The 57,671-nt window shown below is 58.7% G+C and carries 48 protein-coding genes (2 of these 48 cut by a window edge); 20 read left to right on the forward strand and 28 right to left on the reverse strand.

Annotation, left to right across the window (positions count from 1 at the left end; genetic code table 11):
- Together AC1RN6_RS06310 and AC1RN6_RS06315 are read left to right on the forward strand one after the other, a co-directional pair.
- A protein-coding gene (locus tag AC1RN6_RS06310) for a ShlB/FhaC/HecB family hemolysin secretion/activation protein (RefSeq protein ID WP_493003919.1) crosses the window boundary here: on the forward strand, positions 1-1,494 show its 3' portion. Its footprint begins 210 nt before the window's first position; the window shows 1,494 of its 1,704 coding nt (coding positions 211-1,704); its start codon lies beyond the left edge, outside the window; the stop codon is at positions 1,492-1,494.
- 236 nt (positions 1,495-1,730) lie between these two features.
- Positions 1,731-2,369, forward strand: a complete 639-nt coding sequence (locus AC1RN6_RS06315) for a hypothetical protein (protein WP_493003921.1) — start codon at positions 1,731-1,733, stop codon at positions 2,367-2,369.
- Here AC1RN6_RS06315 and AC1RN6_RS06320 read toward each other — a convergent pair.
- A complete protein-coding gene (locus AC1RN6_RS06320) occupies positions 2,352-2,570 on the reverse strand; it encodes a hypothetical protein (RefSeq protein WP_493003923.1) in 219 nt (72 codons plus the stop codon). The genes AC1RN6_RS06315 and AC1RN6_RS06320 overlap by 18 nt on opposite strands.
- Positions 2,571-2,631: 61 nt before the next feature.
- A complete protein-coding gene (locus AC1RN6_RS06325) occupies positions 2,632-3,024 on the reverse strand; it encodes a hypothetical protein (RefSeq protein WP_493003925.1) in 393 nt (130 codons plus the stop codon).
- 346 nt (positions 3,025-3,370) lie between these two features.
- Here AC1RN6_RS06325 and AC1RN6_RS06330 point away from each other — a divergent pair, with 346 nt between their 5' ends.
- Positions 3,371-3,688 carry a hypothetical protein gene (locus tag AC1RN6_RS06330; protein ID WP_493003926.1) on the forward strand — a complete coding sequence of 106 codons (318 nt, stop codon included), beginning with the start codon at positions 3,371-3,373 and terminating at the stop codon, positions 3,686-3,688.
- Positions 3,689-4,081: 393 nt separating this feature from the next.
- On the opposite strand, the gene AC1RN6_RS06335 is transcribed toward AC1RN6_RS06330, so the two are convergent.
- The 3 genes from AC1RN6_RS06335 to AC1RN6_RS06345 all read right to left on the reverse strand — a co-directional run bounded on the left by AC1RN6_RS06335 (position 4,082) and on the right by AC1RN6_RS06345 (position 12,187).
- Positions 4,082-4,342 carry a hypothetical protein gene (locus tag AC1RN6_RS06335; protein ID WP_493003928.1) on the reverse strand — a complete coding sequence of 87 codons (261 nt, stop codon included), beginning with the start codon at positions 4,340-4,342 and terminating at the stop codon, positions 4,082-4,084.
- Positions 4,339-5,160 carry a hypothetical protein gene (locus tag AC1RN6_RS06340; RefSeq protein WP_493003929.1) on the reverse strand — a complete coding sequence of 274 codons (822 nt, stop codon included), beginning with the start codon at positions 5,158-5,160 and terminating at the stop codon, positions 4,339-4,341. The genes AC1RN6_RS06335 and AC1RN6_RS06340 overlap by 4 nt, the downstream gene beginning before the upstream one ends.
- A gap of 238 nt (positions 5,161-5,398) precedes the next feature.
- A complete protein-coding gene (locus tag AC1RN6_RS06345; protein ID WP_493003931.1) occupies positions 5,399-12,187 on the reverse strand; it encodes a two-partner secretion domain-containing protein in 6,789 nt (2,262 codons plus the stop codon).
- 326 nt (positions 12,188-12,513) lie between these two features.
- Here AC1RN6_RS06345 and AC1RN6_RS06350 point away from each other — a divergent pair, with 326 nt between their 5' ends.
- Complete coding sequence (locus tag AC1RN6_RS06350) at positions 12,514-12,681, forward strand: hypothetical protein (protein WP_493003932.1); 168 nt, start codon at positions 12,514-12,516, stop codon at positions 12,679-12,681.
- An 87-nt stretch (positions 12,682-12,768) separates the two neighbouring features.
- Here the strand turns inward: AC1RN6_RS06350 and AC1RN6_RS06355 are convergent, their stop codons facing one another.
- The 4 genes from AC1RN6_RS06355 to AC1RN6_RS06370 all read right to left on the reverse strand — a co-directional run bounded on the left by AC1RN6_RS06355 (position 12,769) and on the right by AC1RN6_RS06370 (position 16,989).
- Positions 12,769-13,005: a hypothetical protein gene (locus AC1RN6_RS06355; protein ID WP_493003934.1), complete on the reverse strand. Its 237-nt coding sequence runs from the start codon at positions 13,003-13,005 to the stop codon at positions 12,769-12,771.
- A gap of 241 nt (positions 13,006-13,246) precedes the next feature.
- Positions 13,247-13,909 carry a response regulator gene (locus AC1RN6_RS06360; RefSeq protein WP_493003936.1) on the reverse strand — a complete coding sequence of 221 codons (663 nt, stop codon included), beginning with the start codon at positions 13,907-13,909 and terminating at the stop codon, positions 13,247-13,249.
- Positions 13,906-15,456: a PAS domain-containing sensor histidine kinase gene (locus tag AC1RN6_RS06365; RefSeq protein WP_493003937.1), complete on the reverse strand. Its 1,551-nt coding sequence runs from the start codon at positions 15,454-15,456 to the stop codon at positions 13,906-13,908. Before AC1RN6_RS06365 ends, AC1RN6_RS06360 begins: the two co-directional genes overlap by 4 nt.
- Before the next feature lie 237 nt (positions 15,457-15,693).
- The gene (locus AC1RN6_RS06370) at positions 15,694-16,989 is read right to left on the reverse strand and encodes an EAL and HDOD domain-containing protein (RefSeq protein ID WP_493003938.1); all 1,296 of its coding nucleotides are present in this window, start codon (positions 16,987-16,989) and stop codon (positions 15,694-15,696) included.
- Positions 16,990-17,538: 549 nt separating this feature from the next.
- On the opposite strand from AC1RN6_RS06370, the gene AC1RN6_RS06375 reads away from it, so the two are divergent.
- On the forward strand, positions 17,539-18,630 hold the full coding sequence (locus tag AC1RN6_RS06375) for an alkene reductase (RefSeq protein WP_493003940.1): 1,092 nt from the start codon (positions 17,539-17,541) through the stop codon (positions 18,628-18,630).
- 7 nt (positions 18,631-18,637) lie between these two features.
- Here the strand turns inward: AC1RN6_RS06375 and AC1RN6_RS06380 are convergent, their stop codons facing one another.
- The 3 genes from AC1RN6_RS06380 to AC1RN6_RS06390 all read right to left on the reverse strand — a co-directional run bounded on the left by AC1RN6_RS06380 (position 18,638) and on the right by AC1RN6_RS06390 (position 20,209).
- Positions 18,638-18,952 (reverse strand): DMT family transporter, encoded by a 315-nt coding sequence (locus AC1RN6_RS06380; RefSeq protein WP_493003941.1) that lies wholly within the window; start codon positions 18,950-18,952, stop codon positions 18,638-18,640.
- A gap of 115 nt (positions 18,953-19,067) precedes the next feature.
- A complete protein-coding gene (locus AC1RN6_RS06385; protein ID WP_493003943.1) occupies positions 19,068-19,673 on the reverse strand; it encodes an FMN-dependent NADH-azoreductase in 606 nt (201 codons plus the stop codon).
- 101 nt (positions 19,674-19,774) lie between these two features.
- A complete protein-coding gene (locus AC1RN6_RS06390) occupies positions 19,775-20,209 on the reverse strand; it encodes a carboxymuconolactone decarboxylase family protein (RefSeq protein ID WP_493003944.1) in 435 nt (144 codons plus the stop codon).
- 125 nt (positions 20,210-20,334) lie between these two features.
- On the opposite strand from AC1RN6_RS06390, the gene pdxR reads away from it, so the two are divergent.
- Entirely contained in the window at positions 20,335-21,780 is a 1,446-nt protein-coding gene (gene pdxR / locus AC1RN6_RS06395) for a MocR-like pyridoxine biosynthesis transcription factor PdxR (protein ID WP_493003945.1), read from the forward strand.
- On the opposite strand, the gene AC1RN6_RS06400 is transcribed toward pdxR, so the two are convergent.
- Together AC1RN6_RS06400 and AC1RN6_RS06405 are read right to left on the reverse strand one after the other, a co-directional pair.
- Positions 21,781-22,740, reverse strand: coding sequence for a GGDEF domain-containing protein (locus AC1RN6_RS06400; protein ID WP_493003947.1), 960 nt, complete (start codon positions 22,738-22,740; stop codon positions 21,781-21,783). It lies immediately after the preceding gene.
- Between the two features lie 128 nt (positions 22,741-22,868).
- Positions 22,869-23,630 (reverse strand): hypothetical protein, encoded by a 762-nt coding sequence (locus AC1RN6_RS06405; RefSeq protein ID WP_493003949.1) that lies wholly within the window; start codon positions 23,628-23,630, stop codon positions 22,869-22,871.
- Between the two features lie 417 nt (positions 23,631-24,047).
- Here AC1RN6_RS06405 and AC1RN6_RS06410 point away from each other — a divergent pair, with 417 nt between their 5' ends.
- Positions 24,048-25,043: an SLAC1 anion channel family protein gene (locus AC1RN6_RS06410; RefSeq protein ID WP_493003951.1), complete on the forward strand. Its 996-nt coding sequence runs from the start codon at positions 24,048-24,050 to the stop codon at positions 25,041-25,043.
- Between the two features lie 39 nt (positions 25,044-25,082).
- On the opposite strand, the gene AC1RN6_RS06415 is transcribed toward AC1RN6_RS06410, so the two are convergent.
- On the reverse strand, positions 25,083-26,135 hold the full coding sequence (locus AC1RN6_RS06415) for a GlxA family transcriptional regulator (RefSeq protein WP_493003953.1): 1,053 nt from the start codon (positions 26,133-26,135) through the stop codon (positions 25,083-25,085).
- Positions 26,136-26,198: 63 nt separating this feature from the next.
- Complete coding sequence (locus AC1RN6_RS06420; protein WP_493003955.1) at positions 26,199-27,134, reverse strand: LysR family transcriptional regulator; 936 nt, start codon at positions 27,132-27,134, stop codon at positions 26,199-26,201.
- 100 nt (positions 27,135-27,234) lie between these two features.
- On the opposite strand from AC1RN6_RS06420, the gene AC1RN6_RS06425 reads away from it, so the two are divergent.
- A complete protein-coding gene (locus AC1RN6_RS06425; RefSeq protein WP_493003956.1) occupies positions 27,235-28,251 on the forward strand; it encodes an aldo/keto reductase in 1,017 nt (338 codons plus the stop codon).
- 70 nt (positions 28,252-28,321) lie between these two features.
- Here AC1RN6_RS06425 and AC1RN6_RS06430 read toward each other — a convergent pair whose 3' ends face one another.
- The gene (locus AC1RN6_RS06430; protein WP_493003958.1) at positions 28,322-29,686 is read right to left on the reverse strand and encodes a hypothetical protein; all 1,365 of its coding nucleotides are present in this window, start codon (positions 29,684-29,686) and stop codon (positions 28,322-28,324) included.
- 384 nt (positions 29,687-30,070) lie between these two features.
- Positions 30,071-30,988: a sigma-70 family RNA polymerase sigma factor gene (locus AC1RN6_RS06435; protein ID WP_493003959.1), complete on the reverse strand. Its 918-nt coding sequence runs from the start codon at positions 30,986-30,988 to the stop codon at positions 30,071-30,073.
- 186 nt (positions 30,989-31,174) lie between these two features.
- Between AC1RN6_RS06435 and clpP the strand changes: the two genes are divergently transcribed.
- Complete coding sequence (clpP, locus tag AC1RN6_RS06440; RefSeq protein WP_493003960.1) at positions 31,175-31,792, forward strand: ATP-dependent Clp endopeptidase proteolytic subunit ClpP; 618 nt, start codon at positions 31,175-31,177, stop codon at positions 31,790-31,792.
- Positions 31,793-31,963: 171 nt separating this feature from the next.
- Complete coding sequence (gene ilvD / locus AC1RN6_RS06445) at positions 31,964-33,826, forward strand: dihydroxy-acid dehydratase (protein ID WP_493003962.1); 1,863 nt, start codon at positions 31,964-31,966, stop codon at positions 33,824-33,826.
- A 121-nt stretch (positions 33,827-33,947) separates the two neighbouring features.
- Here the strand turns inward: ilvD and AC1RN6_RS06450 are convergent, their stop codons facing one another.
- Complete coding sequence (locus AC1RN6_RS06450; RefSeq protein ID WP_493003964.1) at positions 33,948-34,913, reverse strand: GlxA family transcriptional regulator; 966 nt, start codon at positions 34,911-34,913, stop codon at positions 33,948-33,950.
- A 189-nt stretch (positions 34,914-35,102) separates the two neighbouring features.
- Between AC1RN6_RS06450 and AC1RN6_RS06455 the strand changes: the two genes are divergently transcribed.
- Together AC1RN6_RS06455 and AC1RN6_RS06460 are read left to right on the forward strand one after the other, a co-directional pair.
- Entirely contained in the window at positions 35,103-35,396 is a 294-nt protein-coding gene (locus tag AC1RN6_RS06455) for a hypothetical protein (RefSeq protein WP_493003966.1), read from the forward strand.
- A 137-nt stretch (positions 35,397-35,533) separates the two neighbouring features.
- The gene (locus AC1RN6_RS06460) at positions 35,534-35,938 is read left to right on the forward strand and encodes a hypothetical protein (RefSeq protein WP_493003967.1); all 405 of its coding nucleotides are present in this window, start codon (positions 35,534-35,536) and stop codon (positions 35,936-35,938) included.
- A 48-nt stretch (positions 35,939-35,986) separates the two neighbouring features.
- Here AC1RN6_RS06460 and AC1RN6_RS06465 read toward each other — a convergent pair whose 3' ends face one another.
- Positions 35,987-36,457, reverse strand: a complete 471-nt coding sequence (locus AC1RN6_RS06465) for a cupin domain-containing protein (RefSeq protein ID WP_493003969.1) — start codon at positions 36,455-36,457, stop codon at positions 35,987-35,989.
- A gap of 215 nt (positions 36,458-36,672) precedes the next feature.
- Here AC1RN6_RS06465 and AC1RN6_RS06470 point away from each other — a divergent pair, with 215 nt between their 5' ends.
- On the forward strand, positions 36,673-37,017 hold the full coding sequence (locus tag AC1RN6_RS06470; RefSeq protein ID WP_493003970.1) for a hypothetical protein: 345 nt from the start codon (positions 36,673-36,675) through the stop codon (positions 37,015-37,017).
- 88 nt (positions 37,018-37,105) lie between these two features.
- Here AC1RN6_RS06470 and AC1RN6_RS06475 read toward each other — a convergent pair whose 3' ends face one another.
- A complete protein-coding gene (locus AC1RN6_RS06475; RefSeq protein WP_493003972.1) occupies positions 37,106-38,587 on the reverse strand; it encodes an MDR family MFS transporter in 1,482 nt (493 codons plus the stop codon).
- Between the two features lie 406 nt (positions 38,588-38,993).
- Between AC1RN6_RS06475 and AC1RN6_RS06480 the strand changes: the two genes are divergently transcribed.
- Complete coding sequence (locus AC1RN6_RS06480) at positions 38,994-39,473, forward strand: VOC family protein (protein ID WP_493003974.1); 480 nt, start codon at positions 38,994-38,996, stop codon at positions 39,471-39,473.
- A 37-nt stretch (positions 39,474-39,510) separates the two neighbouring features.
- Here AC1RN6_RS06480 and AC1RN6_RS06485 read toward each other — a convergent pair whose 3' ends face one another.
- Positions 39,511-40,377 (reverse strand): oxidoreductase, encoded by an 867-nt coding sequence (locus AC1RN6_RS06485; protein ID WP_493003976.1) that lies wholly within the window; start codon positions 40,375-40,377, stop codon positions 39,511-39,513.
- A gap of 166 nt (positions 40,378-40,543) precedes the next feature.
- Here AC1RN6_RS06485 and AC1RN6_RS06490 point away from each other — a divergent pair, with 166 nt between their 5' ends.
- On the forward strand, positions 40,544-41,455 hold the full coding sequence (locus AC1RN6_RS06490) for a LysR family transcriptional regulator (RefSeq protein ID WP_493003977.1): 912 nt from the start codon (positions 40,544-40,546) through the stop codon (positions 41,453-41,455).
- Positions 41,456-41,464: 9 nt separating this feature from the next.
- Here AC1RN6_RS06490 and AC1RN6_RS06495 read toward each other — a convergent pair whose 3' ends face one another.
- Positions 41,465-42,448 carry an AraC family transcriptional regulator gene (locus AC1RN6_RS06495; RefSeq protein WP_493003979.1) on the reverse strand — a complete coding sequence of 328 codons (984 nt, stop codon included), beginning with the start codon at positions 42,446-42,448 and terminating at the stop codon, positions 41,465-41,467.
- A 124-nt stretch (positions 42,449-42,572) separates the two neighbouring features.
- On the opposite strand from AC1RN6_RS06495, the gene AC1RN6_RS06500 reads away from it, so the two are divergent.
- Positions 42,573-43,457 carry an SDR family oxidoreductase gene (locus tag AC1RN6_RS06500; RefSeq protein WP_493003981.1) on the forward strand — a complete coding sequence of 295 codons (885 nt, stop codon included), beginning with the start codon at positions 42,573-42,575 and terminating at the stop codon, positions 43,455-43,457.
- Between the two features lie 157 nt (positions 43,458-43,614).
- Here AC1RN6_RS06500 and AC1RN6_RS06505 read toward each other — a convergent pair whose 3' ends face one another.
- A complete protein-coding gene (locus AC1RN6_RS06505; protein WP_493003982.1) occupies positions 43,615-44,673 on the reverse strand; it encodes a hypothetical protein in 1,059 nt (352 codons plus the stop codon).
- Positions 44,674-45,024: 351 nt separating this feature from the next.
- Between AC1RN6_RS06505 and AC1RN6_RS06510 the strand changes: the two genes are divergently transcribed.
- Complete coding sequence (locus AC1RN6_RS06510) at positions 45,025-46,128, forward strand: zinc-binding metallopeptidase family protein (protein WP_493003983.1); 1,104 nt, start codon at positions 45,025-45,027, stop codon at positions 46,126-46,128.
- Positions 46,129-46,152: 24 nt separating this feature from the next.
- Here AC1RN6_RS06510 and AC1RN6_RS06515 read toward each other — a convergent pair whose 3' ends face one another.
- Complete coding sequence (locus AC1RN6_RS06515) at positions 46,153-46,902, reverse strand: GntR family transcriptional regulator (protein ID WP_493003984.1); 750 nt, start codon at positions 46,900-46,902, stop codon at positions 46,153-46,155.
- 238 nt (positions 46,903-47,140) lie between these two features.
- Between AC1RN6_RS06515 and AC1RN6_RS06520 the strand changes: the two genes are divergently transcribed.
- From AC1RN6_RS06520 to AC1RN6_RS06530, 3 genes are all read left to right on the forward strand, one after another.
- Positions 47,141-48,319, forward strand: a complete 1,179-nt coding sequence (locus AC1RN6_RS06520; protein ID WP_493003985.1) for a mandelate racemase/muconate lactonizing enzyme family protein — start codon at positions 47,141-47,143, stop codon at positions 48,317-48,319.
- Between the two features lie 12 nt (positions 48,320-48,331).
- Complete coding sequence (locus AC1RN6_RS06525; protein WP_493003986.1) at positions 48,332-48,694, forward strand: 5-carboxymethyl-2-hydroxymuconate Delta-isomerase; 363 nt, start codon at positions 48,332-48,334, stop codon at positions 48,692-48,694.
- A gap of 114 nt (positions 48,695-48,808) precedes the next feature.
- The gene (locus AC1RN6_RS06530) at positions 48,809-50,104 is read left to right on the forward strand and encodes an MFS transporter (RefSeq protein WP_493003987.1); all 1,296 of its coding nucleotides are present in this window, start codon (positions 48,809-48,811) and stop codon (positions 50,102-50,104) included.
- Positions 50,105-50,176: 72 nt separating this feature from the next.
- Here AC1RN6_RS06530 and AC1RN6_RS06535 read toward each other — a convergent pair whose 3' ends face one another.
- From AC1RN6_RS06535 to AC1RN6_RS06545, 3 genes are all read right to left on the reverse strand, one after another.
- The gene (locus tag AC1RN6_RS06535; protein WP_493003988.1) at positions 50,177-51,118 is read right to left on the reverse strand and encodes a DMT family transporter; all 942 of its coding nucleotides are present in this window, start codon (positions 51,116-51,118) and stop codon (positions 50,177-50,179) included.
- Positions 51,119-51,600: 482 nt separating this feature from the next.
- A complete protein-coding gene (locus AC1RN6_RS06540; protein ID WP_493003989.1) occupies positions 51,601-52,749 on the reverse strand; it encodes a GGDEF domain-containing protein in 1,149 nt (382 codons plus the stop codon).
- Between the two features lie 281 nt (positions 52,750-53,030).
- Positions 53,031-57,671, reverse strand: the 3' portion of a protein-coding gene (locus AC1RN6_RS06545) for a glycoside hydrolase family 94 protein (RefSeq protein ID WP_493003990.1). The gene runs 4,107 nt beyond the window's last position; only the last 4,641 of its 8,748 coding nucleotides appear in the window; the start codon falls outside the window, past its right edge; its stop codon occupies positions 53,031-53,033.

A 57,671-nucleotide genomic window follows, 5' to 3' on the forward strand; every position in this document is an offset into this window, starting at 1 on the left:
GTGGAAGAGTCGCCTTGCTTTCTGATCTCACAGATCAGCCTGATCGGCGAAGCGGCCGAACGTTTTCAGTTTGCGCTGGACAGCGTCGCCGGCAAGGATGGCGCGCTTGGCCGTTGTCTGGGTACGGAAGGTATCAATACTGTCATCGCACGTACGCAGAATGCGCTCATCTTGCGCGGCTACACCACATCCCAGATCCGTGCAGCACAGCAAGACATCAAGGCCGGCAAACTGGTCCTGACGATCTTACCCGGCCATGTACGCCATATACGTTTTGCTGACGACGCCAGCCCGCGTGGCACTGCCTGGAATGCCCTGCCGATCAACGAAGGCGATATCCTCAATCTGCGCGATATCGAACAAGGATTGGAGAATTTCAAACGCGTGCCGACGGCTGAGGCCGATATTCAGATCACCCCGACAGCAGCCGCTGCGCAACCCGGCGATAGCGACCTGGTGATCCACTACCAGCAGCGTTTTCCGTTCCGCTTCAATCTCTCGCTGGATGACGGCGGCTCCAAGGCCACCGGCAAATATCAGGCCGGCGCCACACTCTCCTACGACAACTGGTGGACACTCAACGATCTGTTCTATGCCAGCTGGAACCGCAGCCTCGGTCACTATGGGGATCATGGCGCCAACAGCTACACGGTCCATTACTCCGCGCCTGCCGGCTACTGGATGCTGGGCGGCACCCTATCCGGCAGCCGCTATCACCAGCAAGTCGCCGGCGCAAACAGTCCCATTATTTACAGCGGGCAGAGCGAGAACGCGGAGCTGAAACTGTCCCGCCTCATCTACCGCGACGACGTACGCAAAACGACGCTGTCGCTCAAAGGTCTGCTGCGCAACTCGCGCAATTTCATCGACGACACGGAAGTAGGCCCGCAGCGCCATCAAACCAGCGCCTGGGAAGCAGGCATCAACCATCGCGAATTCATCGGCAACGCCACCGTCGACGCCAACCTCGCCTATCGCCGCGCTCTCGATAAACAAGGCCGGGAGCCGGAATCCCACGCTGACTTGCCGCAACTGGCGACGCGCTACAGCCTGTTCCTGGCCGATGCGACTATCAATGCGCCGTTCCAGATCGCTGACCAGCACCTGCGTTACAACGGCAGCGTACGCGCACAATGGAATCGTGGCGCATTGCCGTCGCAAGACCAGTTTTCCATCGGCGGCCGTTACACCGTACGCGGCTTCGATGGTGAGTTGATTCTGCAAGCCGAGCGTGGCTGGCTGGTACGCAATGAACTGGCGTTGGCCTTGGGACAGAGCAACCATGAGCTATATGCAGGTATTGACTCGGGACAGGTTAGCGGTCCGTCGGCGCAATATCTTCTGGGAGAACGCCTGACGGGCGCGGTCATCGGCTTGCGTGGCGCGTTTTGGAAGATGAGCTATGACGCTTTTATTGCTACGCCGTTGAACAAACCAGATGGGTTCAGGACGGCAGCAGTCACCGGTGGATTCACCGTAAATTTTGGATTCTGAGTTTTAACCGGAATATCCCGAATACCTCGGATATGGCGGAGCTATTTCAACAAAAAATAATAGAGTCCACCATAAAAATCGCTTCATGGTTAGGGATTGTTCTGGGTTTTTTATTTTTCTGTATCGCATATGCTTTCCATCAATAGTTGAAAACTCAATTTTAGTGAGGCGGCATCAACGTTTAAAAAGTTGGAAAGAAAAATATTTTGTTCACAACGCACGAGAGTATTTCGAAAATGAAGTTATTTTATCTATTAGTCACGTCACCGTTTCTACTTGCGGGTTGCGCCTCTGCACCTCCTTACAAAGAGCCGGCGCCAAATGAGGCGAGCGCCTCTTTATCCATCGAGTTCGGAAGCGAGACAGGAGACCTCAAAATATCGTACGGGAAAACCGATGCTAACGATTGTTTCGAATTTTCGACTCTTTATACGGTGCAGAATTCTCGTCCAGGAAGTGAAAAGACACGGCAAGCCAAGCAAGTTGCGATTCCCGCAGATGCGCCTCAGGTACTTCGATACAACAGGATCAACTATAACGAATACTGTGATGTTAACTTACGTTTCGTACCGCAGCAGGGCAGGCATTATGTGCTTCGAACTGATAACCGTTACTTGGCACCAGAGAATGATTTGCCGGCTTTCTTCGGGGGCGGTGCCAAACAGCAGTGCGTCGTCGAGCTATTTCGTAAAGATGCCGGCGACGTCCTAAGTCCGGTGCAGTTCGATAGACTGCCGATCAAGCCGACACGCATGAGTGCCTCAGGCTGTCCCAAGATCCTCAATAAAATGCGCTCTGCCTTCTTGTTCGGTAGCAGGCGGCAATTCGATCTGGATACGTCTGGAACAATGAGACCCTTATCGTCTGCGGATTGAATGTGATGGCTTGCCGCCTGCGACCACCGTCGAACCTGCCGAGGTTGTGCTGTTTTGCACGGTGTTGCTCTGGTTGCTGGAGGCGTCCATTGAGATGGCGAGGTCGACGCCGCCGGCCAGCACTTTGCTGCGACCGTTCTTGCTCTTGGCGTCCTGCATGCTCATTGCTGTCGCCGCCATGTGTTTGATAGTGAGCAGCATAAGTAAAAATTAACGGCATAAAACACACTTGTTGGAAGACGAAAAACCGAGGAAGTCTCATCTACGTTAATTCAGCAACAAATGACCTTATGAGTTCATGGTCTGAGTTTGTCTTTGCAGCCTTCTCCAAAACGGGCGACAAATGGTATAGCAATAAATTAATATCGCTTTTATCGATCGGAAGCTGTTCTTGGATGACCTTAACAAAGAGTTCGAATGACATAAATGAAGCAAAAATTTCATAGATTTTTGAACTGGCAAAAGGCATATTTTTGAGGTAATGCCTCGCCAAACGAATTTGATCTGCTCGCTTCCATGAGATGTGAGGAATCACTTGGAGCGCCTCGGCATATTCCGAATTGCCCGCCGGATAGGTCTTTATTAGCCAATCTGCTGCTTGGCTAAATGTCATCTTCCTAAGCTCTTGACTTATTGCCTTGAACGCCTTGTCCATTTTTTATTTACCTTATCGAGAACGAAACAGAGAATCCGGTAAGCCAGCATTGCCGCTTAGACCGGACGGGGCTGGTAATGACTGGAATTATTCGTCGATAGGTTTAGCTGATTAACAATCAGGCAAAGACTCTTGCTATTTTTTAAGACGCAGAGAGCTTTGTTGTTTGAAAAAAATTGCCATTTACTTACATCTCGGGCTGTGGCGTACACCCTTCAGATCAGTGTTGCCATTGACGTTGACCTTGAAGCCGTCGTCTCCCGCCAGGATGCCGCTTTGCTCGGTCACTACTCTGGTAGTTGCCCTCGACCTTGCTTCTTGATGCGCTGATGCTGCCGCCCAGACTTTGCTGCTGGCCCATATATTGGCTGCTGTCTTGCAGGCTTTCTACATTGAGGTTGCCACCCCTGCCGCGACTGCCGGAGGCGTCGGCGTTGAATATGAGGCCGGAGCTGCCGAAGGAAATGCCAATGTTGAGGTAATTGGCTATTTTTTTAAGCGCCTTAAATCTAGAACACGAGTATCGTGTTTTATTGCAAAACTAAAAATCATACCGATTGCTAAGAAAATAAAACTGGTTACAACAATAACCATTTTCCATTCTTCGACATGCGTAGTAAAAATGAAATATCCGCAAATAAAAAAACAAATAACGGCTACGTAACAAAGTAGTGAGTAAGCTCTTATTTCTAATTTTGTTAAATTATCTTGGGTCTGTTTTTTTAACATTTTTTAGGTGGAGTACATGAAGGAGATGGTTTCAAAGCATTATCTAATATTGGTATCACAATTGGTTGAATTGCTGTAGAGCTCAAGGCAAATCCTGTCTGTACCCATTGTGCGGCTGGCAATGTAGGTGGCAATGCAAGTGGCAATAAAGTTGTTGCGATGTCATACCAAGCAGAAGCTGGAGGCTGCCGTGCTCGCACATTTTGCCGTTGCCATCGGTCCACCTGTATTCGAGTAGATCGGCGCATTGTATGACCCGGTATACGTGATGGCACTCGGCACGGCGTTAAGGGCGTTACGATTGACCTGCTTCTTCTGGTGTCATTAGCTACGAATCCGATGACTGGTCTTTTTCTTTGTCGTAGCTGTCTCTTGCCTGTTTGTAGGTTTTGCCAAAGGGCTTTAATTTAAGAGCATTTGCTTTTTCTGCATATGCTCCAATAGAGGCAATTACAATACCTCCCATCATTCCCCAAAACATAAATTTTTCAGTTAAAAAAAAGTAAGATGCAATCGCAATTGCGAGCCCGAATATCCAGATCGATGTTCTGAACCAAGGAGTGAAGTTGCCCTCTCTGATAATTTTCATTTTTTCGCCCGCATAGCGTTATTCAATTTCTCTGATGCCGTGTTCGCAGGATAACTCCCTTTGATTGCTTCATTAAGTTCATTAAGGGCAGGTCCTGCAAGTGGAAATTTATTACTTAGCCCTGTATTGATGACATCTGCTAAACCGCCAATGGCCAATTGACCTGGATTCGGTCGCAACAACTGCTCAAGCGCACTCGCCCCAAATCCCACCACCGTCGCTGTTCCCGCCATGCCAAATTGCGTAAGTGCACCTGCTTGGCTAACCGCATTAGGCTGCGATGCCAGATAGGTGCCATAGGCAGTCGCAGCCGAGCTAAACCTTCCCGACTGCGTCGAAACCCAACTCGCAGCATCGGCCGCATTATTCTGTCTGTTGGCAAGCATCTCTGGCGTCACCGTCCCCGGCATGATCGAAGGCAATCCAGCCGACGGTGTCCCCGACAATTGTGGCGCCGTATTATTCCAACTATACGTATTGCCGGTGCTGTTCTTTATGTAGGCTTGCAAATCTGAGGAAGGCGGCACGAGCATGGCCGGGTTTTGCATCAGCACCGGCGAGCCATCGGGTGCTTTGCCCAACATCATGCCCGTAGAATCATAAACACGGAAATTCGTCTTGGCGTCATACGGCACAACCGCACCAGTAGAGGCCGTTTCACCCAACTGATTATTGTTAGCTGAACGTAGCGCATCTTCAATCTGTGCTTGCGTATATTGAACATTGCTACCATCAGCAAGCTGTTTGGCGAGTGTTTTCTCTTTCGCCTTGCTGTCCTGATGCAACTGCCGATTGTTAGCGTCTGCACCGTTCAACATGGTTATTTTTTGAACCGCCTTAAATCTAGAACACGGGCGTCGTGTTTTATCGCAAATCCAAAAATAGCAGCTATAGCTAAAAAGAGAAGTTCTACAATTAGTACTATCATTTTTTCAGGCTCCGTCGTTGCGCTGTTCCATAACAAACAAATCAATGAAACACTAAGTGCGCCGTAACAAAAAATGGCGTACACCTTTATTTCGAGCTTCGTCAAGTTATCTCTCTTCTGTTTTTGGGTTAGCATTTTTTAGATGGGCTGCATGAAAAAAGTGGTTTATTAGGCGCTTCTAAAGAAGGAACTATTATTGGCTGAAAAAATGTTAGTCCAAGACTAACGCCTGTTTGTATCCAAGGAGTTTGCGGCAGAACTACAGGCGCAACTATGGAAAACGCATCGTATTTGACCGTTCCATAACTTGGCGGACTTAGCAAATAATTTACAGCTTTAAATGCTCCTGATGCCGCTCCTAACACCAGGTCAGCAGGTGGCGGAGCCCAAATTGCCGCGAGACCTGTCCCAGTAGAAAGTTTATCCGTAGCATCCGCCGCGTAAATTTTTCTGTTGGCAAGCATCTCTGGCGTCACTGTCCCCGGCAAGATCGAAGGCAATCCCGCCGACGGTGTCCCCGACAATTGCGGCGCAACCGTATTCCAACTATACGTATTGCCGGTGCTGTTCTTTATGTAGGCTTGCAAATCTGAGGAAGGTGGCACAAGCATGGCCGGGTTTTGCATCAGCACCGGCGAGCCATCGGGTGCTTTGCCCAACATCATGCCCGTAGAATCATAAACATGGAAATTCGTCTTGGCGTCATACGGCACAACCGCACCAGTAGAGGCCGTTTCACCCAACTGATTATTGTTAGCTGAACGTAGCGCATCTTCAATCTGTGCTTGCGTATATTGACCATTGCTACCATCAGCAAGCTGTTTGGCGAGTGTTTTCTCTTTCGCCTTGCCGTCTTGGTGAAGCTGCCGATTATTGGCTTCCACACTCACCGACGATGCCAACCCAGCCGTGCCGCCCACAGCGACACCGAGCGCAGCCGCCGCCACCTGCGCCAATGCCTGCTTGATCGCATTGGGCGCGTCCAGCTTGTCGATCTGTGCTGCAATGGCAGGCATGGAAACTGACGAGGCCGTCGCCCCCAGCGCACCGCCCACGCCACCACCCAATGCACCGGCTGCTGCATGCAGGGCAGTGCGATAGGCGCCGCCTTCTGCCCAGTTCTTTTCTTCGGCTTGCAGTGCCTCTTTCTTCGCAGGATCGCTTTCCACCTTGATCTGATCTTTGAGGTCCTTGAGTTTCTTGGCGGCGTAGGTGCCGATGCCCTTGGCGGCTTCTTTACCGAAGGCTTCGGAGATCTTGGCCTGCGCTTCCACGTCTTGCTGCAATTCCTTGCCGTTCCAGGTTTTTACAAGGGCGTTGCTGCTGTCCTTGTCGCTTCGGACAGTCTTGTCACCGGCGATGCCGGAGATGCCCGATGTCGTGGTGCTGGAAGCGCTGCCGCTGTCCTTGCCAAATCCGATGCCCGTGCCGTTCATGCTCGTGTTACCGCCACCATATCCGCCACCGGCACTAAAGCTCTGGCTCTCAGCCTTGTAGTCGCTCTTGTTCTGGATGTCGCTCGTGCTAAGGCTGGCAGTGGTAAAGCTATTCTTGTTGTCGGTCACTGCCTTATCGGTGCTGGCGATCTTTGCACCCTTCAGATCAGTGTTGCCGTTGACGTTGACCTTGAAGCCGTCGTCTCCCGCCAGAATGCCGCTTTGCTCGGTCACACTCTGGTAGTTGCCCTCGACCTTGCTTCTTGACGCGCTGATACTACCGCTGCCGCCGGTACCGACACTGACGCTTCCCCCCAGACTTTGCTGCTGGCTCTTGTATTGGCTACTGTCTTGCAGGCTTTCTACATTGAGATTGCCGCCGACATTGGCGGTGACTTGTTTGCCCGATGCGGTGGCACCCCTGATATTGGTGTCGCCGCCGGAGTTCATGACGAGCTGGTTGCTGGCGTTGATATGCGTATTGGTGACATCGCTGTCGCTGCCGTCACCCTTGCCGCGGCTACCCGAAGCGCTGGCATTGACTCTGAAACCGGAGCTGCCGAAAGAAATACCGAGGCTGGCCGAGCTGCCCTTGTTCGTGCTGTGTTCTTCGTTGTTGTTGCGTTGACCGATCAGGTTGATCTGGTTGTCGGCGGTGAGGTTGACATTGGTGCCGCTGACTTCGCTGCCGCCGATAGTGAGGTTGCTGTCTGCACCGGCACCGGTGGCAGTGATGCTGGTGTTGCCGCCTGCGGCCACCGTCGAACCTGCCGAGGTCGTGCTGTTCTGCACGGTGTTGCTCTGGTTGCTGGAGGCGCCCATCGAAATGGCGAGATCGACGCCGCCAGCCGGGGAGGCGGTGCCGCCTGCTGCCCCGGCAGCATTGGCTACGGCCAAGGCGCTGGCGGCATCAGCCAGCACTTTGCTGCGGCCGTTCTTGGTCTTTTGTTTGGCATCCTGCATGCTCATCACGGTTTGCACGGCACTGACCACCGGGTTGGTGATTTGCACGGTGACGCCTTGCTGCTTGGATCTTGTTTCTTGCGTGTTCTGCTCGGTGTTGACACCTGCGGTAATGTCGACCTGCCTGGCGCTGATGCTGATGTCGCCTTGCGGCGCGATGACGGTGCTGGCGGTCTGGGTGTAGTGCCGGCCGGCAGCGAGCGTGACGTTACCGTTGGTGGCGCCGACGGTCGAGCCTGATGCCGTGGCGGTGCTGCGGGTCTGCTCGGTACTTTGCATCTTGCTGCCGACGGTGACACCGAGACCGCCGCCGCTGAACATGCCGGAGGTGGTTTCTTTCTTGTAATGGCTTTCAGTGCCGGTGTCGGTGGCGGCGATGATGTTGACGTCATTGACGGCGGTGACCTGCGTGCCTTGCGTCGAGACCACATCGCTGCCGGTGATGGTGGCGTTGTTGCCTGCGGCCAGCACCGTGGTGTTGCCGCTGAAGGTGCTGCCGTTTTGCCGGCTGGTGCTGCTGGCGTCGTCGGTCTGGGTGGTCTTGCCGCTGAGGATGCCGCTGGAACTGTGCTGGTGCTGGTCGCGCGCACTGGCCGACTCATTGGCGGTGCCGATGTTCAGATTGTTGCCGGCGGTGGCAAGCAACGCCGCGGCAGCCGTGACTTGCGTGCCTTTGGTGGTAAGGTCGTGCCCGGCATTGATACTGATGTTGTTACCGTTGATCTGGGTGGCGACGTCCTGGCTGGCAGTGAGCGTGGCGCGGTTGACGCCGACCTCTTTGGTGCCGTGCGCGCCGTTGGCATCATCGAGGAAGTTGGGGCCGGTGAGGACTTCAAGCATGTTGGAAGCTCCCTTGTCATCGGCCCAGCGGATCTGCTCGGTGTAGCCTTGCGTCACCGTGCCCAGATTGACGTCGCGCACCGCGGAGAGACTGGCGTTGCCGGTGGCGTCGATGAGGGCGGCGTTGGCGTTGATGTCGCGCCCGGCTGCCAGGGTGAGGGTCTTGCCGGTGACGCTGGCGAGGCTGTCGATGTTGGTGCCGGTCGTCGTGGCGTTGGCGGTCGAGACGGTGGTGCTGTTGTTGTTGATGTCGCGATGGGCGAGCAATGTCGCGCTGTTGCTGCCGTCGATCTTGCCGCCCAGGTTGTTGATGTCGGTCTGCGCCTGCAATACCGTGTCGGTGCCGGAAACGCGGCCGCCGAGATTGTTGATGTTGTTGCCGGCCAGCACAGCGGTGTTCCTGGCGGCAATCGTGCCGTTATTGAGAATGTCGCCTGCGGTCTGGTAATTGACGTTGGCGCCGGCGATCAGGGTGCCAACACCTGTGACTTGCAGGCGGTTGGCGCGCAGGTAGACTTGCGGCACCAGCACGTCTTGCCGGCTGCCATCGGCCAGGGTGACGGTTTGCTTAACCAGCCAGACGATGTCGGCCGTGAGCATGGCCATCTGGCTGGCAGTGAGCGCGACACCAAGCTCGTAATGGAAGGTTTGTGCCATCTGTACACCGGCCGTCATGAGCGCCTGATATTGCGCCTCGTTGCTGGTGTAATTACCGGCATAGCGTTGACCGATGGCCTTTTGAATCTGCTGTTGCACCAGGAGTTGTTCGTAGAAGCCGTCGCCGAGTCGTTTCATGACCAGGTTGGGATCCTGGCTCAGTTGCGTAAGCATGAAGTCGGAACTGAGCCAGTTGCGGTAATTCGCAAACTGCGGGTCGGTGGCGATCAGGTAGCGATTGTTGCCAGGTATGAACAGGGCGCTGTTGGGCAGGGTGATGTCGGGGTTGCTGGTGCGCACGACCATGCTGGCGTTGCCGGGAACCGAGCCGGGAGTGGTTTTAAGCGTCTTGTCTTGCTGAGGGGCGCTGCCGTTGGTGGGCGTGATGTCCAGCACAAAGCTGGTCTGGATCGATTGGCCTTCATAAGGGCGGTCATCATAGCGGCGGTCATCGGCGCTGAAGCTGTGGCTCTTGATGTAGGTGTATTTGGCCACGCCGGTGGTGGTGACGACTTGTGTGCCGGCCATACCGTTGTTGACAGGTTTGGTGCCGAGGACGTTGTCGCCGGTGTTGTCGCCACCGGCGATGATCTGGCTGTTGCGGTTGTTGACGGTCTGGCTGTTAAAACGCAGGTCGCCGCCGGTTGTGATCATGCCGGGGTCGCTGCGGGTGACTTTGGTGCGGGCTATCTGTTCGGTGCCGTCGTAAATCGTCCATTCGCTGACCATTTGTCCCGAGGGCAGCATCAGGCGGTAGTTGTCTTCGTCTCCCATCTGCGTCCAGTCGGTCACGATCTGGCCGCTGTCTTTGTTGATCAGTTTGACGCTGTCGGCGTCGAGCTTTTCGGTCGCGCCGTTCAGGCGATATTGCACGATGCGGCGGCCGGTGCTGTTCTCGACGGTTGTTTCGAGGTGGGCGTTGTCGTTATTGACGACCTTGTGGTTGAACGTGGCATTGCCGTCGGCGGCAATGGTGGCGCTGCTGTTGTTGATCGCGTCGCCCATGCCGATGGCGTGGTGGCTGGCGTCGAGCGCATTGCCGGTAACCAGGTCGCCGGCGGAATAGATCAGGGCGTGGTCGCTGTTGTTGATGGCGGTCACGCCCAGATCCATACGCGTGCGCGCTGCGATGACCGGTGCCGAGGTGACGCCGTTGACGGTTTCGGGACTATTGTTGAGCGTATCGCCGGAGAGGGCGATGTGATCACCGTAGATGCGGCCGGTGCCGATGTTGTTGATCGTCGGACTGTCGATGAAGGTGTCGCTGCCGTCGATCAGGCCGCGGTTAGTAAAAGTGTCGCTGCCGGCGGCATGCAGTTGATTGATCTGGGCGATGATCTGGCCGCCGGCATGGTTATCGATGGACGCAGCGGTAGCGTCGAGGGTTTTGCCGGCCAGTAGTTTGCCGCCATTGGTCAGCTTGCCGGAGGTGGTGACGGTGGCGTTGCCGTCGGCCTGAATGATGCCGGAATTGTTGTAATCCGCATCGAGCTTGAGCGACAGATCGCCCAGGCTGAGTACTTTGCCGTCGCCGGTCAGGGCGGCGCTGTCAGCGGACAATTGCTTGCCGGCGATGAGCGTGCCGCCGGTGTTGACGATGGTTTGCGTTTTAAGCGTAGACCCGGGACCACCAACGGCATGCGTGTCGTGCACATCCAGTGTCTGACCGGCAGAGAGCGAGCCGTTGGTGTTGTCGATGACACCGGCGCCGGCAACCGTCAGATCGGTGTTGGCGCGCACCGTGCCTGCGATGTTATTGAGGGTGGTTGCCGCAATCGTCACCGCTTGACCCTGTATGCCGAGATCAGCGCCAGTGGTGTTGCTGTTATTGACGCTCGCAGCCGTGATCGTGGTGACGATGTTGGAGCGGACCAGGCCGCCGTTGCTGTTGTCGAGTTGACCGGAAACAAGGGCTAGTGTCGTGCTGCCCCCTGCCTGCAACTGGCTGCCCTGGTTGTTCAGGCCGGTAGCGGTGGCGGCGATGTTTTGTGTGGCGGTGATGCTGCCTTTGTTGATCAATTGTCCATCGGCGGTGATGATGACGTCGCCAGCACCGGCACCGATGACGCCGGCGTTGTTCATGCCGACGCCATGCTCAGTGCCGACCAGAACAATCTGGCCGCCATACATACCGGCAAGTTTACTCACGTCAATGGAAAACTGACCGGGCGCAGCGCCTGTTGCGCCAATGGCCGGGGTCACGACGCTATGGTCGGGAGAAATCGTATTGACGCCGGTGCTGACCATGAGCTTGTTGGCCCAGATGTTAGCGTTGACTTGCACAGCGCGCGCCATGATGTCGGTGTAGTCGGTGGACCGGGCATCAAGACCGTTGCCGTCAATGGTGACCGTACCGCCGGTGACGCGGTAGGAGTCGAGCGCACCGCCGACGATGTTGGGAACACCTGTCGTCAGGGTGGCGCGGGACGAATTGATGAAACCGGCATTGCCCACATACAGACCGGAAGGATTGGCAATGATGACTTGTGCGCGATCGCCGGCGACTTCGACATAGCCGCGCAAATAGCTGGGATTGCTGGAATTGACTTCGTTGACGATGACCTTGGCGGTGCCGGTCGCCAGCCAGGGATTGCCTTGCACCCATCCGCCGAGTTGCGTCAGCGCATTGTTGCGGGCGTTGTTGAGGATGACGCCCTTGCTGTCGACATCGAACTGGCTGTAGACGTTGCGCGAGATGCCTTGGGCGCTCGGTGTCTGGATGTTCACAAGAGGAACGCCGTTGCCGGTTTGCAGCACGGTCGGCTGCTGGTTGCCTGGCGCGTTGCGGTAGGCCACGACCTGGGCGTCGACGACGGTGACGCTGCCGAAGAGCACAGCAATGCCGAACGCCAGACGCGCGAAACGCAACGAAAATGAACCGGTGAGTGCGGAAAGCGCAGAAATGAACGAGGCGGCGTTACCGGTGGAGCGGCTTTTTCCGTGATTGGTGGCTGTTTCAGCCACGGCTGTGTATTCGCCGGTCTTTTGGTTGAAAACGACTTGATAGATGTTCTTGTTCATGTCTCCGCGCTTGCTCAATCGTTGATCAAGCGCGTGACTATATAAATCTAGCCTTCTGGTACATATAGGAAAAATCTGAAAACTGACACGGTAATTGCCGTTAATGGCGATCTTTCAATCAAGTTTTCGTATTTATTGGAAGTTGGTGAGCGCAATTCATTGCGCGAGTGAAGACCTGCGCGATTGTTTCTCCCCTGTTTTGCGATTTCAAAATCCCGTTGCATGCCGGAAATCAGGAATTCCCTGATTGGAAATTCCAACCTGATGAGTATGCTGTAGTCAGCAACACGGGGATTTACTCAATGTGATCGAAACAGGGGGCTGCGATGACTTACGGAATCAGTTTCACGAACATCGGCATTATTCTTCTCGACGTGTTGTTGGTCTGGGCTTGCCTGAGCGTCGACAAACATCTGAAACTTCTCGACTACGAGGATCAGAAGCTGAAGGACCACGACGAATACCGCTACAAGCAGATTTCTCATCTTCACTGATCGCCGCACCGTGTTGCACGGTCGCCGTCATCGCGGCGCTGCTGCAATCGATGCAATCGATGCAATGACGGCGTGACTGCGGCTGCGTCAGGGTGAACTCGCGCCGTCGTCGTCATCGGGATCGAACTTCCTGCGCAGCGCCAGTTGCTGTCGCTCGCGCGCTTCTTTGTTGCGCTCAAAATTGGCAGCGTTGATTTTTGCCTGCTCCCGGGCATGTTCGAACACCAGCTTTTCCAGCGGGCTTCGTTCGCATCCTGCCAGCAAAAAAAGCAGCAGCGGAAATACGTAGGTCAATCGCATGTTTCTACCCATCGAGGCGGACATCGGTGATGTGTGCAGGGCATTTGTTATGCGTGCAGATTTCCTCGTGGGGAATGTGCAAGGCTTTGCTGTTGGCATGCCGCTGCCGGGGCCGCGCGGGAAGATCGAGGGGGGAGCGCGGGTAGCCTTGATACTAGCCACTCAGCGCGGACATTTCTGTCGGGAAAGTATGACAAGTGCGGGCAAATCTCACTACACTTGCAGCGGCGGCGAAGCACCGTCGATGTCGAGATTGCGAAGCGCTTTATTCCAGCGAAATCAATCCGTGATGGATGGAGAATTTCACCAGGCTGGGCAAGTCGCTGACGCCGATTTTTTGCATCAGCCGGCTGCGATAGGTCTCGATGGATTTGGGCGACAGCGACAGCATCGCGGCCACCTGCGCGCTGGAGTGACCTTCGGCCACCAGCTGCAAGACTTCCCGTTCGCGCGCGCTGAGGGCATCAAGCGGCCCGGAGGACCGGTTGTCTAGCAGGTAATCATCCACCACCGTATCGGAAATCTTCTGGCTCAGATAACGCTGCCCGGCTTGCACGACACGGATGGCGTTGACCAGCTCCGAGCCGGCGGAATTCTTCAGCAGATAGCCGCGCGCACCGGCCTGCAGCGCGCGGAAAATATGTTCCTTGGTCGCATACATCGAGAGCATGATGATCTTCACGCCCGGCGCCTCGTTTCTGAGCAGCAGGCTCGCTTCGATGCCGTTCAGATTGGGCATGGCGATGTCCATGATCACGATGTCGGGACGCAGGCTCACCACCTCTTTCACTGCCTGCCGTCCGTCGCTGCCGGAACCGACTACCTTGATATCGCTATGTACTTGCAGCATCACGGCCAGACCGTCCCTGACGATGGTGTGGTCGTCGGCGATGTAGATGCGGATGGGGGCGGCGGCCGGTATGTTCATAATTCCACCACGACTTCGACGCAGGTGCCTTTGCCGGGTTCGGAAATGATTTTCAGATTGCCGCCCAACGCTTGTGCACGCTCGCGCATGGACACCAGGCCCCAGGTCGGTTTCGATTTCTGATCGCGATGCACGTTCGGCACAAAGCCGGCGCCGTCATCCATGATGGTCAGCGTGACCGAACTTTGCAGGATGTTGAGCATCACTTCGACGTTGGTCGCATGCGCATGCTTGGCGATATTGGTGATCGCGCCCTGCGCGATGCGGAACAGCGAAATCTCCAGCTCCGGCTCCAGCCGATCGGCGATGCCGTAGACATCCACCGTGAACTGAAAACCGCAGCGTCCGGCAAACAGTTCGCACTGCCAGCGCAAGGCCGCTTCGAGTCCATAATCATCCAGCACCGGCGGCCGCAGTTCCGCCATCAGGCGCCGCACGGCGTCGGTGGTGTCGTCGAGCAGGACGATGGAATCCTTCAGGCGTGCTTCCATGCCGGAGGAACCTTCACCCGCAATCTCGCCGCTCATGATGGTCATGTTGATGCTCAGCGCCGCCAGCGCCGAGCCGATGGTGTCGTGCAGCTCCTGCGCAAAGCGGCGCCGTTCGGCCTCTTCCACCCGAGCCAGTTCGCGCGAGACGTCGCGCAGTTCGCGGGTCAGGGCCAGCAGATTTTCCTCGGACTGTTTTCTTTCGGTGATGTCGACATGCGAACCTTGCAGGAAAATCGCCTTGTCGCTTTCATCCAGCATCGCCATCGAGCGCGACAGGATCCAGCGGTAGCCGCCGTCGCGATGACGCATGCGGTATTCAATTTCCAGCGACTCCCTGGGGGCGTCGAGATAGGACTCGGTCGCCGTCACCGCACGTTCGCGGTCGTCTGGATGGATGCGCGCCACCAGTTCGTCCATGGTGTCGCCGATCTCGTGGTCGGCATACCCGATCTGGCGCTTCCACTCCGGCGAGAAATAAAACTGATCGGTGCGCAGATTCCAGTTCCACAAGCCGGTGTTGGAGGCACTGACGGCAAGCTTGAGCTGACCCAGCGTGAATTCCAGTTGGGCGGTGCGTTTGAAAATGCCTTTTTCGAGTTCGTGATGGCGCTTTTCCAGCGCTTCTTCCGCTTCCTTGCGTTCGGTGATCTCGCGCAGGAAGGTGACCACGCCGATGAAGTCCTTGCCGCGGTTGACCATGATCGGACTGGCGCTCACCTCCAGCCAGCAGAAGCGTCCGTCCAGGCGCGTCATGCCCATCATCACATTGCTGACCGGCTGCAGCGAGGCGCCGGCAATGACCATCGGATATTCTGCTTCGTCGAAAGCGGTGCCGTCGCTCTTCATGGCCTGGCGTTGGCGTAGCAATGCAGCCATGTCGGTCATGGCTTCCTTCGGGCATTCCAGAATGCCTTCGGCGACGCTGTTGCAGTCGAACACGGCGCCGTCTTCATGCTGCATGACGATGCCATCCGTAAAGGCGTCTACCAGCGCCCGGTACAGGTCTTCCTTCTTGAGGCAATTGTCATCTGCCGATGTGCAAATCAGACTCTTCATATCTTTCGTATGGATTCTTATTTTTCTATTGCGGTCAGCGGCCTGCAGGCTGCAACCAGTCGGGCCGACACGTGACACTCGTTTGATACTTGCTGAGCGGCACCAGCATAACAGCAGACGAAAGTCTTTTAGCGGTCTTTACGCGTGCTGCACGCAAAAGAATTTGCGCGATCCGCCGGTTGCGGCGGCGAAGAAAGAGTCTCCACGCTTTCTTCCTGTTTTAATCTTGTCATTCGGTCAAGATGCATCGGCGCTCATGTTCTCCGAAATGCTGTCGCCCCATTCAAACGCCTCTTTTTGCACGCTGTAAAACTCTTCCGCAGAGAGTTGAAGATTGTTCAATAGCTCGCTCAGTTGCACAGCGCTGAGCAGTTCCGGTTTTTCCGCCGATTCCACCAGTTGCAGCAGGCCGCCGTAGAACCCGGCGCGCGACAGCAGCGCTTCCCTTATCTCGATGGATACACCGATCTGGCCGATTACGTCGGCGATTTCCAGATTGAACAGCGCATCGGTCAGCGACAGCACGCCGACCATGAAAGCCGTATCGGACTTGTTGGGGCGGCGCGGCTGGACCTTCTGCGACAGCAGCTCGCACATCTTGCCGCGTGTGGCGGCCAGGATCATCAGCGGAGAAGTGGCGGCATTGCGGTTGTTGTTGGGATTGGCGTACAGCAGAATCTGCAGCCAGCGCTTCAGTTGGCGGTCGCCGAGCACCAGCAAGGCCTGTCCCAGAGAAGCGATGTGCCGGCGGAATCCGCACAGCGGCGTATTCACCAGGCGCAGCAACATGAGGCTCAACGCAACATCCTGTTTGATGAAACGCACGATCTCGTAGTTGTTGGCGCCCTTGATGATCAGCGCCAGGATCTGCATGATGATCACGCACGAGGCGCTCAGTTTCTTCCCCTGCAGCACATCCGGCCGGGCGAAGTAATAGCCCTGGTAGTAGTCGAAGCCGTGTTCGCGGCACAGCTTGAATTGCTCGATGGTCTCGACCTTCTCGGCCAGGATCTTCTTGCCCTTCAGCTTGAGGCTGCTGCTCAGTGAGGCGATCTCGGCGGCCGGCATCGTCAGCACGTCGACCTTGACGATCCCGGCAAACGGCATGAGCTGATCGGTGCGGGCGGACTCTTCCACCAGATCGTCGATGGCAAAGACATAACCTGCTTCGGCCAGGGTCTCGATGCGGCGCATCAGCGGCGGCGTCAGCTCCACCGTCTCCAGGATTTCCAGGATGACATAGTCCTTGGGCAGCACAAAGACCACGTCGCTCAGCAGGATCGCGGCATCGACATTGAGGAAGGCAGTGCGGGAACCGATCACATTATGCAGGCCCAGTTCAGCGGCATGTTCGATGACGGCGGCAGTGGCGGCTGCATCATCGGTGACGGTGGCGCGGTTGGCGGCGGTGCTGCGAAACAGCAGCTCATAGCCGATCAGTTCTTGCTCGATGTTCAGAATCGGTTGCCGGGCGAGGAAAAAATCCTTCGCGCCCAGGTCCGGAACATCCATGGTCAAAGCAGCTACAGCCATCTTCTTGTCCTCCCTTATCCGCTGTTCACGCGTTTGCCGCTGCACATGACCGGGCGCTGGTGCGCCTCTTTGTGCATCCATCAATCGCGATGTGAATAAACCGTCAACACAGGTGAAATGCTGCAGATCGGCTTCTGCGGACAAGGTCAGTCGCAAAAGCAATCGACTCCTCCGGCGGCGATACCGCCGGAAGAGAAAAATGCTGAACTGTAGAACGCGTTCTTGAGTAACTGGCGCGATCATAGCAACGCCGTTTGGCTTTGTATGTCGGGAAACCTTGATTGGCGGCGAGGTTGTGAATACGGCGGCTTCTTTTGCGGAAAACGCCGGTCTCAAGTTGTTGGAAAAGCATGTATTGTGCGCCGCTGATTGCAAGGGCATCACACGGGCCGAGATCGCCTCCGACGATGGCAAGCGATACAAAGTCATCACCTCATTGACGACGCATTTGTCCTGAATGTCAGGAACTGCAGCCTCTTTATCCTGACACCATGCGTCCCTACTATGCATACAGCAGCAAATTGTCTGTATCCATTCGGGAGCATTTTCATGTCCAGACTTTTTTCGCCGTTCCAACTCGGCCCTTATCAACTTGAACATCGCGTGGTGCATGCGCCGACCACGCGCTTGCGCGCCAATGCCGACGACAGCCCCAGCGAGCTGATGCTGGAGTACTACCGCCAGCGCGCTTCGGAAGGCGGCCTGATCATCACCGAGTCGACCCATGTGTCTTACGACAGCCGCGGCTATCTGGGTGCGCCCGGAATTTACGAAGACGCGCACATTCCCGGCTGGAAGAAGATTGCCGATGCCGTCCACGCCAAGGGCGGCGTCCTGTTCATGCAATTGGGACATGACGGCCGCCAGTCGCATGTCGACCTGACCGGCGGACCGCTGCCGATTGCACCGTCGGTAGTGCCGTTTGAAACGGATGTCCTGACGCACAACGGCTGGGTGCCGGCCTCACCGCATCGGGCCATCGGCATCGAAGAGATTCAGCTGGTGATGGCTCACTACCGCCAGGCCGCCGAGCGCGCCAAAGCCGCCGGGCTGGATGGCGTCGAGCTGCATTCGGCCAACGGCTATCTGTCCGATACCTTCTTGCAGGACGGCACCAACAAGCGCACCGACGCCTACGGCGGCAGCATCGAAAAACGCGCGCGCTTCATGCTGGAACTGGTGGAGACGCTGGTGTCGGTATGGGGAGCGGATCGCGTCGGCGTGCGGCTTTCTCCAAGCGGACAATGGGGATCGATTTCGGATTCGAATCCCGAAGCGACTTTCACCTACGCCGCGCAGCAACTCAACAGATTCGGCCTGGCCTATCTGCACATCATCGAGCCGCGCGTCAAAGGCGTCGAGACTTTGGACGAGCATCAGCAGCCGGTGGCGTCGGAATTTCTGCGTAAGGTATTTACCGGACCGATCATATCGGCAGGCGGCTTCAACGGTGAAGGTGCAGAAGCGATCTTGCAAAAGGGCGATGCCGATCTGGTAGCCTTCGGCCGCTTCTTCGCATCCAATCCGGATCTGCCGTATCGCTTGCAGTACAAGCTGCCGCTCAATCACTACGACCGCTCGGCCTTCTGGGGCGGGACGTCTGTCGGCTATACGGACTATCCCTTTCATCAGGCGGCCTGAGCGGTGTTTACGACACCAGCTTCAGTCCGATGACGCCTGCGAGGATCAGAACGATACATAGAATCCGCAGCGGCGCGGCGGAGTCGCCGAGCACCGCCATGCCCAGAATGGCGGTGCCCGCCGCGCCGATGCCGGTCCAGACGGCATAGGCCGTTCCCACCGGGAGCGTGCGGATGGAAAAAGAGAGAAGAAAAAGACTCGATAGTCCGGTGACGATCGTAAACAGCGCCGGTACCAGTCTGGTGAAACCTTCGGACCATTTCATGCCGAAGGCGAATGCGATTTCAAAGATGCCGGCGACGCCGAGTAGTGTCCATGCCATGAGTGACAGATCCGTTCAGTGACTCACCGGCGCGGCCGGATGAGGAAGGTAAAAGCGATGTCCGGCAAAAGCGCCGGATGGGGTTTGCCGATTGAAGGCGCCTGCCGGCGGTGGATCAGGCAATAGTCTGGCGCAGCTTTTCCGACAGGGAGCGACGCGTTTCGTTGACGGCTTGCGCTACTGCTTCAGGTCCGAAGACCAGTCCCTGCAGCGCAAAGAAGTGCACGTTGCTGATACCGATCGATGCCAGTGCGTAGCGCAGGTAAGGCGTCAGGAAATCTTCCTGTTTTGCGCGTTCGCCGGCATGGAATCCTCCCGAACTTACCAGTACAAACGTCGGCCGGTCCTTCATCAGGCCGACTTTGCCATGCGGCGCCGACGTGAAGCTGCGATTGATGCGAATCACGTGATCGATCCACAGCTTGAGCGCGGCAGGCACGGTGAAGTTATGCATGGGCGTGACGATGAACAGCATGTCGTGCGATTCCAGTTCGGCTATCAGCCGTTCGGACCAGGCAAACTCCGCCGCCGCGTGCGGCGTGTCGGAAGTGACGGCAATCGCGTAGTCGCGTCCGATGGGTGGAATGGGCAACTTCACCAGATCGCGTTCGGTGATCCGGGCGTTGTCGATCCCCGCGACGGAGAGCGTTTCCCGCGCCAGCCGATAAGCATGGCTTGCTTCGCTGTGCGGACCGCTGTTCAGTAACAAAATGCGTGTCATGTATCTGATTCCTGTGGCGCTGCCTGGTTGCGCGTTTCGGCAACGAAGCAGCGATTGTCGTCGTGAATGACGAAAGGCAAAAAAACGAAATGTGCCGCTAATCAGGTCGGCATGTTGCGGAAGGCGATGGAGAAACGGTTCCAGCTGTTGATCGCCGTGATCAGCAAGGTCAGTTCCACCAGTTCTGCATCGTTGAAATGCGGGCGGACCGCTTCCCACACGGCGTCCGGCACGCGGTCTTGCGCCACCAGAGTCAGCGATTCTGTCCACTCCAGCGCCGCGCGCTCGCGGTCGGTGAAGAACGGTGTTTCGCGCCAGGCGGAGACGGTGTTGATGCGGCGTTCCGATTCGCCGGCCTTGCGGGCGTCGTTGGCGTGCATGTCGAGGCAGAATGCGCAGCCGTTGATCTGCGACGCGCGCAGGCGGACCAATTCCTTGAGCAACTGATCCAGCGATCCCTTGTTGATCTGGTTTTCGATGCCCATCATGGCTTTGATGGTGTCTTTGTCGGCGAGAAAGTCGAGGCGAGGTTGCATGTGAAGCTCCTTGGTAAGGTGAATTGAAACAGAAATCGGGGCAGGAATTGGTGTTTCCTTGAGACGTAGTATGCGGATATCATGTCCATGTTAAAAGTGACAAGAAATGACAAAAGGACTGGGACATGACGGCCATTCGCAATGCCAAGGCGGCCCTGAATCTGCAAGTCGACCGCGCGCTGGAGTTGCCGATGTATCAGCAGATCTGCCTGCGCTTCAAGACGGCAATCGAGAAAGGGCATCTGCATGCGGGCGACCGCGTGCCGGCGATCCGGGCGCTGGCGACCGAGCTTAATCTCTCGTCCGGCACGGTGGAAATGGCTTACGGCATCCTGATCGACGAGGGATATCTGCAAGCCCGGGGCGCCGCCGGGACGGTGGTGTCGCCCTTGCTGCCGCAGCCGGGCAAGCTCAAGCCGCATGTCGTTGCGGCAGCAAAAACACCTACGGCGATCATTGACCATGACGGCAACGCGCCGAAACCGTTGCTGCTGGGTTTGCCTGCGCTCGATGCTTTCCCGCGCAAGGTGTGGAACCGCCTGGTGGGGCAGAGCTTGCGCGCCGCCGAACCTGCGCGGCTGGGGTTTCCCGATCCGCTAGGCTATAGCCGTCTGCGCGAAAGGATTGCGACCTATCTCGGCGTGTCGCGCGGCGTGACTTGTTTGCCGGAACAGGTCTTCATTACCAGCGGCCTGCGCAACACACTGGAACTGATCTTCAGCAGCCTCTCCAACGCCGGCGACGCATTCTGGTTTGAAGATCCCGGCTATATTCTCGCGCACCTGTTCTTGCAAAATGCAGGTGTCAAGGTCGTACCGGTGCCGGTCGATGAAAACGGCCTGATGGTCGAGGAAGGCAAGCGTCTCAATCCGTCGGCAAAATTTGCGATGGTCACGCCGTCGCATCAGAGTCCGCTGGGCGTGACGCTCTCGCTGGAGCGCCGGATGGCGTTATTGGATTGGGCCGGCAAGGCCGGCAGCTGGATTATAGAAGACGACTACGACAGCGAATTCCGCTATCAGGGGCGTCCGCTGCCGGCGCTGAAAAGCCTGGACCGCAATGATCGCGTCATTTACAGCGGCACCTTCAGCAAGGCCATGTTTCCCGGATTACGGCTGGCGTATGTGGTTGCACCGCTGAGCGTGGTCGCGCAATTCCAGACCGCCTCCTACAACCTGAACGCCGGCTGTCCTTACCTGTTCCAGGCGGCCATCGCGGACTTCATTGCCGACGGTCATTTCTCGCGGCATCTGAAAAAGATGCGCTTGCTGTATGCAGAGCGCCGGGCCGTGACGCAAGGTGCTTTCCTGAATGTGCTGGGCGACCGGATCAAGATCGATTTGCAGCCCGGCGGTCTGCATATGCTGGCGCGGCTGGCCGATCACGAAGACGACGTCATGCTCGCCGAGCGGGCGCGCGCCGCCGGTCTGGCCTTGCATCCCTTATCGCGCTGGTACATCAATGCAAAGCCGCAGAAAGGTTTGCTGCTGGGATTTGCCAATGTCGTGGATGAGAAGGATGCGCGACGTCTGGCGTTGAAATTGAAGAAGGCTCTCAGCGCGGAACACTGATCACGGAATACTGATCAGGGAATCATCCTGATACCGCAGCACCCGGTTGCGCCCGCCGTTCTTGGCCTGATAAAGCGCCTTGTCGGCTTTCGCCATGAGCAAGGTGCAGTCCTGCATCAGGTCCGGTTCGGTCGACACCAAGCCGCCGGAAAAACTATAGGTGAAATCCGGCGCGATCTGCACAAGGCGTTCTTTGCGCAAGGTTTCGTTGACCCGGCTCAGGATCAGCAGCGCATCGTCCAGTTTGGTTTCGGGAAACAGGATGGCGAATTCTTCTCCGCCCACCCGGCCGACAATATCCTGCGCGCGAAGATGATCGCGCAAGAACCTGGAAAAATGCCGCAGCACCTCGTCGCCGGCCGGATGGCCGTACTTGTCGTTCACCAGTTTGAAATGGTCGATGTCGAGGATGCCGAAACAGAACTCGTGCTTGTAGCGCGCCGCCCGCAGAAGTTCTTCATGGAACCGGCTCAGGATATGGCGCCGGTTGGGCAGATTGGTGAGCTCGTCGGTCTGTGCGATGTGCTCGATCTTGGCGATGGCTTCCTTCAATTCCATCTCGGTCTTCTTCTGCAGCGTGATGTCGGCGAAATGCAAAACCAGATGTCCGGAAGGATAGGTCTGTTCACTGACAAGCAGCCATCGTCCATCCATCAGATCGGTCTCAAATCGGCGGAACGGTTTGGAGCGCGACACGCGATGCACGTAGGCCAGCCAGGATTCAAGAGAGTCCCATTCGATGTTGACGCCGCCCCGATGCACATACATCCAGGTCAGCCAGTCGTCGTGAGTCCAGCCGTCCATGGCGCTGGCGTCCAGACCGAAGATGCAGTCAAACGCATGGTTATGAAAAATGAAGCGGTCTTCCGCGTCGAAGACGGCAATCCCATTTTCCGTAAACTGGATGTGATGCTCCATGACTTCCAGGAGCGTGGCTGGTTGGGATTTGCGTAATGTCATGCAGACATCTCCGGTTGGCGGCTTTTCATCCAGCGTAATCCGCGTCATACATTGATGTCAATCGACTAACGCCGGGTGTGCTTTTGCGGTAACGCATTTTTATTTTTCATGCCCGATGGCAATGAAAATCAGAAGGCATATTGCACGCGCATGGTGAAGCTTTTGGCTGAACGGCCGGAGTTCTTGCCGAGCAGATAGGCCGTTTCGTACAGGAGCTTGTGTCCGTTGGGCAGGTACCAGGTGCCGAACAGCGCCGGGCCCGCGCGATGCGATTGCGTTGCGGTGCTGTTCCAGTTATCCCAGCGGCCCAGCTCGCCGAATCCCTGCAGGCCGAAGTTGAGCAGCGGTTTCCAGTGCTGCCGCACCTGCCATTGATAGACCAGCTGTGTGGCGTTGTTATTGCTGACAGTGCGATAGTCGCGTTGCAGGAACAAGTTGGCGTTGAGCTGGGTGCGCCAGATCTCGGTCTGGAACACCGGCCCCCATTCCAGGCCATAGCCGTCGCGGCGCGTGTATTGCTCGATGTTGGTGTGGATGGCGAGGTCGAACCAGTACTGTCCCTGCGTGAGCAGGAAGTCATTTTGCCAGTTGAGACTGCTGAACTGCGTGCCTTGCGCGGCGGTTTGGAGGTAGGTGCCGTAGATCTCGGTGTACCAGCGTGAACTGATGCCGTAGCCGATGCCGATTTCGGGCGAGCCCAGCGGGGCGGCACCGTTTCTTTTTGCGTTCCAGTATTTGTAATCGACCGATACTTCGTTTTCGGCGCTGTAGACCGACACGAGGTAGTAGCCGGTGGCGGCGTTGGCGTGATTGCCGATGATCGCACCGATGGCAAAGAGCATTGCGATGGCAATGGCTTTTGCTGCGACGAACGGCTTTGTTCTCTGCATCGGAATCCCCCTGTTCCGGTTGTGGCGCAATGCCCCGGTCGTTTTGCCAAGCATACATGGGAACCCGGCATTTGTTATGGACAACATGCGCTCTCACGGGATTTTCGAATTGCTTTGTCCGGGGAGCAATCCTCGCGCCTCTTCCTTATGCCTCTTCCTTATGCCTCGTCTTTGTGCCCACTTTGTATTTAATCGGCACAGTGCCTGATCGGTTTAGGGACAACCCATATGTGTTTTGGGACAAGCGGGAGAAGACCGCTCACAGGCCGCAGTCGCTCGGGCAGAATCGTAAGCGTCCAGCCACAGGCCGCGTTCAAAAGCCTTAAATGTCTTAATGCCGATCCGAAATGGACGGTGCAAGCAGCTCAGCAGCCCAGCAGCCCAGTGGCCCTCATTTACTCAATCAATGGAGTTGTCATGGAATCGTTTCATCCGAGTCGCGCAATCCCTGCCCGCCGCCGCGCTCAGCCCTCTGTCCGCTATCTGCCCGTCAGCCTCTTCGGCTCGGTCATGAGTGTCGCAGGACTTTCACTGGCCTGGCGTCTTGCCAACAAGGCATATGGCGTCGACCTTGCCGTATCGCAGGCGATCGGCATCGTCGCGCTGGCGATGTTCGCCATCCTGGGCCTGTCCTACCTGAGCAAGCTCGTCAGACATCCCGAGCTGGTGAAACAGGAGTTCGCGCATCCCGTCATCGCCAGCTTCTTCGGCACGGTGAGTATCAGCATCCTGCTGCTGTCGAGCGTCATCGGCAGCTACAGCGCATCGGCTCAACTGGTCGTCTGGATCATCGGCACGGTTTTGACGCTGGTGCTGAGCATCGTCATGATTTCCCGGATGCTGAACGGCAATGCCGCTCCCGCCACCGTCATGCCGGCCTGGCTGATCGCCGGCGTCGGCAGTCTGGATATCGTGGTCAGCGGCGGCGCCTTCATGGAGGGATGGGCGTATCAGGTGAACCTGCTTGCTGCGGCCGTAGGCAGCATCAGCGCCATCGTCTTCTTCATCCTGATCTTTTCCCGGCTGATTCACCATGATCCCCTGGTGGATGGGATGCGGCCGTCGAAGATGATATTGATGGCGCCGTTCAGCGTCGGTTTTATCGCGTATGTAAATCTGGTGCAACGCGTCGACATGTTTGCGTCGCTGCTGTTTTACTTCGGGCTGTTCCTGTTCGTGATCATCTTCTATCGCCTGATGGTGAAACCGCCGGCGTTTTCACCGTCGTGGTGGGCGATCGGCTTTCCGATGGCGGCCCTGACCAATGCCGCATTCATCTACGCGGGTGCAGTCGGTGGAGCGGGTCTGGCGTTGATTGCGGCGGTCCTGCTGTTTCTGCTTACGGCGTCGATTGCGGTGCTGGCGTTTCGCACGCTGCATGGCTTGTTCAGCGGCCGCCTGCTGATCGCCTGATCCGGCTTTGCGCAAGAGAGGGCGGTTGGTCTGCCCGCTCTAGGAGGCAGTTTTGGCGGGCCGTACTGTAGCGGGAGATTTTTTCTTTGACGGAAGCACGGTCTGCGACAGGGCGGCCACCTCGGCGTGAGGGACATCCTCTGCGCGAAAACGCTCCCGATACAGTTTTGGCGTGGTCTTCAGGCGGCGTGAAAAAATCATCCGCATTTGCGTCGCATTGTGAAAGCCGCAGCGGAAGGCGACGGTCTTCAGCGGCACATCCGTTTCTTCAAGCAGCTTGCGCGCAAAATCGATGCGGACCTGCTCCACGAAAACGGATGGCGTGACATGCGCATGCTTGGCGAAGGCGCGTGAAAAGGTGCGGCGGCTGACGCCGACGGCATCGGCGATATCTTCAATCGTCAATGCTTCGCCGATGTTGTCGGTGACGTACTTCAGGACTTTTGCAACCAGCGAATCTTCGTCCGGGCCGACCGCAAGGTAAGGGCTGTACTGCGACTGGCCGCCGTCTCGCCGGATATATACGATGAGGCGTTTGGCGACTTTGACGGCGAGATCGTGTCCCCAGTCTTCGGCGACGAGCGACAGGCACAGATCGATGCCGGCTGTGACGCCGCCGCAGGTGAACAGATTGCCGTCGCGCACAAAAATCTTGTCCGGTCTGACGTTCAGATCCGGAAATTGCGTGGCAAGCCGCTCCGCATGATCCCAGTGCGTCGTCACTTCTCTGCCCGCCAGAAGTCCGGCGTGGCCCAGCAAAAAAACGCCGTTGCAGACGGCGCCGAACTTGGTCGCCTTGCACGCGCGCGCGTTGAGCCAGGCCATGAACGCCGGATCGGGCTGGTAATCCGGCACCCGCGGGCCGCCGGCAACCAGCAGCAGGTCGCTTTCCGTATGAAAATTCGGATAGTCGATGTGTACCTTGAACTCCACGCCGCTGGAACACATGACGCTGTCCGGTCGCTCGCCCACCAGCGTGATTTCATAGTGATCTTTTTTCGGCAGCAGCAGATTCGCTTCAGCGAACACGTCCAGCGGACCGGCGACGTCGAGCGCTTGCACACCGTCAAAGACAACCAGAGTCAGTTTCATTTTTTCATTCCTTGTCTTGTCTCGTCCGCCGTGCCGGCATAGCAGCATGGTGGCACAACGGCATCAGGCTGCATGCGCAACCGGTCTGGTTTTCCTGACCGGGACAATCATCCGCGAACGCTGCAGCAGTTCGCGGAAATGCGTGACCAGCGGACGCAACGCCACCTTATGCCACACGACCCACAACGAGGCGCGATAGTTAAGCCAGGGAACCTCGTGCAAGACCACGCCGTCGGGCACCTGATGCAGCAGGCTTTTCTGCACCATGGTCACGCCCAGTCCCGCCGCCACAAGACCCAGTGCGGCCAGCGGCTCGCTGGATTCCACCGCTACGTTCGGGGCGAATCCTACCTGTGCGCAGGCGGCGATGAAATTGTCGTGAGGGCGTACGCTTTCCTTGTGGATGACGCCGATCCACTTCTGCGCCGCCAGATCCTGCGGCGTGAATTTCTTTGCCCCGGCCAGCGGATGGTTCGCCGGCAGCGCCAGCAGCATCGGGTCGCTCAATACCTGATAAGACACCAGCTCCGGATCATCCGCGGCAACCGGTTCGCAAATGAGACCGACGTCCAGGCTGCGCTGGCGCAAGCCTTCGATCTGGGCGGCATTCGAGTAGTTATAGAGCGCGATGTGAATCGACGGTCTTTCGGTCAGCAGTTCGCGCAGCGCGCCGTGCAGCACGCCCGAGTGCATGGCATTTTCCAGATAGCCGATGCACAGTCCGCCTTCATCGCCGCTGCCCAGCCGGCGCGCCATGGATTCGAGGCGCCGGGCGTGCGCCAGAAAAGCCTGTGCTTCCGCCAGGAAAATCCGTCCGTCTGCCGTCAGCCTGATGCGCTGCTGGGTGCGTTCGAACAGAGTGAGTCCCAGCTTGTCTTCCAGCTGGGCGATCTGCCGGCTCAGCGGCGACTGCGAGATATACAGGCGCTCGGCAGCGCGGCCGACGTGTTCTTCTTCCGCCACCGTAACGAAATAATGTAATTGCCGAATATCCAGCATCTCAGACCTCCAAGGACTTAACTTGTTCATATTATGTCTTGGACAGACTCAATTGGCCAGCCTAAACTCGCTTCACCTTAACAAATTTCAGGAGTTGATCATGAGCATCAAGGACAAACTTGCAGGCAGTGTTCTCGGTTTCGGCACGGCGCCGCTGGGCAACATGTTTCGCGATATCCCCGAGGCGGAAGCTGCCGCGACCGTGCGCGCGGCCTGGGAACACGGTATCCGTTACTACGATACCGCTCCTTTCTACGGCGCCGGTCTGGCGGAAATCCGTCTCGGCCAGGCTCTGGCCGAACACAAACGCGACGACTATGTCATCAGCACCAAAGTCGGACGCATCGTCCTCGATGAAATCGTGACGGGGCCGCAAGAGTTCGGTGAAAAGGGAACAGTCTTCGAACATGGCCGCAAGAACAAGGTCATCAACGACTATTCGGCCGACGCCACACTGCGCTCCATCGAAGACAGCCTCAAGCGCATGGGCACCGACCGCCTGGACATCGTCTGGGTCCACGACATCGCGCAGGATTTCTATGGCGACGAATGGCTGGCGCGTTTCGAAGAAGCACGCACAGGCGCTTTCCGCGTCCTCACACGTTTGCGCGATGAAGGTGTCATCAAGGCCTGGGGCCTGGGCGTGAACCGTGTCGAGCCGATCGAGCTGACCATGGAGCTGCAGGAAGCCAAGCCGGACGGCTTCCTCCTGGCCGGCCGCTACTCGCTGCTGGATCACGAACGCGCCTTGCAACGCGTGATGCCGGCTGCCGTGAAACTGGGCATGGAAATCGTCGTCGGCGGCCCGTATAGCTCAGGCATCCTGGCCGGCGGCGCCAACTTCGAATACCAGCCGGCATCGGCGGAAATCATCGCCAAGGTAGCCCGCATGAAGGCTGTGGCGGAACAGCATGGCGTCAGCATCAAGGCTGCCGCGTTGCAGTTTGCGTTGGCCAATCCTGCCGTGGCTGCCGTCATTCCCGGCGCCAGTAAGCCTGAACGCCTCACGGAAGATCAGCAAGCGCTGTCGGCATCCATCCCGGCGGATTTCTGGCGCGACTTGCGCGAGCAAGGTCTGGTTGCGCCGACTGCGCCGCTGCCGGGCGACAAGCGCTAAGCAATCGTTGCGTTGGTGAACACGCAAGCGGCGAGCTCGCCGCTTGCCGCTTGCCGCTTGCCGCCGCGGTTCAGAACTTGGTTGCGATGCCAAGACCCCATTTGCGTTCAGCATCGCCTGTGTCCGGCAACAGGCCGTTTGAATAATCCAGACTCAGCCCTACGTTCTGATTGAGGTTATAGGTCAGGGCGCTCTTCCAGTAATGGATGCTGCGCGACCCTTCCAGCGCCTTGAGGCCGGTATAGGTGGTGGTGAAGTCAAACGGCAGTCTGGGGTTGGTCGACGACAGCGTGAAGCCGGCTTGCGCGCCGAGACGGATGAAATCCTGATGCTGGTCATAGACGGTGGCGTCGCCGCGATCGACATACATACCGTTGCGGCTCTGGCCGACCAGGATAGGCTTGAAGGCCAGGCCGTTGTTCCAGCGTATGAAATCGTTGAGGATGCCCGGACGCACCATCGTGTACGTGAAGTTGAGCGTCACCAGGCGGCTGCCGTCGGTACTATTGACCAGGTAGTCCGGCCGGGCCGTCAGGTCTTCCGTATTGGCCGATCCCGGATGTGCGAAGTGGAACGCCGACAGCATGCCGATCTGACCGGTACGGGTGGTGTCCACCGTTATCGCGCCGCCGTTGTAATTGGTGACGCGGTTTTGCTTGAAGCCGACATACGGCACCGCCTCATAGGTGCTGCCATTACCGTCCATGGGCCGTTTGTCGAAGGAATAACCGGTGTAGACCACGATGTCGTTGGTGCGCGATTGCGCCACATCATCGTTGGCCAACGTCAGGTGCGCGCGCTCGACGGAAGCATACGCCGCCTGGTTGCTGCGATCGACGGATAACTGATCGGGGTTGCCGCGCACGCGCACCGGATCGAGCCAGCCCGGTTCATGCGCTGCCGTCGTGACTGCTGCCGGTCCGGTCGGTCCGGCTACGCCGGCGGCGCCCGTGGCGGCAACCGTTGCCGTGGTCATGGCGGCTGCCGATGCTGCATGCGGCAAGCTGAGCGTGGCGCCGCTTTGTGCGCAGATCAGGCTGCTCTGGTTGCCGGCGTCGAAGAACGTGCCGGCGATCGCGCCGCTCGTCGGCTTGAATTGTGCATCTTTGCCGTCGAGCAGATTTTGCAAATCCTCAGCGATGTGGTCCGCATTGCAGCTATCGCCCTTGCATGTTCCGCCGGCTGATCTTTCTGCCGCACGTTTCTTGAGCAGCCACGAGGCCAGTTCACGATAAGACGATAACGGCGCCGGATGTTCGCCCACCGATAAATAGGCGGTACTCACCGGGTAGGTCGCAAGCAGGCGCGCTGCCAGTTTTTCCTTGTCCACCTTCAGATCAGTGGCGCATAAGCCGCCGGTATCGGCGGTCTGAGCGTAGACCAGGGGCGCTGCGCCGGAAGCGGACAGCAGCATTGCAGCGGCAAGCGAATGCATTCGACTTCGCATTGTTTTCCTTGTTGTTGTGGCAATAAACGGCATCGACGCACGGCGGTAAGGCTGCCGTGTTCGGAGGATTGACCAATCTGACCGGTCAGAGAATGATATGAACGCGCCGCACCAAAAAATGTTCAATGCCAATTGCAAATTTATGTTGGGGACGTCGATGGTTCGGCCGGCAAGCCCGGCCCGATGCGCGCGGTGCGGCTCAATGGCGCGGGCTATCGGGATGCCGGCAAGGAGTGCAGATTGTTGGGATTTAACAAACAGTCAGACCGGCTCCTGGAAGAGACTGATTTCGACACTGCGTGAAGAAATGCGGCGACCCGCATTCAGGCCAAATCGGTAAGCCAGGATATCAAGTCATACATCACATTGGATTTACAAGCCGGCGATCAGCGCTTCGCAATGCTTTCTGAGCACCGGTGCGGAGAAAGCCTTCAACTTGCGTTGATCGGCGACGGCATAGATCGTGCTGATGCCTTCTTCGTCCATCTCAAAGCTGAGCGCCAGCACAATCCGGCCGCGGCAGGCGATGGTGGCGCCCCACCCACCGTTGATGGAGACCGCGCCGACCTGCAGGTCAGACGGTTCCAGCGACGCCAGAGCACCGGCAAATCGACTGGCGGACTGCGTGGCTGCGAGACTGGCGACGGGCGTGTTGCCGCCGGGACTGTCGCCGACGACCAGGGCGTCCGGCGTCAGCAGCTGCAGCATCGCCTGCTTGTCCTGATGCGCGATCGCCGCCAGGAAGTCCTGCACCAGCCGTTCGCACAGCTGCTGATCTGCGACGCGGCGTGCACGGCCCGATTGCACGCGGCCCTTGGCGCGCCGCACCAGCTGGCGGCAATGCACCGGTGTCTTGTTGAGCGTGGCGGCGATTTCGTCGTACTGACAGTCGAATACTTCGTGGAGCAACAGCGCGGCTCTTTCATCCGCACTCAGGCGCTCCAGCAGCAACAGCACGCCATAAGACAGATCGGACAGCATCGATACCGCATCTTCTGCAGAGGGCGCGTGCCTGTCCAGCCATGGCTCGGGCAGCCAGGGGGCCGACTCTGCCGCGCGCTGGCGTTGCAGATGCCGTAAGCGATCGATGGCAATGCGCGTCGCAACCGTGGTCAGCCAGGCGACCGGCGTTGCCAGTGTGCGGTGATCGGTTTCGCGCCAGCGCAGCCAGGTTTCCTGCACCACGTCTTCCGCCTCCGAAAGACTGCCCAGCATGCGATAGGAAATCGACAGCAGCCGGCGGCGGGAAGCCTCAAAAAGAGAGGTGGACTCAGTCAGCATTTCTTTCATTTATCTCTCCATGTCGGGACAACGAGCTGAAGGCCGATGCATGCGGCGCGTTGTCAGCCGGCTCTCCTGCATGACGATGGGCCGGTGGAAAACGTGACAGCACATGAAAAATATTTTTTCCTTGTCACAGCCCATGCGCCGCCGGCGTCAAGTTCCGGTATCCACATTACCTGAAAGGACAGACGCATGCATTCATACAGCCCACGCGCTCTCGGCATGATTCCCACCGTCATCGAGCAATCCGGGCGATCCGAACGCGCCTATGATATTTATTCCCGCTTGCTGCGCGAGCGCATTGTGTTCTTGGTCGGGCCGGTGACGGACGAGTCCGCCAATCTCATCGTGGCTCAATTGCTGTTTCTCGAATCCGAAGATCCCGACAAGGACATCTCGCTCTACATCAATTCCCCCGGCGGCGGCGTATATGCCGGTCTCGCGATTTACGACACCATGCAATTCATCCGCCCGCAGGTGTCCACCTTATGCACCGGCTTCGCAGCCAGCATGGGCTCCATCCTGCTTGCTGCGGGCGCCAGGGGCAAGCGCCTGGCCTTGCCGAACGCGCGCATCATGATTCATCAGCCGTCCGGCGGTTCTCAGGGCACAGCAGCCGACGTGGCCATCCAGGCGCGCGAGATCCTGTACCTGCGCGAACGCCTGAACAGCATCCTCGCCGAGCGCTGCGACCGGCCCCCGGAGAAGATCGCATTCGACTCGGAGCGCGATCATTTCATGTCCGCAGACGACGCCAGAGAATATGGTTTGATCGATGTGGTTGTTTCTGGCAATGAGCGCAGAACATGACAAGCCTGGGGCGCAATTGATTTCACCGCTGTGTGGCGTACCGGTCTGTAATATGCAATACGAATTACAGGGCATTCAATTATATATTGGACAACTGGTAACGAAAACGGCACCCTTGCGCTTCCATTTTCAGTTTTCATTTTCGCTCGCTGCTCTGAGGAGACACCCATCATGCCAGTTTACCGTTCCCGTACCACCACCCAAGGCCGCAATATGGCCGGCGCCCGCGCACTGTGGCGCGCCACCGGCATGAAGGATGGCGACTTCGACAAGCCGATCGTTGCGGTGGTCAACTCGTTCACGCAATTCGTGCCGGGCCACGTCCATCTGAAGGACCTGGGCCAACTGGTGGCGCGCGAGATCGAAGCGTCGGGCGGCGTAGCGAAAGAATTCAACACCATCGCCGTCGATGACGGCATCGCCATGGGCCACGGCGGCATGCTGTACTCGCTGCCGTCGCGCGACCTGATCGCCGACTCGGTCGAATACATGGTCAACGCGCACTGCGCCGATGCCATGGTGTGCATCTCCAACTGCGACAAGATCACCCCGGGCATGCTGATGGCGGCGATGCGTCTGAACATCCCCGTGGTGTTCGTCTCCGGCGGTCCGATGGAAGCCGGCAAGGTGGTCAAGGTCGTCAACAACGACCGCAAAGTCATCAAGCTCGACCTGATCGATGCCATGATCAAGGCCGGCGACTCCACCGTGTCCGATGCAGACGTGGCTGAAATTGAACGCTCCGCCTGTCCGACCTGCGGTTCCTGTTCCGGCATGTTCACCGCCAATTCAATGAATTGCCTGACCGAAGCGTTGGGCCTCGCGCTGCCGGGCAACGGCACTATCGTGGCGACGCACGCCGACCGCAAGGAACTGTTCCTCGGCGCCGGCCGCCTGATCGTCGAACTGGCCAGGCGCCATTACGAGCAGGACGACTACTCCGTCCTGCCGCGCAGCATCGCCAGCAAGGCCGCATTTGAAAACGCCATGGCGCTGGACGTCTCCATGGGCGGCTCCACCAACACCGTGCTGCACTTGCTGGCCGCCGCGCATGAAGCGCAGGTGGAATTCACCATGGCCGACATCGACCGCATCTCGCGCAAGGTGCCATGCCTGTGCAAGGTCGCGCCGATGACCGACAAGTTCCACATTGAAGACGTGCACCGCGCCGGCGGCATCATTGCGATTCTGGGCGAACTGGCGCGCGCCGGTCTGCTCGACACGTCGCTGCCGACCGTGCACAGCAAGACGCTGGGCGCAGCCATCGAGAAATACGACATCCGCGTCAGCAGCGATGCCGCCGTACACAAGCTGTTCCGCGCAGCGCCAGGCGGCGTGCCGTCGCAGACTGCGTTCTCGCAGGCCGAGCGTTACGAACACGGCGATCTCGACCGCAGCGCCGGTTGCATCCGCGATCGCGAGCATGCCTATTCCAAAGACGGTGGCCTGGCTGTGTTGTACGGCAATATCGCTGAAAAAGGTTGCATCGTGAAGACCGCCGGCGTTGATGAAAGCATCCTGAAATTCTCCGGCAAGGCCCGTGTGTTCGAAAGCCAGGACGCCGCAGTCGAAGGCATCCTCGGCGACACCGTGCACGCCGGCGACGTCGTCATCATTCGCTACGAAGGTCCGAAGGGCGGTCCGGGCATGCAGGAGATGCTGTACCCGACGTCGTACATCAAGTCCAAGGGCCTCGGCAAAGCATGCGCCTTGTTCACCGACGGCCGCTTCTCCGGCGGCTCCTCCGGTCTGGTGATCGGCCACGCTTCGCCGGAAGCGGCCGAAGGCGGCGCCATCGGTCTGGTGGAAGAAGGCGACATGATCGACATCGACATCCCGGCCCGCACCATCAACCTGCGCGTCGCCGCCGAAGATCTGGCGCAACGCCGCGTCAAGATGGAAGCGCGCGGTCATGACGCATGGCAACCGCTGGGTCGCGAGCGCGTGGTGTCGCAAGCATTGCAAGCTTACGCTGCGCTGACCACGTCGGCCGATCGCGGTGCGGTGCGTGATCTGTCGCAACTGAAGCGCTGATCGTTGAGTCAGTACCTGCCCGTGCCGGAGAGCGTCTCCGGCACGGGTACACATCGCCGCATGTCGCTACGGTTCGCCCCGAAGCATCGTCCTTCTCCCTCATCTCTCAAAACTTAAATTGTCAGCGCAGATCGGTGCGCAGATCCCGCACGCCGCGTCCCAGCCGCTGGCGCAGGAGCGTTCCCAATGTTGCGCCATCGGCGTAGCCGACTTCGGCAGCGATGGCGTCGAGATCGAGGCCGCTACCATGCAGCAGCGATTGCGCGCGCTCCACGCGCAGATCCTGGAAGTAGGCCAGTGGCGATTTGCCGAGCACTTCCTGGCAGCGCCGTTGTAACGAGCGCGGACTGACCGCCAGCGTATCTGCCGCTGCTTCCAGCGAAAATCCCTGCTTGAGACGATCCCGCGCCCAGCGTTCAAAACGCAGGATGAGGGGATCGGCCTGCGCCAGATGATTGGGGATGATGTAAGGCGCTTGCAGCGAGCGGATGTCGGCCAGCAGGTAGCGCGAAACAAGCGCCGCCAGCTCCGGGCTGGCCTTGCGCACCAGCCAGAGCGCCAGATCGAGATGGCCCATGGCCGCACCTGCGGTCACGCCGACCTTCGACGGCACCAGCATGCGCGACTCGTCCAGCAGCACGTTTGGATAGCGCTGACGGAACAGCGGCGCCAGCCACCAGGTCGTCGTCGCCTCCTGATGATCGAGCAGCCCGGCATCCGCCAGCAGGAAGGTGCCGATGCAGGACGCCGCGATCTTTGCGCCGTCGGCATGCCATTGCAACAGTTGCTGCTTGGCCTGTTTCACATCGCGCCGTTCGAGCGCCGGCACCAGGACGTCTGGGGTGCCGGTATTGAGCGCCGGCACGATGACCCAGTCCGGTTTCAGTTGTTGCGTCACCGCCTGCACCGGGATGATCAAGCCTTGTCCCGAGCGCACCTTCTTGCGCATGCCGACGATAGAAAGTTCGAAAGCGGGTTTGCCGCGCCTTTGCATGGCGGCGAACTTGTTGGCGAGAGTGAATGTATCGAGTGCAACCGTGAGTCCGGTGTCGAACACGCCGTCGAGAGCGAGGATAGAAATGCGCATGGCGTAAATGACCTTAAAGTTGTCGCTTACGACTATACGGTTTTTGCCGGTCAAGGTCTAGACTGAGCCTCAATCGCATGTGTCGTAAATGATATGAAAACTGTCGTTTACGACGATGTGAGTTTTTGGCGTGAGAGGCTATTCTCAACGCTCGTCATCTATCCCGCACTTTTGAAACGGAGATCTATCATGAAGGTCATGGCAATTGGCACCATTATTCAAGCACCTACGCCGGAACAGCGGCAGCAGATCATGCCGAAAGAAGTACCGGCCACGCTCAAGCTTTATCTCGAAGGCAAGATCGAGCAATTCTGGTTGCGTGAAAACGCGGTCGGCGTGATCTTCCTCATGAACGTCGAGTCGGTCGCACAGGCCAAGACGGCAGTCGATGCGCTGCCGCTGACGGCCGCAGGCCTGATGACTTTCGATCTGATGCCGGTCGGCCCGCTGGCGCCGCTCGGCATGCTGATTCAGGATAAATAAGTCGTACGCACCAGACTGTGTATACGAGGGCTTGGATTCAGAGGATTCAAGTCTTCGGCATGACGCCTTGTGTGATGCCGGTATCGTCAGCGTGTCGCTGAGGCTTATCGCACAGGTCTTCCGGGTAGAGAGTAAATATGAAAACAGCCATCGCGTTTTTCTTCGCTGCACTGGCGATCCTGGTCAGTCCGGTATCGGCACGTGCGCAGGCAAGCGATACAGCAAATACGCCAGTGCCTACGACAAGAATTCTTGCCATCGGCACAATCAATCCGGGTGATCTTGCTGCGGCACGCGTCCTCCTGCCGGCCGAAGTGCGAGAGACGGTAAAGCTATATCTGGACGGTAAGATCGATCAATGGTTCTCGCTGCAGGACCAAACCGGCGTGGCGTTCATCCTTAATGTGACGGATGTCCGGATCGCCCATGAGCTGCTTGAGAAGCTGCCTTTGGGGGCGGCGCATTTCATGCATTTTGAGTTGATCCGGCTTGGCCCGCTCAATCCGCTTCGTCAATTGCAGGGCATGACAGCAGGGCCGTGAGCTCGCCCGGCCCGCTGTCAGAGGGTTAAAAGCCCCGGATGCAGATGCTCAGTCAACAAACACGATATCGTCCTTGCCCTGAGGAGGGATCTTGATTGCAATTGCTTTGACCGGGCCGCTGGTGACGACAGCGCCTGCGTGCGGCGTGCCTTTGGGGATGATGATCAGCGTGCCCGGTTTGAATTCCTTGAGTTCGCCGCCCAGCCACATCGACCCGCTGCCTTCGATGATGTACTGGATCTCGTCGGTCTTGGCGTGAATGTGTTTGTTGACGTTGCCCGACTGGAGATTAATCGTGGCGTTGTCCGTATTGACCAGGGTCTTGGAGTTCAACTCCGGATACGGTGTCTTGGGAAGCATGGCGTGGGTGATCGTATTAAGATCGATCACCGCCGGCGCCAGCGGCGCCTGTTCCGCGTGTGCCGTGGAAATCGCGTGCTGTGCCAATGGCGATACCGCAATTCCGGCTACGAACGCACCGACGACTGCAATTGAGAGAACCATGATGTTTTGACGCATATGAGATCCTTTTTTAATAATGTCAGATTGTGCGAATGGTTCATGCAGGTGGAGGTGATCGCAACACCGCCACTGGCTCACAATTTACACGGTATCGTCATGAAATGCTTCGTACGCATGGCCTTGATCAATGATAAATTCCTTTCCGGAGCAACTCCGAGCAACTCGGAGCAACTGCGGGGTTCCCTCCCGGGGCTATATAAAAGGAAGCAAGCATGCAAGGAAATTCGTCAGCGTTCAGATTCTGGCTGGTGCTGGGAATCGTGATTCTCATCGCCGGTTTTGCGGGTGCCTACCTGATCAAAACCAGAGCGGTTGAGAGCGCATCGGCGCAGTACCGCCTCATCGGCGGCCAGGCATATGAGAGTGAAGAGTCGAAGCAGGATGCCGACAGCGTGCAGAGGTTCGGCGGTACGCCCGCCATGATTGTCGCTGCCTACAAGCGCAAGCTGCACAACCTGTTTCACGGAGAGAGTCTGGCGTACGTGCTGGCCATTGCGGCCGTCATCCTGGCAGGGCTTTGCTTTCGGGCGGCGCTGGATGCGAAAAGAGGAGACTGAGGCAGCCGTCACGCATCGGATGCGTAGAATGAGACAAGTCTGTCAGCCATGACAGCTGACAGGCTTGTTATTCAAGACATCGGAGATATCAAAGATTTTCGTGCGGGGAGATCTGCACGTTGCGGCGCAGCGAAATATGCGGCACCACCATCGCCGCCAGCAGCACCGCGATGGCAATGACAAACATCATTACAAAGGTAATGTGCAGCGAATGATGCAAGGCGTCCTGCACAGCTGCATTCTGCAAGCCGCTACCGGCCTGTGAGTCGAGCAAATGTTTGATCTGGTCGGCCGTCACCGGCACCGAACCAGGCGCATGCGCGAGTCCGTAATTGAGCACCGCACCGAACAGCGTCGCACCCAGGGTGTTGCCCAGATTGCGCGAAAACAGATTCGATGCCGTCGCACTGCCGCGTTGCCGCGGCTCCACGATTTCCTGAATCAGCACCAGTGAACTGACGCTGGCGATACCCATGCCCAGTCCCATGACCAGCGAACCGATACCGGCTTGCAGCGGTGAGCTGTCGGGTGTGAGCAATACAAAAAACAGCGCGCCCAGCGGGATCACGCCGCTGCCGAACACCATCAGCTGACGCAGTCCGAAGCGATGCAGCGACTTCGCCGTGGTGGTGGCGCCCAACGGCCAGCCGACCATCATCATGGTCAGGGCCAGACCGGCGACGACCGGCGTGCGATGCAAGACGCCCTGCACATACACCGGCAGGAAAGTCGTCAATCCCATCATCGCCATGCCCACGAATACCGTCGCGCAATTCGACGCGGCAATCGGGCGATGAGCCCAGATGCTGAATGAAATCATCGGGTCGGCCGCCCGTCGTTCCTGCCAGACGAACAGCACGGTACAGGCGATGAATATCGCCAGTTCGATTACGGCGTGTTCCGTATTGGAGGCGCCGATATCGGTCAATGCAAACATCAGCGCGCCGATCGCGGCAGTAAACAAAATGGCGCCGGGAATATCGAGCGACGGCTTTTCATGCTTGTCGCCTTCACGCAGGAACATGACAAAGCCGACGGCAGCGGCCAGGCCGATCGGCACGTTGAGCCAGAAAATCCAGGACCATGACATATCGTGAATGATCAGGCTGCCGACCAGCGGACCGAGCACGGCGGAAATCGCCCAGACGCTGGCCAGATAGCCTTGCACCTTGCCGCGTTCGCGCGCCGGATAAAGATCGGCGACGATGGTCATCGACACCGGCTGAATGGCGCCGGCGCCGACACCCTGAATCAGGCGAAACACGATCATCGCCGGCATCGACCAGGCGAAACCCGCCAGCACCGAGCCCAGCAGGAAGATCGCAACGCCGGCCAGCATGACCGGCTTGCGGCCGTACACATCGGAGAGTTTTCCGAACACCACTGTCATTGCCGTCTGCGTGAGCAGGAACGAGGAGAAGACCCAGCTATACAGATGCAGACCGCCGAGTTGCGTGACGATTTGTGGCATGGCGGTGGCGACAATGGTGGCTTCGAGCGCGACCATTGCCATGGAGGCCATCACCGCGGCGATGACGAGGTGGCGTTTGGTTTGAATGGATTCGGACATGATGTCGGTTAGGAGATGGCTGCCTGATTCACCGCAGCATCGGCTGCGTCGGTCGATGGAGCGGCGACCGTCAGATGGGTGGCTGGTGTCGGGCATTATGCCGCGTCTGATGGAAACGTGCTGGCGGCGCCAGAATCGCCGTCTGCCGCACAGGTCTGTCCGAAGCCGATATGGAAGTGAGCGTGCAAACGGTACAGAACAGAGGAACCTGCCGGCGTCTGAAAGGGCTTCCGCTAAAAACGTTCGCCGGTGTCGCCTGAAATCGCGGGCGATCGCCGGATTCTTTGCCGGCACTATTCTTCGGAAGTCGCATCGAAGGAGGTATGCAGCAAGGAACGCAATCCGGATTCCAGGCGATGGCGGGAGAGGATTGTCTTTTTATTCACATCCAAAAGGAGAGCGGAGAATGGTCAGCAAAAACACGATTTGTCTCTGGTACGACGGCACCGCATTGGAAGCAGCGACGTTTTACGCCGCGACCTTTCCGGACAGCGCGGTGGATGCCGTGCATCGCGCACCGGGCGACTATCCCTCGGGCAAGGAAGGTGATGTCCTGACGGTCCAGTTTACGGTGATGGGCATCCCTTGTCTTGGTCTGAACGGCGGTTCGGCATTCAAGCACAGCGAAGCTTTTTCGTTCCAGGTTGCGACCGACGATCAGGCCGAAACGGATCGTCTGTGGAATGCAGTCGTCGGCAACGGCGGCCAGGAAAGCGCGTGCGGCTGGTGCAAGGACAAGTGGGGCCTGTCCTGGCAGATCACGCCGCGCGCGCTGACGGCCGCAATCGTCGACCCGGACCCGGCTGCCGCCAGGCGTGCCTTTGAGGCCATGATGCAGATGAAAAAGATCGACATCGCGGCGATTGACGCCGCCCGGCGCGGCTGAAGTCGCACGCGCCGCCCACCGTCTCTGCGCCTGCCGACTACATGGCGTTCAGCGCCGCCAATGCCGCTGCATCCAGCTGCAATGCGCCGGCGGCGACGTTCTCGCGCAAGTGCGCTACCGACGACGTGCCGGGGATCACCAGAATGTTTGGCGCGCGCTGCAGCAGCCAGGCCAGCACCACTTGCATCGGCGTTGCTTGCATGGAGGCGGCGACGCGCGTCAGGGTCTCCGATTGCAACGGCGAAAATCCGCCAAGCGGGAAAAACGGCACGTAAGCAATGCCTTGTGCCGCCAGCGTATCGATCAAGCCATCGTCGCCACGAGCAGCCAGGTTGTACATGTTCTGCACGCACACGATGCTGGTGATCTGCTGCGCTTCCGCCAATTGCTGCGCGTTGACGTTGCTGAGTCCGATATGCCGGATGAGGCCTTCTTCTTTCATGCGCACAAGCACCTGCAGCGCCTCGCCGATCGACGAGCTATCAGGACCTTCCAGGCCCGGGGCGCGCAGGTTGACCACATCCAGCGCTTCCAGTTGCAGGTTGCGCAAGTTGTCATGCACTGCGTCGCGCAATTGCTGCGCTGATGCCGCCGGTATCCAGGATTGATCTTCGCCTCGCAGAAAGCCTATCTTCGTGACAAGGGTCAGGCCGTCGCGGTATGGATGCAGCGCTTCCCGGATGATCCGGTTGGTGACGTGCGGGCCGTAGAAGTCCGAGGTGTCGATATGGTTGATCCCCAGTTCGACGGCTTCGCGCAGGACGGCGACGGCGGCGGCGCGGTCTTTTGGCGGCCCCCATACATGCGGGCCGGCCAGCTGCATGGCGCCGTAACCGACACGGTTGAAGCGGATGTCGCAATGGGCGGGAGAAAACTGGTCGCGGGAAGGTGAATAGGCGGTCATTGAAGCTCCTGAACGTGGGATTGAATGGGCGGGCAATTTGCCGGGCAGCTGAGTCGGCGCCGGCATCGCGGCATAAGTGCATGGTAATGAAGACCGGGCCGTGTGATAATCCGGGCAATGCCGTACGGGCTGTACGAAATTCCGCACAATAAAGGTGGCCGCCGCGATGACTACAGACATTCACTCCATGGCAGACTTGTCGACCTTTGCCCTTGTGGTCCAACATCAGGGCTTCCGCCAGGCCGGACGCGCCAGCGGGCAGTCCGCATCGGCGCTGAGCGAAGCGGTGCGCCGGCTGGAAAACAAACTCGGCATTCGTCTTCTGCTGCGCACCACGCGCAGTGTGACGCCAACCGAAGCCGGCGCATTGTTGCTGAGCCGCTTGCGGCCGGCGCTCGATGAAGTCGCTAATGCGCTCGATGTGCTCAACGATTTGCGCGACCGGCCGCGCGGGACATTGCGATTGAATGTGCCGGTAAGCGCGGCGCGTTTTTTCCTGCAGCCGATGGTCAATCAATTCCTCGGTCTCTATCCGGAAATCATGCTGGAGCTGGTCGTCGACAACAATTTTGTCGACGTCGTCGCCAGTGGCTGCGACGCCGGCATCCGGTATGGCGAGCGGCTGGAGCAAGACATGATCGCCGTGCCCATCGGTCCGCGCACGCAACGTTTCGCGGTGGCGGCGGCGCCGTCATATCTTGCGCGGCGCGGCGTGCCGCAGCATCCGCGCGACTTGCTCCAGCACGCCTGTCTGCGGGGAAAATTTCTGAGCGGCGCCGTTTATCCGTGGGAGTTCGAGCGCGACGGGCAGACGCTTACGGTCGAGCCGGACGGCCCTCTGATCGTCACGCCGACCGTGGCCGACCTGGCAGTCAGCGCAGCCGTGGCGGGACACGGGCTGATCTATCTGTTTGAAGAATGGCTGGAGCCGTATATGACGTCCGGCCAGCTGCAGCCGGTATTGCAGGACTGGTGGCTGCGGTTTCCCGGACCGTTCTTGTACTACTCAGGCCGACGCCATTTGCCGGCGCCGTTGCGCGCATTCATCGAGTTCATCCAGTCGTCCGCCGCCGGTTAGCATCCGCGTCTATGACAAGGAAACGCTCGCGCCGCCGGCCTGCGGATTGCCGCCGGCGTCGTTCACGGCCGATACGACGGTCTGCGGCGCAGTTCCACGGCCGTGCTCCCGCGGCGAACAACCCATGACTCTTTTGAATGCTTTGCCGAAGGCGCTCTCGGATTCATAGCCGAGCGACAGGGCGATGGCGGAAGTCGACTCGCGTGAATTCTTCAGGCGATCGCCGGCCAGCATCATTCGCCATCGCGTGAGGTACTCCATGGGAGTCGTCCCCACCGTCTGCCTGAAGCGCAAGGCGAAGACGGAGCGCGACATGCCTACGCGCTCTGCAAGGGCCTGCAATGTCCAGCCGTGTCCGGGGTCGTCGTGCATGCAGCGAATGGCGGCGCCCATCTGCTTGTCGGCCAGGGCGAACAGCCAGCCCACGCCTTGCGTCACATCGTCCGCCAGATGCAGCCGCAGCGCCTGAACCAGCATCATGTAAGCCAGCTGTTGCGTGATCAACGAACCTCCCGGTTGCGGATCGCGCACTTCTTCCTTCATGCGTTCCAGCGACCATCGCATGGCCGCCTTATCCGACTCTTTGCGAATATGCACGATGGGCAGCAGCGAACTCAGCAAAAAATCGGCATGACCGCCGGTGAGCACAAAATGGCCGCCGACCAGATAGCAGCTCCCTTCTTTCTTCTCGGCAGTCTCTGGCTGCTCCCGCCATTTTTCGCGCAGCAGCCGGAAGTCGACCGGCGGCGCCGACAAATCGGTCGCCAGACGGAACGGCGGTCCGGGCGGCAGCAGATAGCATTCGCCGGCGGTGAGCAAGACTGCCTCGGCTACGCCTTCCACCGACAGCCAGCATTGACCGGACACCACGGCATAACATTTGATGCCGGGATGTTCCGGCCATTGAATCGCCGTCTCGCCGGGAATCTCGAAACCGCCCGCGACATAACTGCGCGGTTTGAACAGCGACAATACATCTGATAGAGGATCCATAGATTCAGGACGATTGAGCCAATAATGCGGACTTTATCGCATTGATGGTATCGATACAAGCGCCTATATTCACTTTCATCGGACTGCATTCGCAGTTCTCAACTGAAGCAAAGGTGAATTCATCATGCGTATTTTTGTAACCGGTGCGACCGGTTTCATCGGAGCAACCATCGTCGCAGAACTTATCAAGGCCGGTCATCAGGTGCTCGGACTGACGCGTTCGGAAGCGGGGGCGCACTCCCTCGTAGCGGCCGGGGCGGAAGTTTTTCGTGGCGACCTGGAGGATCTGGACAGCCTGCGTCGCGGCGCTGCGGCGGCGGACGGCGTCATCCACACGGCTTTCAACCACGACTTCTCCAGGTTCGTCGCCAACTGCGAAGCAGACCGGCAAGCCATCGAGGCAATGGGCGCTGCGCTCGCGGGTACCGATCGCCCGCTGGTCATTACTTCCGGCACCGGAATGGGCGCGGCTGTGCCCGGCCGTCCTGCGACGGAAGAAAATTTCAATCCCAACCATCCCAATCCGCGCAAGGCATCGGAACTGGCCGGCATTGCCGTGGCTGAACGCGGCGTCAATGTGTCGGTTGTGCGCTTGCCCCAGGTTCACGACACGGTGCGGCAAGGTCTCATCAGTCCGTTGATTCAGATTGCGCGGGAGAAGGGTGTCTCCGCATTCGTCGGCGACGGCAGCAATCGCTGGCCGGCGGTGCATGTCAGCGATGCCGCCCGTCTTTACCGGCTGGCAGTGGAGCGGCGGGAAGCCGGCAGCAGATACCATGCCGTTGCGGAAGAGGGCATCTCGCTGCGGGACATCGCCGAGGTCATCGGCCGAGGATTGCAGATACCGGCGGTGAGCATTTCCGCCGAAGAAGCGCCGGCGCATTTCGGCTGGCTTGGTGATTTTATCGGGCGGGACCTTCCAGCCTCCAGCGTGCAGACACAGCAGAAAATGGCATGGAGCCCGACCGGACCGGGACTGATCGCAGATCTCGAGCGGATGAAATACTGAGTCCGGCCCTGTTGATCGACATAAAAAAGCCGCACCAGGATTTGGTGCGGCTTTGCTTTTTATCGCTTCACACTCAGTGCATGAACAGCACGAGCAGAATGATGATGGGGATAGGTACGCCCAGTAACCAGAGCAGAATAGCCGGCATGGTGATCTCCTAGGAAATGGTGACAGGGTCAGCGGAACCGGTGACGCGCGGTTCCACAGCGGTAAAGACAACGCGGTCGCGCAGGCGGCCGCCGTAAGTGGCCGCGAAGCTGGCGATGAAGGCGCCGCACAGCAAGGCGACGAACATCCACAGCGAACCGTAGGCGGCAGCCTTGCGTGCGCTATCCGCTGCATCCTTGGCCTTCACGGTGGCGTCGTCAATATTTTTCTTGTAGGTGGCATACGTGTCGGAGACGCGCTTTTCTGCATCCGCCTGGCTCATGCCTGTGCGTCTGGCGACGACTTGCGCCACGTAGGTTTTGTCGGCGTCAGGCAGCGCGCCGGTTCGCAAGGCATTGGCAAAAATACGCGTGACTTCAGCACGTTGCCCAGGCGTGACGGCGTTGTCTCGACCATCGGCCAGCGGCGCAAGCGCAGGAGCAGCATCCGATCCGGGTGCGGCAGGCGCACCTGTCTGTGCCGAGCCTGTGCTTGCCGTAGGGCGGAACAGCGTATCAATGAAATAGCCCGACATGCCGTCGGCAGCGTTGCCAATGTTATTTCCATTGCCATTTCCGCCGGCGTCGGAAGCCATGGCCGCACCGCCCGCAGCACCGACCGTAGCAACCGCTGCACCGGCCGAGCCGGCTACCTTGGCGCCGCTGGACACTACACTGCCGATCGCGCTGCTGAGCAGGGCCGCAGTCGCAAGCGAAGCGACGGCCCATGCCAGAAATCCGTGGGCGGTGTCGCGAAAATACACTTCATCCGTATGCACATTGGCCCACTTCACGCGCAGCCGTCCGGCGATATAACCGCCGATGGCCGAAGCCGCGATCTGCGTGAACGTAATCCACGCGACAGTGGAATAGCCTATGGTCTGGGCGCTGAGGCCGCTGCCCGACCACGGTGATACCGATGACAATCCCAGGCCGAAGCCGAGGATCACCAGAATGAACGACAGCGCTGCAGCGGCAAATGCGCCCGCGAGAATGGCTCCCCAGGACACGCCTGACGAGGCGGATCCGCCCGCCTCGATGTCGGGGTCGTGCAGAGTACGATTTAGCATGATGGTCTCCTGTGATTGACACGCCGCAGAGAGGACGCCGGGTAGCGAGCGCTCGATTGGCTTCTTGGTTCTTGTCTTGCGTCAAGACACAGAAAATGTACCGGGGCGGCTGCTCCCGGGCCATAGGACGATGGCGGGATATTTCGTAGGACTTGCGGCAAGAGCAACGGTTATTGCCGTGAGGCCCTCTGTGCGGCGAGGTGTGCTTAGATGTGTTCGGATGCTGCCGGCGATGCAGGAACAAGACCGCGGTTTTAAGAGTCTGTCATGATGCAGCTTCACTATACATGCCACGATGCGCTACGCTGCATCGGCGGCCCGATGCACTCACCTGGCGAGACTGGACACGGCATGAAGACGTTTCATTGCGACAATTGCACACGGCAGGTTTTCTTTGAAAATACGCGCTGCGAACACTGCGGCTGGCTGTTGGGTTATCAGCCGGAACACCAGATCATCAGCAGCTTCACGCCCGAGAGCGATGAACCGGATGCAGGCAGCACCGGCCGCTGGCGCAGCATCAATCCGGTCAATGAGGGACGCATCTTCAGGCAGTGCAGCAACTATGCACAGGAAGATGTATGCAACTGGATGATCGACGCCGGCGACGACGATACGCTCTGCGCCTCGTGTCGCCTGACCACGGTCATCCCTTCTCTTGCGGTCGACCAGAACCGCATTCTCTGGCGGCGTCTCGAAGTGGCCAAGCGTCGCCTGCTGCATACGCTGTGGACCTTGAATCTGCAGCCGACGTCCAAGCCGGAGGATCAACATGCCGGTCTGGCGTTTGAATTCCTGGAGGATGTGCCGCACGGACCGCGCGTGCTGACCGGCCATGCCGAAGGCGTCATTACCATCAACATCGCCGAAGCAGACCCCGCCTACCGGGAAAAAATGCGCGAACAAATGGCGGAGCCGTATCGGACATTGCTCGGCCATTTCCGGCATGAGAGCGGACACTACTATTTCGATCGCCTGATCGCCGGTACCGACCGGATCGATGCATTCCGCCAGCTGTTCGGCGACGAGACCGTCAACTACGCAGAGAGCCTGCAACGCCATTACGGCAACGGCCCGTCGCCGGACTGGAACCAGCAGTTCGTCAGCGTGTATGCCGGCAGCCATCCCTGGGAAGACTGGGCGGAAACCTGGGCGCACTATCTGCACATGTTCGATACCCTGGAGACCGCCTACTCTTGCGGCGTACAGCTGCGTCCGAAGAACCGGCGCGAGCAAAACCTGACGATCGGCACTTCGCCCGTGGATGCGGCGTCATTCGAAGAACTGATCGTCGAATGGTTTGCGCTGACCTATGTGCTCAACAGTCTGAATCGCAGTATCGGCATGCCTGATTCCTATCCGTTTACTTTGTCGACACCGGTGCTGGCGAAGCTGAAGTTCGTTCACGAAATCGTGATGCAATGCGCGCACGGCGGCGCAGCGCAGGCAAGCTGAGAAAAATCAACACTCGACGCAAATTCAATAACTATCCGTAGCGGCGGCCCAGCGGAGTTCACTGAGATAGTCATGGGTATCGGTCGCCATCCATGACGATCTGAATTCCACCGGTTCTCCGCGCAAGTCGTAGCCGGTACGCAGAGAAAGCAATACCGGATGACCGGCAGGCAGACCAAACTCCTTCGCCACTTTCTTGGGCAACAGGCATGCTCGCAGCCGATCTTCGACACGGCTTACGGAGATGCCGCATTGCTGTTCCAGAAACGAATAGACCAGATGAAACGGCGCTCCATCAGCGCCCCATTCCTTGGTCCCCACGCGCGCGAAGGGGAAGCTGATTGTCTCCAATACCAGCGGTGCGCCATCAAGGACGCGCAGGCGGCGCAGGCGATAAACCAGTTCATCGGGGTTCAGCTTGAGGGCAGCGCGTTCGCCGGCATCTGCGACGACTCGCTCCTTCAACAACAAGGTATCTTCGGGCAAGCGTCGCACGCCGTCCACGCGGTCCGTCAGCCGGTAGAAGCTGGTAAAAGCACGCTCATTGGTAGCACGCGTCACGAAGGTGCCGCGTCCGCGATGGCGCGTGACCAATCCCTGGCCGCTTAGCACGTCGAACGCCTTTCGTACGGTACCGACGCTGACCTTCATGTCTTGCGCAAGTGCTTCTTCGCCGGGCAGTACCTGCCCCGGCAACCATTCGCCGGCAATGATGCGGTCATGGATGTAACGCGCAAGTCGGACAAAGGCCGGGCTGAGATCGATAGGTGTCATTTCTATATTCTATAGAGAATGTAGAAGTAACACTATAGAATTTGATTCCAAGCGAGTATTCACCTCGCTATAGTCCTCCCTATCGATGTCCGACAACTGTCGCTCGACGCAGGAGAGGACGGATTCCCGGACGCTGTTCTATCCGGAATCGCCACTTCCTCCCAATGGCTGCAAGTACGCCATTTTTCCGACGGGACAGGCATCGATATTTCTTTCATTCATTCGTTGAGATATCGCCATGAACAAGCACATCCATCGCATCGCTTCCGTCGAGGCTTTGCACGTAGGCCAATTCCTGTATGCCCGCATCCGTACCGAAGCGGGACTGACCGGCTACGGCGAAGCGGGATCCTGGGGGCATATTGAAGCCGCCAAGGCGGCGCTGGAAAAGTTCGGCAAGTATCTGGTCGGTCAGGATGCGAACCAGATTGAACTCCATTGGAACGTGATGCAGCGCTTCTCCCATTTCCGCGGCACCGCCGTTAATGCCGCCGTATCGGCCATCGACATTGCGCTATGGGATTTGCTGGGCAAACGTCTTCAGGTGCCGGTCTGGCAATTGCTTGGCGGCAGCTATCGCAACAAGTTGCGCGTCTATGGCCATGTCTACGCGGAGACATTGGAAGAAGTTCTGTCCGAGTGCCGTCGTCTGCGTGAAGAAGGCTTCACGGCGGTCGGCCATATCAACCCCTTCCTGGACGAACCGGAAGGCCAGGAATATTTCCGCTCGCATGCCGGCAAGGTGCGCGACGCCAAGGAACGCGTCATGGCGTTCCGCGAAGCGGTCGGCCCCGATGTCGACCTGCTGATCGAGATGCACCGTCGCCTCAGCCCCGCCGAAGCGATCGCCATCGGCCAGGTACTGGAACCGCTGACGCCGATGTGGCTCGAGGATCCCCTGCGTCCTGAGTTCTACACGCAGATGACGACCGTCGGCAACGCCATCCGGGTGCCGATTGCGACTGGTGAACGTTTCTGTACCCCGGCGGAGTTTCAGCAGCAGCTCGCCGGCGGCGGCGTGCGCTATGCGCGTGCTTCGGTATGCGTCTGTGGCGGCATCACTGGCGCCAAGAAAATCGCAGCCTTGGCCGAGGCGCAAAACGTCGACCTTGCTCCTCACAATCCGTTGTCGCCGATCAGTCTTGCTGCGTGCATGCAGGTCGCCGCCGCAGTGCCCAACTTTGCGATTCAGGAATACCCGACCGGATTTGAAAATCTGGTCCTGAAGTCCGGCCAGAAGTTGCTGGGTTCCGATCTCGTGAAAGATCATCCGGTGCCCAAAGCGGGCTTCATCACCGTGCCGGACGCACCAGGCATTGGCGTCGAACTGGTGGACGACGTGGAATTCAAGCGTGCACCGCTCTACCGTCCGGTATCCATGCGCCGCACCATCGACGGCGCACCGCTAGATCAATAACCGGGACCGATCATGCCGCATCTCATTGTGGAATATTCGCCGGGATTGTTTACGCCAGATGGCCTGGCGCAGACGCTGCTGGAACTCAACGCTGCCGTTATCGGCAGCGGCAGCATCCAGAAGGAAAGCGATCTCAAGTCGCGCATGATTCCGCTGGACGCGACACGGGTCGGCACGGAAGCCGGCGGGCGCGGATTTGTCTATGCCCAGCTGCGAGTCTTGCCAGGACGCACACCGGCAATGCGGGCCGAGCTGTCGCAGCGCATCGCCGGCGTCATTCGTGCGCGCTGCGCAAGGCCGGTCGGCACGACCGTACAACTGAGCGTCGAGGTGGTTGAGATGGAGCGCGAATCGTACGTCAAAGAAGTTCTGTAATTCATTGCCTCAAGGCGGCAATTCATCGCAAGCTTGCAGCGTAGACGCAGCAAGCTTGCGAGACGAGACCGTCGGCACACCTATCGCAAAAGCAAGAACCGAGGAGACTGCAACATGCAAAACACCATCACCGGCGAGCTGAACAATGGACTCGGCATCGGGCGAAACAGATGGCTGATTATTCTGCCGACCGTTTTCATCGTCTATATGTTGTCGTATTTCGATCGCGTCAACATTGCCATGGCGCTCCCGCACATGACCAAGGAGCTGGGGCTGACGTCGACGCAGGGCGGCTGGATCGGCGGGGCCTTCGCCTGGGGCTATGCACTGACGCAACTGCTGGCCGGTTATCTGGCAATGAAATTCGGCGCGCGCCGTCTGGTTGCCGTCTGTCTGGTGTTGTTCGGTGCAGCGGCAATGCTGACCGGGCTTGCCACGACGTTCTGGCAAGTGCTGAGCGTGCGCATCTTGCTCGGACTGGCGGAAGGCCCTGTATATGCAGGTACGTCAATCTTGCTGGCGCAGTGGTTCATGAAGGCCGAGCGTGGCCGGGCATTCGGTATCTGGAATCTGGGCGCGCCGCTGGGCGGCTTTCTGGCAGGCCCGATCTCGGGCGCCATCATCGCGCACTACGACTGGCGCGTCATGCTTATTGCCGAGGGTTTGCCTGCGTGGATATTTTGCGTCATCTGGTTCAAATCGATTCCCAAAAGCCTCGATGCGGCAGCGTGGCTTCCTTCGGCCGACCGCGTTGTCATCAGGCAGACGCTGGAAGAAGAGCAGGCGGCGCACAAAGAGCCGGAAGCAGATTCCTGGTGGACGATTTTCAACGAACCGGCGGTCTGGCTTATGACCTTGGGATTCGGCCTCAATACCATTCTGTTGTACGGCATTACTCTGTGGTTGCCGACAGTCATGAAATCGTACGGCCAGCTCAGTGAGACGGCGATCGGTTTTTTTGCCGGCGCACCGTTCGTGATGTCGATGCTGGGGATCTATTACATCAGCCGCCGCTCGGACAAGCATGGACAAGAGCGTCGCTGGCATGCAGCGATACCGACAATGATCACGGGCTTGCTCATGGCCGCGGCAGCGTTCGTTCCGGCACCGTTGTTCTACGTGCAGATCGCGCTTTTTATCCTGATTGGCTTTACGCTCAAGATGCTCATGCCGTTGATCTTTTCACGGCTGACAGAAATTCTTCCACTGCGCAAAGCGATGCCGGCAGTAGCGTTTGTCAGCGGTGTCGGAAACCTGATAGGCCAGTTTTTGGGGCCGCTTCTGGTCGGCTATGTCAGATCGATCTCACCGGACTACAAGATGTCTTTGTTGATGCTGGGTGTAGCGGCATTCCTCGGCGGCGTTGCAATTGCGGTGTCGAAGACGACGCGCGAACGATCGCCGGCCTGATGGTGAACGTCCGACCTTCGCTTCGAGGGGGCGGGCATGCTTGCCCGGTGGCGAAGAGGACAACGAATACGCTCAGGAAAGACCCGGGCTGCGGCGCCACGACATGCGCGGCAACGCCGGGATCAGCAAGCCGAGGCAGATCAGCGCCACGCCCATCAGCAGATCGGCAGACAGCGCTTCGCCGAAGATGATCGACGACAGTGTGATGCCGACTACCGGCACACCCAGCATGCATACCGACACCGTCACCGGCGACAGGCGCTGCGTCATTTGCAGCACAATCAGGAAAGTCATGGCCGTCGCCAGCGGACCGGTGTAAGCGATTACGTACCAGGAATGCGATTCGGCCAGAAAGGTCGGCGCGCCATCCACCGCCAGCGCCAGGATGGTCAGGGGCACGGCGGCCACGAGCGTTTGCCATGGCAGCAGGTCGAAGTCGAGTCTGACGCCTTTGGTCGATTTGATCTGCAAGATATTGATGGCCCACGACAGCGAGGCGGCGCCCAGCATCAGGTAGCCGATCATGCCGTGCAGGTCGGCATGCAGCAGCACCGGCAACACCACGATGGCGATACCGGCATAGCTGAACACGGTCGCCAGTTGCTGCTGGCCGCTGAGGCGTTGCTTGAGTACCAGCGAAGCGCCCGGTACGACCCAGATCGAGGTGGCATAGGCGATCAGCGAAGCGCGGCCTGGCATCACGAAGTGCAGCGCGCCGGTCACCAATGCCGTGAACAAGCCCATTTGCAAAATGCCGACGCCCAGCACCACCGGCCATTCTTCACGGCGCGGCAGGCGCAGCTTGCCGATGGCGGCGGCAATGGCAAAACTCAGCAAGGCTGCGGAAACGAAACGGCTGGCGGCGAACCACAGCGGTGGAATGTACTGGCTGCCGTATTTCATCACCGGCCAGTTGCCGCCCCAGATGCAGATCGCCAGCACCACACATACGAGGAACGGCCCGCTGATGGTTTTTGTTTTTTTGAGAGCGGCAGGCGAGCTGATGGGCGACATGAGAATTCCGAGTGAGAGGAGCGAGACGGGAGGCGAGCGGTTTTCAACATTCCATGACTTCGCCTGGCGCAGACTCTTTTTTCTGGCGCCGGGACGCTGTGCTGCGGCGCATCCAATTTGACGATTATGGTAGCGATTCAGGCGCAGACAGTGCTGCCGTATTTTTGGAAATATCGGACTTTAAAAGCATAAATATCTTTAGATATTAATTTTTATTGGTAAATATGCTTTTGCAATACTAAAAACTGGAATTTATGAATATCTGATGCGATGTTGGGTACTTCTCTTTGCGGTGCGGTATAAATGTCCGCTATCTGGAAATAGTATGGGGATAGCCGCCTTGCCCGTTCCTCAGAAAGTGGAATTTTCACGTGTTCTGTGATTGCGCGAAAACGGCTCTGTGAGTGCGCAAGTCGCCCTCATTGGATAAATAGAGCACGCTAGCATTCACGTCTTCTTTGCCATGAATGACGGATGCTGCTTCAGGCAGCCGGGGCCACTCTCACTCTGTCTCGTCCGCCGCGCTTGGATTCATACAGCGCCGCATCTCCCAGTTCGAGTAGTGCCGCCAACCCTGCCGGCGGCCGGTCGAACAGCGTTCCTCCGATGCTCAGGGTCACGGCATCGGGCGTTGGAAAGGTTTCCCGTGCCAGCCGTCCAAACACCTCGCGCAAGCCATCGCTCAGCGCCACGACACCTTCGCCGGAAGATTCGCGCAGCAGGATCACGAACTCGTCTCCTCCCAGCCGGGCGGCGAGGGAACCGTGCGGCAGCGCGTCGCGGATCATTTCACTCAGCCCCACCAGTAGTTTGTCGCCGGCGCTGTGGCCGTGCAGGTCATTGACTTGTTTGAAGTTGTCGATGTCGATCAGCAGCAAGGCGCCGGGCGTTGCAGGCGAGGCCTGGTTAAGCAGTGCAGGAGCGCGCATGTCCAGCGCGCGGCGGTTGTACAGCGCAGTGAGAGGATCGCGTGCGGCGAGCTGTTCGATGCGTTCCTCGCGGCGGTGGCGTTCGGTGCCGGTCATGGACAAGGCGATCAGCATGATCGCCATGGCGCCTTCCACCAGCGACACCTGGATGACGCCGCCACGGAATGCCGCCAGGTCGATAAAGGTATCCAGCGCCACGACGGAGCCGGCCTTGGCCAAATAGAAGAGGCCATGCACCAGCAGCACGTAGCGCAACTGCACCGCGCCCACGCTCAGGGAAACGCCGTGAGGACGCAGCAGGAAGCTGGCGCGCAGGGTGATGCCGGCGATCAGCAGCGATTGGATGCACAGCATCAGCCTGGACCACCAGGGTTCGCCTGGCACCAGCAGCATGGCCAGCCAGATGAGGGCAATCAGGTACCAGGCACGCGACAACCGGGTCCCCGTGAAGCGCGCAACGCCCGCCAGAAACAACCCGTGGGCGGCAATCAGCAAGCCGTTGGCAAACCAGATGCCGATCAGCAGGAAACCATTGCTGCGCAGCAAGGCCAGGACGCAGCCCACAGTGATGACTGCGAATCCCGCGCTCCAGAACTGCAGCGACTTTTCGCGAACGCTGTTCCACTCCACAGCCAGATAGAGCGCGGCTGCGGCCGCCAAGGCTGTGGTGAGAATGAGGATGGTGGAGGGATCGAGTGCCATGGGTAAAAACGGGTGCGCGCGAGCGTACCCAAACAGACTGGTGAAAAGGGGGTAGCTATTTTAGCGCCTGCCGATGTCCGCAGCTTGCCAAAGCTTATCCGGAGGTGAAAGCGGACATCGCGCGGCGTCTGGCTCTCACTGACAGAAGCCTTCTATCTCGCAGCGCATTTTCAACATGACGCCATGGACCTGCGCTACTGGCGACTTTTGAAAATGCGGGCTGCGGCGGCAGGAACGCCGCAACTTCGGCGAGTGGATCAATCATCCATGCCCGGCTGGCCTCAGCGAGACAGGAAGACATCCACAAGATGATCCTGATGATCGTCCACCAACATCAACACGGCTTCGGGCAAATCGACGCCATCCAATCTGAAGCGGCATGTTCCTGACGGCCCACTTCCCGCCGTTTGCGAGATCGTTATCCGATAATCCGTCGAGCCATGGCGATAGGTGAGTCCGTAGTTTTCCCAATCGGGCGGTATGCAGGCGTCGATCGTCAGTCTGTCGCCTTCGATGCGCAATCCCAGCAGAGATTCGACCAGCAGACGATACATCCAGCCTGCGGAACCGGTGTACCAGGTCCAGCCTCCGCGGCCGGTATGCGGTGTCACGGCATAGACATCTGCTGCGATCACGTAAGGCTCCACTTTATAAATCGAAATCTCTTCCGCATTGCGAGCGTGGTTGAGCGGATTGATCATGCGCATCAGATCCCATGCCGATGCGTGATCACCCATCCGTGCGAAGGCCATGACTGCCCAGATTGCCGCATGCGTGTACTGCCCGCCATTTTCGCGTACACCCGGTACGTAGCCGCGAATGTAACCGGGATTCTGGTCTGAGCGGTCGAACGGCGGATCCAGCAACTGGATCAATTTGTCCTCGTCGCGCACAAGACGCTGCCGCATGGAATGCATAGCTTGCTGTACGCGCTGCGGATCTCCGGCGCCGGAGAGCACCGACCAGCTTTGCGAAATCGAATCGATCTGGCATTCGACATTGCCGGATGAACCGAGCGGACTGCCATCATCGAAATAGGCGCGCAGATACCAGTCGCCGTCCCAGCCGTTTTGCTCAATGTGCTGTTGCAGCGTCTGTGCATGATCGCGACAGCTGACAGCGAATTCCTGATCCTTGTGAAGGATTGCGATCTCAGCAAAGCGCATCATCACTTCATAGAAGAAGAAGCTGAGCCATACACTTTCACCCTGGCCATGTTCGCCGACCTTGTCCATGCCGTCGTTCCAGTCGCAGGAGCCGATCAGCGACAAACCATGCCGACCGAACGTCAATCCATGGCGAATCGCGCGCACGCAATGCTGGTAGAGGCTTGCGCTTTCCGCAGAACGTTGCGGCAGGTCGTAATACGAATCTTCGTCCGCGCCGACCGGCCTGCCCTCAAGAAACGGAATCGTTTCGTCCAGTACGGCGCTGTCGCCGGTGGCGATGATGTAGCGATGTACGGCCAGCGGCAGCCACAGATAATCGTCGGAGCAATGAGTACGTACACCACGATCGGTCGGTGGATGCCACCAATGCTGGACGTCGCCTTCGACAAACTGATGCGCCGCGCACAGCAGCAAGTGATTGCGCACCAGTGCAGGCTCGCTGTGCACCAGCGCCATGGTGTCCTGCAGCTGATCGCGGAAGCCGAACGCGCCGCCGGATTGATAGTAGCCGCTGCGCGCCCACATGCGGCAAGCCAGCGTCTGATACAGCAACCAGCCATTGGCCAGCACATCCACCGCAGGCTCGGGAGTGCGAACCTGAATTGTTCCCAGCGTATGCTGCCAGTAGTCCTTCACTGCTTGCAATGCGGCGTGTGCCGCGAGCGCGCCGCGATGACGCAGGATCAGTGCACTGACCTCGGCCTGCCGGGTGTCGCAGAGACCGAGCAGGAATACCAACTCACGTTCTTGCCCCGGCGCCAGCTCGAATACCGTTTGCATTGCTGCGCACGGATCGAGGCCGGCTCCGACTTTTCCGGACAGGCGTTGCCGCTCCAGGGCTACCGGATTACGCAATGAGCGGTTACGCCCGATGAACTCCTGACGATCGCAGGTGACGGTTTTTCCCGGGGCGTCCAGATCGAAGAAGGCGACGCGTTGTGGAAATTCCGTGTTGTAGTGATTGCTCGCCAGCAGCGCCCCGGTAGCGATGTCGGTTTCGCTGTTCACGTGCATCGCAGTCTTGGCGCGCAGGTCGCCCAGCACCCATTCGACGTATCCGGTAACCGACAATTGGCGTTGTACCGGCGAGTCGTTGCGGACACGCAGCACCATATACTTTACCGGCGCATCCAATGCAACGAACATGGTCAGTGCGGAAAAAATGCCGCCTTCGCTGTGTTCGAATGCGCTATAGCCGAAGCCGTGTCGCGTCAGATAGTCGCCGTTGCCGCGTCGCGGTAGCGGCGTCGGTGACCAACAGGTTCCGTTACGCTCATCGCGCAGATAAAAGACTTCGCCGCCTTCGTCGCTGACGGGATCGTTGGCCCACGGCGTGAGACGAAACTCGTGTGCATTTTCGGCCCAGGTATAAGCCTGGCCGCTTTCCGATATCACACTGCCGAAGTGGGCATTGGCGATGACGTTGCTCCACGGCGCCGGTGTAAAGCGGGCATCACCGGTGGTGATCAGGTATTCGCGGCCGTCGGCGCTGAAGCCGCCCATGCCGTTGTCCAGCAAGGGGGCCGGCGGGTTGGGAAGCGCTTCCACGGCTGTTTCAGGGAGAGCGGCCGGAACTGTTTTGAGGGACAGTAGCGGCATCTTCACTTCAGGTGCTTCGCGGCGAGCCAGCTGCTCGGCCAGCGTGCCGCTGCTGTCGTTCAGAATCACGCGTGCTACCGACTGAAACAGGATACGGTCTTCGTCGGAAACCTGATCCAGCAAACGTACGAAGATTCCTCCCGGCCGGTCAATCGTGTGTGCACCGGTGACGGAGGAAATAAGATTCAGAATCTGTTCCTGCAGCACTTGCCGGTAACCGGCGTGGTCTTCGTTCCAGATCACCAGGTCGACCGCCAGTCCCTTGGAGCGCCAATAGGCGTGCGCCTGCACCAGCTGGCGCACCAGTTCGATATTGGTCATGTCGCGAATCTGCACCAGCACAATCGGAAGATCGCCAGAAATCGCATAACTCCATAGCGCCGACTGGCCGCGCCGATTGCGCGCCAGAATGCTGGCGTCTGCGCGCAGCAGCGGATTGGCGTAGATCACAGAGTTGGCCAGACGACCGTACAGCTGCGCGTCTGCCTCGCTGGCGTTGAGCTGGCGCAAGACCACCTGATTGTGCGTCCATGCCAGTTCCATTACACGATCGGCCAGATGGCGATCCTGATATTTGCCGATCAGCTCTTCGCAGATGGCGCGGCTGGACGCTACGCCGGTCACCATGTCAATGGTCACGGATTGTTCCGCCTCAAGGGTGATGCGGCGGCGGATCGATACAATCGGATCGAGCACCGAACCCGCGCTGTTCGAGAGTGAGCCGGTTTGCGTCATCGCGTCAGGCGCGGCGGGCGTGTTGCCGCGACCGATGAACTGCATGCGATCGGTTTCGTAAGAGGCCGGATCCGCGTCGGCGCCATGTACTGCCATCAAATGGAACATCCACGGTACGGATTCTGTGACCGAACGTGGCCGGCGGGTACACAGGATGGCGCCCCGCTGGACGTCGATTTCTGTTTGCACGAACAGATTGCTGAACGCCGGATGCATGGCGTCTGCCGCCGGCGGTGCCAGAACGACTTCGCCATAGCTGGTGATCTCCAGCGTACGCGCCGAGCGCGAACGATTGGTGATTTTGGTGCGACGCAGTTCTATGTCGTCTTCAGGCGAGACCACGATTTCCGTATGCATGTCGATATCGCGGTCGCTGCGACGGAACTCTGCGCGTCCTTCGGAAAAAATCACCTCGTAGTGTGTCGGCGGCGCTAGGGTGGGTTGATACGTGGTTGACCAGAAGGTGTCTTCCCTGACGTCGCGCACGTAGCAAAAGCTGCCCCAGTGATCGCGCGTAGTGTCTTCGCGCCAGCGTGTGACCGCGACGTCGTTCCAGCGACTGTAGCCCCCGCCGGCGCTGGAGATCATGACGTGATAGCGGCCGTTGGAAAGTAGTTGCACTTCCGGCGTGCGAGGATCGGGACGGCGCACTACGCGGATCTGCAGATTCTGATCGGTAGCGGCGATTTGCACATCGGCGAGTTCGGAGGCATTGGAATAGTTGGCGCCGGCCTTGGGTACGCGCTCATGCAGCAGCGACATGGCGGCCTGGAACAGCGGATAAGATTGAAAACGCCGTTGCATCGGGCGATCTAGCAGCAGATAGGACAACGACAGCAGTCCCATGCCCTGATGATGCGCCATGAACGAACGGATCACGGCATTGCTTTGACCGCGCGGCAAACGCGAAGGCGTATAGTCGATCGCTTCATACATCCCGAAAATACCCTCGAAGCCGGCCGCGCTCATCGCCTGCAGATTGCCGCAAGCCTGCTCCGGCGCCACCATCAGCGCCATCATCGATGCATATGGCGCAATCACCAGATCGTCGCCCAGGCCGCGCTTGAAACCAAGTCCCGGTACGCCGAAGGTACGGTATTGATAATTCAGGCTGGCGTCGAAGCTGTGATAGCCGGACTCCGACATACCCCAGTACACGCCGCGTTGAGCGCCGTAGCCGATCTGCCGCGCTACCACCGACCGGTAGGTCTGATCGAGCAAGGTGCCGGTAAACGTCGGCATCACCAGTAACGGCATCAGGTACTCGAACATCGAACCGCTCCACGACAGCAGGATGGGTTCGCCACCGGCAAGAGTAAGTTGCCTGCCCAGCGCAAACCAGCTGTCTTGCGGCAATTGGCCTTGCGCGATGCCGACAAACGCCGCCAGCCGCGCTTCCGACGCCAGCAGATCGTAAAA

This window comes from Herbaspirillum sp. GW822-FHT03A08 (assembly GCF_058801885.1).

Bases quoted from the DNA above. Each gene is read 5' to 3' on its own strand.
- AC1RN6_RS06315 (WP_493003921.1), top strand. From the start codon at position 1,731: ATGAAGTTATTTTATCTATTAGTCACGTCACCGTTTCTACTTGCGGGT.
- AC1RN6_RS06320 (WP_493003923.1), bottom strand. From the start codon at position 2,570: ATGCTGCTCACTATCAAACACATGGCGGCGACAGCAATGAGCATGCAG.
- AC1RN6_RS06325 (WP_493003925.1), bottom strand. From the start codon at position 3,024: ATGGACAAGGCGTTCAAGGCAATAAGTCAAGAGCTTAGGAAGATGACA.
- AC1RN6_RS06335 (WP_493003928.1), bottom strand. From the start codon at position 4,342: ATGAAAATTATCAGAGAGGGCAACTTCACTCCTTGGTTCAGAACATCG.
- AC1RN6_RS06340 (WP_493003929.1), bottom strand. From the start codon at position 5,160: ATGTTGAACGGTGCAGACGCTAACAATCGGCAGTTGCATCAGGACAGC.
- AC1RN6_RS06345 (WP_493003931.1), bottom strand. From the start codon at position 12,187: ATGAACAAGAACATCTATCAAGTCGTTTTCAACCAAAAGACCGGCGAA.
- AC1RN6_RS06350 (WP_493003932.1), top strand. From the start codon at position 12,514: ATGACTTACGGAATCAGTTTCACGAACATCGGCATTATTCTTCTCGAC.
- AC1RN6_RS06355 (WP_493003934.1), bottom strand. From the start codon at position 13,005: ATGTCCGCCTCGATGGGTAGAAACATGCGATTGACCTACGTATTTCCG.
- AC1RN6_RS06360 (WP_493003936.1), bottom strand. From the start codon at position 13,909: ATGAACATACCGGCCGCCGCCCCCATCCGCATCTACATCGCCGACGAC.
- AC1RN6_RS06365 (WP_493003937.1), bottom strand. From the start codon at position 15,456: ATGAAGAGTCTGATTTGCACATCGGCAGATGACAATTGCCTCAAGAAG.
- AC1RN6_RS06370 (WP_493003938.1), bottom strand. From the start codon at position 16,989: ATGGCTGTAGCTGCTTTGACCATGGATGTTCCGGACCTGGGCGCGAAG.
- AC1RN6_RS06375 (WP_493003940.1), top strand. From the start codon at position 17,539: ATGTCCAGACTTTTTTCGCCGTTCCAACTCGGCCCTTATCAACTTGAA.
- AC1RN6_RS06380 (WP_493003941.1), bottom strand. From the start codon at position 18,952: ATGGCATGGACACTACTCGGCGTCGCCGGCATCTTTGAAATCGCATTC.
- AC1RN6_RS06385 (WP_493003943.1), bottom strand. From the start codon at position 19,673: ATGACACGCATTTTGTTACTGAACAGCGGTCCGCACAGCGAAGCAAGC.
- AC1RN6_RS06390 (WP_493003944.1), bottom strand. From the start codon at position 20,209: ATGCAACCTCGCCTCGACTTTCTCGCCGACAAAGACACCATCAAAGCC.
- pdxR (WP_493003945.1), top strand. From the start codon at position 20,335: ATGACGGCCATTCGCAATGCCAAGGCGGCCCTGAATCTGCAAGTCGAC.
- AC1RN6_RS06400 (WP_493003947.1), bottom strand. From the start codon at position 22,740: ATGACATTACGCAAATCCCAACCAGCCACGCTCCTGGAAGTCATGGAG.
- AC1RN6_RS06405 (WP_493003949.1), bottom strand. From the start codon at position 23,630: ATGCAGAGAACAAAGCCGTTCGTCGCAGCAAAAGCCATTGCCATCGCA.
- AC1RN6_RS06410 (WP_493003951.1), top strand. From the start codon at position 24,048: ATGGAATCGTTTCATCCGAGTCGCGCAATCCCTGCCCGCCGCCGCGCT.
- AC1RN6_RS06415 (WP_493003953.1), bottom strand. From the start codon at position 26,135: ATGAAACTGACTCTGGTTGTCTTTGACGGTGTGCAAGCGCTCGACGTC.
- AC1RN6_RS06420 (WP_493003955.1), bottom strand. From the start codon at position 27,134: ATGCTGGATATTCGGCAATTACATTATTTCGTTACGGTGGCGGAAGAA.
- AC1RN6_RS06425 (WP_493003956.1), top strand. From the start codon at position 27,235: ATGAGCATCAAGGACAAACTTGCAGGCAGTGTTCTCGGTTTCGGCACG.
- AC1RN6_RS06430 (WP_493003958.1), bottom strand. From the start codon at position 29,686: ATGCATTCGCTTGCCGCTGCAATGCTGCTGTCCGCTTCCGGCGCAGCG.
- AC1RN6_RS06435 (WP_493003959.1), bottom strand. From the start codon at position 30,988: ATGAAAGAAATGCTGACTGAGTCCACCTCTCTTTTTGAGGCTTCCCGC.
- clpP (WP_493003960.1), top strand. From the start codon at position 31,175: ATGCATTCATACAGCCCACGCGCTCTCGGCATGATTCCCACCGTCATC.
- ilvD (WP_493003962.1), top strand. From the start codon at position 31,964: ATGCCAGTTTACCGTTCCCGTACCACCACCCAAGGCCGCAATATGGCC.
- AC1RN6_RS06450 (WP_493003964.1), bottom strand. From the start codon at position 34,913: ATGCGCATTTCTATCCTCGCTCTCGACGGCGTGTTCGACACCGGACTC.
- AC1RN6_RS06455 (WP_493003966.1), top strand. From the start codon at position 35,103: ATGAAGGTCATGGCAATTGGCACCATTATTCAAGCACCTACGCCGGAA.
- AC1RN6_RS06460 (WP_493003967.1), top strand. From the start codon at position 35,534: ATGAAAACAGCCATCGCGTTTTTCTTCGCTGCACTGGCGATCCTGGTC.
- AC1RN6_RS06465 (WP_493003969.1), bottom strand. From the start codon at position 36,457: ATGCGTCAAAACATCATGGTTCTCTCAATTGCAGTCGTCGGTGCGTTC.
- AC1RN6_RS06470 (WP_493003970.1), top strand. From the start codon at position 36,673: ATGCAAGGAAATTCGTCAGCGTTCAGATTCTGGCTGGTGCTGGGAATC.
- AC1RN6_RS06475 (WP_493003972.1), bottom strand. From the start codon at position 38,587: ATGTCCGAATCCATTCAAACCAAACGCCACCTCGTCATCGCCGCGGTG.
- AC1RN6_RS06480 (WP_493003974.1), top strand. From the start codon at position 38,994: ATGGTCAGCAAAAACACGATTTGTCTCTGGTACGACGGCACCGCATTG.
- AC1RN6_RS06485 (WP_493003976.1), bottom strand. From the start codon at position 40,377: ATGACCGCCTATTCACCTTCCCGCGACCAGTTTTCTCCCGCCCATTGC.
- AC1RN6_RS06490 (WP_493003977.1), top strand. From the start codon at position 40,544: ATGACTACAGACATTCACTCCATGGCAGACTTGTCGACCTTTGCCCTT.
- AC1RN6_RS06495 (WP_493003979.1), bottom strand. From the start codon at position 42,448: ATGGATCCTCTATCAGATGTATTGTCGCTGTTCAAACCGCGCAGTTAT.
- AC1RN6_RS06500 (WP_493003981.1), top strand. From the start codon at position 42,573: ATGCGTATTTTTGTAACCGGTGCGACCGGTTTCATCGGAGCAACCATC.
- AC1RN6_RS06505 (WP_493003982.1), bottom strand. From the start codon at position 44,673: ATGCTAAATCGTACTCTGCACGACCCCGACATCGAGGCGGGCGGATCC.
- AC1RN6_RS06510 (WP_493003983.1), top strand. From the start codon at position 45,025: ATGAAGACGTTTCATTGCGACAATTGCACACGGCAGGTTTTCTTTGAA.
- AC1RN6_RS06515 (WP_493003984.1), bottom strand. From the start codon at position 46,902: ATGACACCTATCGATCTCAGCCCGGCCTTTGTCCGACTTGCGCGTTAC.
- AC1RN6_RS06520 (WP_493003985.1), top strand. From the start codon at position 47,141: ATGAACAAGCACATCCATCGCATCGCTTCCGTCGAGGCTTTGCACGTA.
- AC1RN6_RS06525 (WP_493003986.1), top strand. From the start codon at position 48,332: ATGCCGCATCTCATTGTGGAATATTCGCCGGGATTGTTTACGCCAGAT.
- AC1RN6_RS06530 (WP_493003987.1), top strand. From the start codon at position 48,809: ATGCAAAACACCATCACCGGCGAGCTGAACAATGGACTCGGCATCGGG.
- AC1RN6_RS06535 (WP_493003988.1), bottom strand. From the start codon at position 51,118: ATGTCGCCCATCAGCTCGCCTGCCGCTCTCAAAAAAACAAAAACCATC.
- AC1RN6_RS06540 (WP_493003989.1), bottom strand. From the start codon at position 52,749: ATGGCACTCGATCCCTCCACCATCCTCATTCTCACCACAGCCTTGGCG.